Here is a 55,544-nt window from a genome sequence, read left to right on the forward strand (position 1 = left end):
CACGCATTGCTGAACGCCGACGCGCTGCTCAAACAAGACCCGCTGGCCCTGCGCTTTTTCTACCAAGCCGATGGCCAAGCCTGGCCCGTGGGCCATGTGCTGCGCAACCCCGAATATGGCCATGTGTTGCGACGCATTGCCGAGGGTGGCAGCCGCGCCCTGCACGAAGGGCCGGTGGCCCAGGCCATGGTGGCACGCACGGCCCAAGCACCCCGCCCTGGCACCCTGAGCCTGCAAGACTTGGCCAACTACCAGCCCCGCATGCGCGAAGCCCTGTGTTTTGACCACACAGCCGCATCGCGGGCCTACCGCATCTGCGGCTTTCCGCCACCGTCTTCGGGCCAGATCGCCATTGGCCAAATTTTGGGCATGCTGGGCCACACCCAGGCCCAAGGCCCCGAGCTGGCAGGCGGCCTGCCCGCATCCGACTGGCTGCACCGTTACACCGAAGCCTCGCGCCTGGCTTTTGCCGACCGGGCGCAGTTTGTGGCCGACCCGGAATTTGTGAGCGCCCCCGCTGGCGACTGGCGCATCCTGCTCGCGCCCGGCTACCTGCGCGAACGCAGTCAGCTGATCGGTGCCCAGGCCATGAAAGCGGCCCCAGCGGGCCAGCCCGGCGGCCAAAAAACCAGCTTCGCCCCCATGCCCACACAAACCGAGTACGGCACCAGCCACATCAGCGTGGTCGATGCACAAGGTCGCGCAGTGGCCATGACCACCACCATCGAAGCCGCCTTTGGTTCACGCCGCATGGTCACCACCGACCCGACTCGGCCCGGCGGCTTTTTGCTCAACAACCAGTTGACCGATTTCAGCCTGGCCCCTGCCGACGCGCAGGGCCGCCCGATTGCCAACCGGGTTGAGCCCGGCAAACGCCCGCGCTCGTCGATGTCGCCCACACTGGTGTTTGACAAGGCCACAGGCCAACTCCTCATGAGCGGCGGCAGCCCCGGGGGCGCACTCATCATCCACTACACCGCCAAGCTGCTCACGGGCACGCTGCACTGGGGCATGAACGCGCAGCAGGCGATTGACCTGCCCAACTTCGGCTCGCTGGGTGGTCCGACATTGCTGGAAGCCCAGCGCTTTGACCGCAGCACCGTGGACGCCCTGAAAGCGCGCGGCCACGAGGTGTTCGAAATGGAAATGACCAGCGGCCTTCAGGCCATAGAGCGCACACCCAAAGGCTGGTTTGGCGGCGCCGATCCCCGGCGCGAAGGCGTGGTGCAGGGCGACTGAGCTTCAGTCACCCAAGCGACCACACCCGGGCTGCGGCTCAGGTTTGCCCTCTTGCCAGTTCGCGTCGCTTCCATTGCAATGGTCACACCCATTCCAACAGGAGACCTTTGTGAACACCCCAGGCACCAGCCGTCGCACTTTTGTTCAAGCATCCGCAGCCGCCGCGGCCGCGGTGGCCTTCCCCAGCTTGGCCCAGGCACAGGCTTTTCCGGCCAAGCCCATCAAACTGATCTGCCCTTGGCCTGCGGGCGGTTCGACGGACGCCGTGATGCGCGCTTTGGCCGAGAGCGCCACCAAGGCGCTGGGTGTTCAAGTCATCATCGAAAACAAACCCGGTGCCAGTGGCATGCTCGGTCCCAACGAGTTGGTGCGTGCCCAACCCGACGGCTACACCCTGTCGCAAATCACCATCGGCGTGGCGCGTTTGCCCCACATGATGAAGATGCAGTTTGACCCGCTCAAAGATTTCACCTACATCGCCTGCCTGACCGGCTACACCTTCGGCGTGGTGGTGCGGGCCGACTCACCCATCAAGTCGATTGCCGACCTGGTGTCTTTTGCCAAAGCCAACCCGGGCAAGTTCACGTATGGGTCGACAGGTAACGGCACCACGCCACACCTGGCGTTTGCCGAATTCGCCAACAAAGCCAAGATCGATGTCACCCACGTGCCCTTCAAAGGCAGCACCGACGGACTTCAAGCGGTGTTGGGTGGCCATGTCATGTCGCACAGCGACGCCACCGGCTGGGCACCGCAGGTCGAAGCAGGCACCATGCGCCTGCTGGCCACCTACGGCAGCAAACGCACCAAGCGCTGGCCCAACGTGCCCACGCTCAACGAACTCGGTTTCGACACCGTCTCCGATTCGCCCTTCGGCATCGGCGGCCCCAAGGGCATGGACCCGGCCGTGGTCAAACGCCTGCACGACGCCTTCAGGAGCACGCTGCAAGATCCGGCCGTGCTGGCCAGCTTCGACAAATACGACCAATCGGTGATCTACATGGGCACCGATGAATACACCCAGTTCATCCGCAACATGTTCCAGTCCGAAAAAGCGACCATCGAACGCTTGGGCTTGGCCATGAAAACTTAAAAAAGGTCAAAACGTCTCGCCTGGAGGCGGCAGGGGCAAGGACTCCCAAAAAAAACGGCAGCCTAGGCTGCCGTTTTGCTTGGATGCCGGATCCAGTCCAGCATGACAGATGGGGTCAGTAAGCCTGGCCCAACTGGCCCAGGATAGCGGGGTTCTCCAAGGTGGAGATGTCTTGCGTGATCTCTTCGCCCTTGGCCAGCGAGCGCAGCAGGCGACGCATGATCTTGCCGGAACGTGTCTTGGGCAGGTTTTCGCCAAAGCGGATGTCTTTGGGCTTGGCGATCGGGCCGATTTCTTTGGCGATGTGGTCGCGCAACTGCTTGGCAATCGCCTTGCCTTCTTCCCCGGTTGGCAACGAACGCTTGAGCACCACGAAGGCGCAAATGGCTTCGCCCGTGGTGTCATCGGGGCGGCCCACCACGGCGGCTTCGGCCACCAACTCGGTGCAGCTGACCAAGGCCGACTCGATTTCCATCGTGCCCATGCGGTGACCGGAGACGTTCAAAACGTCGTCGATGCGGCCGGTGATGGTGAAGTAACCGGTTTTCTCGTCGCGGATAGAACCGTCACCCGCCAGGTAATACTTGCCTTTGAAGTCATCGGGGTAGTAGCTCTTTTTGAAACGCTCGGGGTCGCCCCAGATGTTGCGGATCATGGAAGGCCATGGGCGCTTGACCACCAAAATGCCGCCTTGGCCATCGGGCATGTCTTTGCCGGTCTCGTCCACGATGGCCGCTTGGATGCCGGGGAAGGCCAGCGTGCAAGAGCCGGGCACCATGGGTGTGGCGCCAGGCAGCGGCGTGATCATATGGCCACCGGTTTCGGTCTGCCAGAAGGTGTCGACGATGGGGCAATTGCCGCCGCCCACATGCTTGTGGTACCACTCCCAAGCAGCGGGGTTAATCGGCTCGCCGACCGAACCCAACAAGCGCAGGCTCGACAAGTTGTAGCTCTTGGGGTGCACGGCGTCGTTGGCTTCCGCAGCCTTGATGAGCGAGCGGATGGCGGTGGGCGCGGTGTAAAAGATCGAGACCTTGTGGTCCTGGATCATTTTCCAGAAGCGGCCTGCGTCTGGGTATGTGGGCACGCCTTCGAACACGATTTCGGTGCCGCCCAAAGCCAAGGGGCCGTAGGTGATGTAAGTGTGACCGGTGACCCAGCCGATGTCGGCCGTGCACCAGAACACATCGTCGGCTTTCAAGTCAAAGGTCCACTTGGTGGTCAAGGCTGCGTGCAGCAAGTAGCCGCCGGTGGAGTGCTGCACACCTTTGGGTTTGCCGGTGGAGCCGGAGGTGTAGAGCAAGAACAAGGGGTGCTCGGCACCCACCCACTCGGGCTCGCAGGTGGTGGCTTGCTTGTCGGCCAGATCGGACATCCACAAGTCGCGGCCTGCGGTCATGGCGATGTCGGCGCCCGAGCGCTTGACGACCAAGACATTCTTGATGGAGCCGCAACCGCCCAAATTGATGGCGTCGTCCACGATGGATTTGAGGGGCAACAACTTGCCGCCACGCACCTGGTTGTCGGCGGTGATCACGGCCACCGCGCCGGTGTCTTCGATGCGGTCGCGCAGCGACTGGGCTGAGAAACCACCAAACACCACCGAGTGGGTCGCGCCGATGCGGGCGCAGGCTTGCATGGCCGCCACGCCGTCGATCGACATCGAGATGTAGATGACCACGCGGTCACCTTTTTTGATGCCCAAGCTCTTGAGTGCGTTGGCGAATTGGCAGGTCTTGGCCAGCAGCTGGCTGTAGGTGACCTTGGCGACTTCGCCACCGTCGGCTTCAAAAATGATCGCGGTCTTGTTGCCCAGGCCTTTTTCGACGTTGCGGTCTAGGCAGTTGTAAGAGGCGTTCAACGTGCCGTCTTCGAACCACTTAAAGAAAGGCGCGTTGGATTCGTCGAGCACCTTGGTGAAGGGGGTCTTCCAGCTGATGAGCTCTCTGGCCAGACGAGCCCAATAGCCCTCGTAATCGGTTTCGGCTTCTTTGCACAGCGCCTCATAGGCGGGCATGCCCGAAATGTGGGCGTTTTTCACGAAATCGGCGCTGGGTTGGTAAAGATTGGAACTCATCAGATTTGTCTCCTCATTGACATGGTCGTTTTTTAAACTGATGCAAATATCTGCTTTCGCTCTTACAAAGCACTGACTGACATCAGGCTTGCATCTGTCCGATATTAAATCGGACTTCTACCGCCTAAAATCAGTATTCGCCCCAAGGCATTGCCTTTATGCAACTTTCAGGAAAACCATGTCCAACCAGCAGCCCGCCCCTCAAGGCAAATTGAGCCCTTTGAGCAGCTTTATTTTTGCCAGCCGATGGCTGCAATTGCCTCTTTACTTGGGGCTGATAGCCGCACAAGCGGTCTATGTGTTCCATTTTTGGGTTGAACTGGTCCACCTGCTCGAAGCGGCATTTGGCAGCCAACCCGCACTGCAGGCCCTGGTCAGCAGCATTGGCTACAAAGCCGATGCGCCGCTCACGACCCTGAATGAAACGGTGATCATGTTGGTGGTTCTGGCCCTGATTGACGTGGTCATGATCTCGAACTTGCTGATCATGGTCATCGTGGGTGGTTACGAAACATTTGTCTCGCGCCTGAACCTCGAAGGCCATCCGGACCAGCCCGAGTGGCTGAGTCACGTCAACGCCTCGGTGCTCAAAGTGAAACTGGGCACGGCCATCATCGGCATCAGCTCGATCCACCTGCTCAAAACCTTCATCAACGCGGCCAACTACGACGAAAAAGTGCTGATGTGGCAAACCATCATCCACATGGCTTTCTTGTTCAGCGCCATCGCCATTGCCTACGCCGACCGCCTCATGTCTCACCACGACAAGGCGCACTGAGCGCCTGATAACGACCATTTTTTGATTTTCTCGAGATCAAACCCCCATGACCACCCTGATCAAACAAGCAGACCTGATTGAATCCGTCGCCGCCGCGCTGCAATTCATCAGCTACTACCACCCGGCTGACTTCATCTCGCACCTGGCCAGCGCTTACGAGCGCGAGCAAAGCCCCGCCGCCAAGGACGCCATTGCGCAAATCCTGACCAACAGCAAGATGAGCGCGATCGGGCACCGCCCGATTTGCCAGGACACCGGCATCGTCAACGTGTTCCTCGAAGTCGGCATGGATGTGAAGTTCGACGGCTTTACAGGCAGCCTGGAAGACGCGGTCAACGAAGGCGTGCGCCAAGGCTACAACTTTGCCGAGAACACGCTGCGTGCGTCCGTCGTGTCGGACCCGCACTTCAACCGGAAAAACACCAAGGACAATACGCCCGCCGTGATCTTCACCAAGATCGTGCCCGGCCACCATGTGCATGTGACCGTGGCGGCCAAAGGCGGCGGCAGCGAAAACAAGTCAAAGCTGATCATGCTCAACCCCGGCGACAGCATCGTCAACTGGGTGCTCAAAACCGTGCCCACCATGGGCGCAGGCTGGTGCCCACCGGGCATGCTGGGCATCGGCATTGGCGGCACGGCAGAAAAAGCCGTGCTCTTGGCCAAAGAAAGCCTGATGGACGACCTGGACATGTACCAGCTGCTCGAAAAATCCAGCAAAGGCGAGAAGCTCGACCAAGTTGAAGACATGCGCCTGGAGCTGTACCACAAGGTCAACGCCCTGGGCATTGGCGCGCAAGGTCTGGGCGGCCTGACCACGGTGCTCGACGTCAAGATCAAGCTGTACCCCACACACGCAGCCAGCAAGCCCGTGGCCATGATCCCCAACTGCGCCGCCACCCGCCACGCGCACTTTGTGCTCGACGGCTCTGGCCCTTCGTATTTGGAAGTGCCTTCGCTCGACCTGTGGCCCAACGTGGACTGGACGGCCGACACCGAAAAAAGCCAGCGCGTGGATCTAAACACCCTCACGCCCGAGCAGGTCGCCGCCTGGAAACCCGGCCAAACTCTGCTGCTCAACGGCAAGATGCTGACCGGCCGCGATGCCGCACACAAGCGCATTCAGGACATGCTGGCCAAGGGCGAGCCGCTGCCTGTGAGTTTCAAGAACCGCGTGATTTATTACGTGGGCCCGGTGGACCCCGTGGGCGATGAGGCCGTGGGCCCCGCAGGCCCAACGACTTCTACACGCATGGACGGCTTTACCGAAATGATGTTGGGCCAAACCGGGCTGATCGCCATGATCGGGAAGGCCGAACGCGGCCCCGTCGCCATCGAAGCCATCAAAAAGCATAAGAGCGCTTACCTGATGGCCGTGGGCGGCGCGGCTTACCTGGTGTCCAAAGCCATCAAGCACGCCAAGGTCGTGGGCTTTGCCGACATGGGCATGGAAGCGATCTACGAATTCGACGTGGTGGACATGCCTGTGACGGTGGCCGTGGACGCGGGCGGCACCAGCGCCCACATCACCGGACCAGCTGAGTGGCAAAAGCGCATCGCCACGGGCGAGTTCAAAGGCATTGGCGTGACCGCTGGCTGATGCACCCCTGCTCTACAAGGCCGCGCAAGCGGCCTTTTTTCAGGCCCAACCCCCTATGATCATCGATTCACAACACCCCATTGGCGTGTTTGACAGCGGCATTGGCGGCCTGAGCGTGTTGCAGGCCTTGCAAACAGAACTGCCGAACGAGCGCTTTGTGTACCTGGCCGACAACGCACACGCGCCTTACGGCGAAAAAAGCGAAACCTTCATCCGCCAGCGCACCCACGCGATTGCCGAGTACCTGCTGACGCAGCACCACATCAAGGCGCTGGTCGTGGCCTGCAATACCGCCACCGCAGCGGCCATACATGAATTACGAGCACTGCACCCTGCGCTCCCGCTGGTGGGGTTGGAGCCCGCACTCAAACCGGCCTTGGCCCAAAGCCAAACCCGTCACATCGGCGTGATGGCCACCCGGGCCACCGTGGTCAGTGACAAGTTTGCGCGACTGTTGGCCAGCGTGCAAAGCGAGGCGCATTTTGAAGTCCTGGCCTGCAACGGCCTGGCCTCGGCCATCGAACACAGCACCCTGCCCGATCAGGCCCAGGCTGCGCAAGCGCAAATCGCGCACTTGTTGCAGACCTACACCCAGGCCATGGGCCGCTTTGGCTGCGCACCTGGCGACATCGACACCTTGGTGCTGGGCTGCACCCACTATGTGTTTGTCGAACAGGATTTGCGCCAATTGTTGGGGCCCCATGTGCAACTGGTCTCAACGGGCAGACCGGTGGCGCGTCAAACGCACCGCTTGCTGGCGGCGGCTGACCTGCTGAACAGTGGAAAAACAGATGGGGCTGCGCAGCCTATTCGCTTGATGACCACAGGCGACTTGCAAGGCCTTCAAGCCGCCGCACAGCGCTGGCTGGGCTTGCCCCCGGAGGTCTGCGAGGCAGTGCCTGCCTTGCTCAGCTGAGATTTCGGGACGGCCAAGAAAGGGCGTGTCCCACGCCCATCGCCCACGGGGTGTGCTCCCACAACAGATCCACCCTCAACCCTCAACCCTCAACGCCCAATGTCAAGGATTCGATTGCGCCGCCAATCGGCCTCGTTCCACATTCACCGGCATCAACAACACCAGCCCCAGCACAAACAGCAAAGAGGTGGACCCGATCGCCAGGCGCTGGTTGCCATCGCTCAGCCAGGTGATCAGGCCATAGGTCAGCGGTCCCAGAATGCTGGCCAGTCGAATGGCAAAGGTCCACAGGCCAAAAAACTCACCCAAGCGATGGGCCGGCACCATCAGCCCCGCCATGGCGCGACCCGCAGACTGGCTCGAGCCCATGCAAAAGCCAGCAATCCCGGCCGCCCACCAGAACGTGGCCTTGTCCGTGGACAGGGCCGCAATGAAACAAGTGGCCACCCAGCCCAGCAAAGTCAACGACAAGGCCAGTTTGTGACCCACGCGGTCTTGTACATGGCCAAAGATCAGGGCCCCGACAAAAGCCGCGATGTTGAGCACAAAGATCAGCACCATGGTTTCTTGCGGCTGAAACCCGATGACCTGCTCGGCGTAAATGGCGGCCAGGGTGATAGCCACCGCCACCCCACCCTGGTAGGCCACGGCGCAGGCCAGCAACTGAGTGAAATCGCGGTAAGGCAAAGCCTCGCGCAGGGTCTGGCGCAAGTGTTGCAGGCTTTGTGTGACCGACCGGATCGGCACTTCGGGCCGAGCTGGCGAGTGCTCACGCAACAGGGCAAAAGTGAACCACGCCGCGCCGCCATAAACGGCCGCCGTGATCAGCATCGTGACCGGTACAAACTGGCTGCCCGACTCGCCGCGCGCTTGCGCGGCCAGCACATAAGCCAGACAAATGCCCAGCGTCAGCATGCCGCCGATGTAGCCCAGCGCCCAGCCCCAACCGCTCACGCGGCCCATGGCCTCAGGCTTGGCCAGTTCGGGTAAAAACGAAGCCGTCAGCGATTCGCCATACGAAAAGAAGGTGTTGGACAGCACCAAAATGCACAAGCCCAGCGCCACCTGCCCCGGCCCTACCAGCGCCAAAGCCGCAGTGCTGATCACGCACCCGGCGGTCACCCACATCAGCAAACGTTTTTTACCCGCCACGCGGTCGGCCCACGCGCCCAACCCCGGCATGGTAAGCATGACAATCAAATAAGACACGCTCAAACCCGAGGTCCAGGCCAAGGTGGCCCAGTCGGCCCCGTCCGCCACACCGCCCACAAAGTAGGCCGCAAACACCGCCGTGATGACCACCGTGGAATAACCCGAATTGGCGAAGTCGTACATGGCCCAGCCAAAAACTTCGCGCAAGCGCACGCCCGGGTTTAGCGCGGAACGAAGACGGTCAAGGTTCATGGTGCGCCCCGATCAGTGCAAATGCCTAGGACGGCGTCCACCACCACTGCCGCCATGTCCGCTTGAACCTCCCGAGCCACGCGGCGGCTTGCCAAGCTCCAGAGAGCTGACCAGGCTGTCAAAGCGCTGGCTGAACAGCTTGTCGATCTCGGTGACCACACCCGACAACTCGGCCCCGTCAAAGTGGCGCTCCATCATGTTGATCACATCGTGCACCAACAGGTCGCGCTGGGCCTGCATGATGGCGCCCGGATCAGGCCCCACAAACAGCATCACAAAATCGTCGCGCGACTCGCTCCCGCTGGCCTCGTCTTCGTCGTCGAACTCGGTGTCGTAAAAAGTGACCTCGATCTGGGTACCCGCCGCCGACAAGTCGTTGATGTTCATGCACAGATCGTCCATGACCATGCGGAAGTCCTCGTCGCCGCGAACGGTCCAGCACAGGTTCAAGCGCTGGGTAGTGGCATCAAAACGGATGCCCGGCTCTTCTTCGTACAGGCTCACAGCGCCTTCGTGCAAAGAACGCGCCCCGGCGTAATGCCAAAGGGGCTTGAGCGCTTCCTGTATAGCCTTGATGTCAGTGCCGGGTTTGATCGGCACATCACCATGCACGTGAATTTCGAGCGGTGCGTTGTCGTGGTTCATGATGATGTTTTCCTCAATTGGTGCCCCGAACCGGAATCGAACCGGTACGCCCGCTATGAACGAAGCAACGGATTTTAAGTCCGGTGTGTCTACCAGTTTCACCACCGGGGCAGAGCGCTTATTGTGCCTTGATAACGCGGTCTTTTTGGCTTCAGTCGATCTGCAAATTCAGCATGGCCAGCGCAAACAGTGCCACCACCGTCAGGTAAGCCGCCGACCAGGCCATGGTGCGCCATTTGGGTTTGTTGGTCACGTAGAAAAACACATAGGCCACCCTGGCCGCAATGAAGAACATGGCCAGTGCATCCACTGTGGCCGGATCGACCCCGGTCAGCAAGGCCAAAATGATGCCCACAGCAAAAAACGGGAACGCCTCAAAGCAATTGGCTTGTGCGGCATTGGCCCGCGCCCGAAAACCGGTTTGACTGGCCAGCCAAGCGCGGGGGTCGCTGTTGTCATAGCCCTTGAAGCCCGACTTGGCGATGCCCGCACAAACCACCGGCATGATGCCCGCCACCAATACAGCGCCGTAAGAAATCAACATTGAGCTCTCCTTGATCAGCGGCCCAGACTGGAAAGGTCCCGCATCAACCCAAAAAAAAGCCACTGAATTCATCAGTGGCTCGGCACTGGCCCGGCAAACGCCGGGCGCACCGGGTTCAACCGCCCTTGGTGGAGCGCTTGCCGGGGTTCTTCTTGCTGCGAGTTGAGACACCGCGCTCCAGGCTCACGCGTTGGCCACGGCCGCCGGTGCGCAAGGTCACGCCAGGCAATGCGGGCAGTGGGGGGGTGAATTTACGATCTGCTTCGGTGACGATTTTGTTGCCCATCTGTGGCTCCGGATAAAAAATGCAAAACGATATTAAGCCACAAGAAAGGCCCTGATTCAGACAGCGGCCCTGCTAGGCGGAAGGATTTCTGGGGCCAGGACCACCCCAAACCCCCGCGCCTCAACATTTTTACGGGCCAGCGCCGCACCGGCAGCGGCATTTTTGGCAGCCAGATCAATCCCGGCGCAGCGCCACGGCAAAGCCTTTTTGCACCGCAGGCCGCGCCATCAAGGCCTGGTACCAGAGCTGAACGTGTGGAAACTGCTGCAAATCCACTTGGTGGCGCGGGTGGCGCCAGACCCAGCCCAGGATGGCAAAGTCTGCAATCGACAGCTCACCGGCAAAAAATTCCTTGGCGGCCAATCTGCGGTCCATCACGCCATACAGGCGCAAAGTCTCGGCCATGAAACGCTCAAAACCGTAACGCTTGTCGGCCTCGTTGCTCAGGCCGGCGTAATGGTGCACCTGACCCGGCGCGGGGCCAAAACCACCCATCTGAAACATCAGCCATTCCAGCGCGGCCACCCGACCAGCGCCCTGAGCAGGTAAGAATTTTCCGGTTTTTTCGGCCAAATAAATCAGGATCGCGCCAGACTCAAACACCGTCTGCGTCTGGCCATCGGGCCCTTCGGTGTCCACCAAAGCCGGGATCTTGTTGTTCGGGCTGATCTTCAAAAATGCCGGATCGAATTGCTCTTTTTGGGTGATATCCACCACTTGCACGGCAAAGGGCAAACCCATCTCTTCCAGGGCCACGGTGATTTTGCGGGCATTGGGGGTGTCAAAAGCAAAAAGCGTCAAAGCCATGTTGCGTATCTCCAGTGTTGTACAAGCGCAGTTTATGCAAAACCGCGCCTGCCGCAGGACCATTCGGCGACCACTGCGCGACTGCTCAGTCGCAAGCGCGCACTTAAGATCTGCAATTTGACTCTGAAGGCCCCTTTCATGAACCGCGTTTTGGCCCACACTGGCGCCCGTTACCCCATCTTGCAAGCTCCTATGGGCTGGATCGCCCGCAGCCCTTTGGCCATGGCGGTCTCCCGGGCGGGCGGGCTGGGCATCATCGAGACATCTTCGGGCGAGACCGAAAACTGCCAGCACGAAATCGCCGCCATGCTGGCCTCGGGCCTGCCTTTTGGGGTGAATTTGCCCATCCGCTTTTTGAAAGACGATGCCATGCTGCGCTACGTCTGCGAGTCGGGCATCCGGTTTGTCACCACCTCGGCGGGCAGCCCGGCCAAATTTGTCGCGCCCTTGAAGGCGGCGGGCATCGCGGTCTACCACGCCGTGCCCACACTGGAAGCCGCCCTCAAATGCGCTGATGCCGGGGTCGATGGCCTGGTGGTGGAGGGCTCCGAAGGCGGGGGCTTCAAGAACCCGGAAGAAGTCAGCACCCTGGTGCTGCTGCAGGCCATCCGCGAAAAAACCGATCTGCCATTGATCGCTGCAGGCGGCATCGTGGACGGACGGGGCATGGCAGCGGCATTTGCATTGGGCGCAGAAGCCATCCAGATGGGCACCCGCTTTGTGGCCTGTGCCGAAAGCCCGGTGCACAGTCACTTCAAACAAGCCATTGTGGACGCACCCACCACCGGCACCTACATGCTCAACACCAAGTCCTCGCCTTGCATCCGCGCACTCAAAGCGCCGTTCACCCAAAGCCTGCACGAATCCGGCCTGATGGGCCCCGACGCCTTCCAAGGCATCCAGGATGTTTATTTCGGGGGCAACATGAACGCCGCCCCAGCCCTGGCGGGCCAATCGGCAGGCTTGGTGCACGAGGTCTTGACGGCCGAGCAGATCATCGCGCACACCGTGGCCGAATTCCACAGCATCAGCGCCCGGATGGGGCAATGGGCCCAAGCCAAGACTTTCGGATAATGCAACAGCCCCACTTGTCCCCGAAGTGAAGCCACAACGCCCTCATTTGCACAAAAATCACCCCATGAACACATTTTTGATCCCCCGCGCAGCTGCCCTGTCCCTGGTGTTGCTGGCCTGCACGCCCACTTGGGCCCAAAACACCGTCACCGCAGCTGCCGCGCAAGAGCCTGGCGCGCAACTCACGGCCTCAGGCATGGTCTACCGCTCCCTCAAAGACGGCACCGGTGCCAGCCCCAAAGCCTCAGACACCGTCAAAGTTCATTACCGGGGTACCTTGCCCGACGGCAAAGAGTTCGACAGCTCCTACAAACGCAACGAGGCCATCGAGTTCCCCCTGAGCCGCGTCATCCCCTGCTGGACCGAAGGCGTGCAGCTGATGAAGGTCGGCGGCAAAGCCAAGCTGACCTGCCCGCCTGCTACCGCCTATGGCGATCGCGGCGCGGGTAATGTGATCCCGCCCAAAGCGACCCTGTTGTTCGAGGTCGAGTTGCTGGCCATCAATGGCAAGTAATCGGCAACTCATCAGCAAGTGAACGATTTTTCAAGCCCCCAGCCACGGAACACCCCATGAAGCGCCAATCAGCCCGCATGGATGCGGTGGACAGCCCCATCATCCCCACGATCGCCAAGCTGGTGCGCGACAACCCCGGCACCATTTCACTGGGCCAAGGCGTTGTGAACTACGGCCCCCCGGCGCAAGCCGTGGCCGAGCTCCCAGCGCTCATGGCAGATGGTCAGCTGAACAAATACCAGGCCGTGGGTGGTATCGCCCCCCTGGTGGACCGCTTTCGGCAAAAACTGACCGACGAGAACCATGTCCATTGCGGCACCGAGTCGATCGTCATGGTCACGGCGGGCAGCAACATGGCGTTTCTCAACAGCGTGCTGGCCGTGGCCGACCCGGGCGACGAATTCATCTTGCCCATGCCGTTTTACTTCAACCAGGAAATGGCCATCCGCATGTGTGGCTGCGTGCCTGTACCCGTGCCCACACACCGCGACTGGAGCCTGGATGTCGAGGCCCTGGCCGCCGCCATCACCCCCCGTACCCGCGCCATCGTCACCGTCTCGCCCAACAACCCCACTGGCGCGGTGTACAGCGAAGAAAGCCTGCGCGCCGTCAATGCCTTGTGCGCCCGCTCAGGGCTTTACCACTTCAGCGACGAAGCCTACGAATACTTCACCTACGACGGTGCCCGGCACTTTTCTCCCGCGTCCATTCCCGGGGCCCAAGGCCACACCCTGTCGTTTTATTCCATGTCCAAAAACTTCGGCATGGCCAGTTGGCGCGTGGGCTATGTGGTGTTCCCGGCCGACCTGTTTGGGGCCATGAACAAGGTGCAAGACACCAACCTGATCTGCGCCCCGGTGGCCTCGCAATTGCTGGCGCTGCAAGCCCTGCAGCTGGGCCGCGACTGGGTACAACCCAAAGTGGCCGCCTTGGCCCAAGTTCGAGCACAAGTCAACCAGGCGCTGCAAGGCCTGGGGGATTTGGTCGAATTTCCAAATACCCAGGGCGCTTTTTATGTGCTGATGAAGTTGCCTGGCGTGGCCAACCCCATGGCCTTCAACCGCGCCATGACCGAAAAATTTCGCGTGGCCACACTTCCCGGCTTTGCTTTCGGCCTGAGCGACACGGCCAGCGCCAACTACCAACGCCTGTCTTATGGCGCGCTCGATGCAGCCACTGTGGCCGAAGGTGTTGCCCGTTATGTGGCAGCGGTCAAGGACTGGTACAAGGCCTGAGCCGCACGGTCTGCACCCGTCCGAATCTCCCCACTTTTTCATCCCTCACCAGAAACACCTATGACCACACCCACCCTCGAAAGCTTCACCGCCCAATCCCTGGATGAAGGCTTTGACGAAATCATCGTGCGCGAGTGGGACGCCAACCTGAAGCTCGACACCCACACCCACCCTTTTGATGTGAGCGCATATGTAGCGCGTGGTGAATATTGGTTAACCTTGGGCGCCGAGGTCAAACACCTCCAGGCGGGTGATTTTTTCCGCCTGGCCCGCGATGTCCCGCACGCTGAACTGTACGGCTCCGAAGGCGCCACCGTGTGGGTGGCCCGGGCCAACTGAAGCACGGTAAAGACCAGAACTTGGCTGGTCCAAGGTGATGCCCACTCTGTAGACCCATCCAGGACATACACAAGGCACATTGGCCAGCGTCAGTCCCCGCTCAGCCTTCGATGATTTTCACCGTTGCACCGAAGGAGCCCGAGCTTTGCAATCCTTGGGTGTCCACTGCAAGATGCCAATGGCCCAAAGTGGGGATTTGAAGTCGCACAGCGGTTTGCCGCACCACACCACCTGTGTAGATGTGTTTGACACCCTTTTTGTAATTGGCAAAATTGAGATCGTCCATGAGCCGAACATTCGACGGGTTCGTCAGGGTCACCTCGACAATTTCGCCAATTTGCCTGAAGCCTAAGTCTTTGTAAATGAATTGCATCTTTGCCGATCGGTGAATGGGCTTGATCCAAACTGACCGCGCCACACAACAAGCGCGACCCTTGCGGGCAGACGGGAAAAAGCAAGATATGGAAGAACAGCTTTCAAAATTGTCCATTAAATTTTAATTTTTTATTATTTATTTCAAATATTTTATTTTCTCAGGAACGGAATATCAAGAAGTAGCTGGTCGGGCTTCTTGTTGGATCGACCCTGGTTCACCATTTTTATGAGAGCTTTTGCGATGCGTTTTTTGGGTACCGCAAGGTCACCATCAAACCACCCAAATCAGCGGATTTTCCCACTTGCACATCAATGCGCTGCAATACCGCAATGTGCCTCACGATGGACCAGCCCAAGCCGCTGCCCGTGGCCAACGTACCCAGCACGCGGAAAAAGCGCTCGCCCAATTGGGCCAAGTCGTCGGCTGACAAGCCGGGGCCGCTGTCTTGCACGGTGACTTCCGTTTGGCCGCTTTCCAAGCGCTGCGCTTGAATGCGCACCGTTGCGCCTTCGGGGCTGTAGCGCAAGGCATTGTCAACAAGGTTACGCAGCAAGATAAGCCACAACGTGCTTTGGCCCTTGATCTGCAAGGGCTCGGGCGCCAACAGCTCAAGGGTTTGGCCGCGTCGCAGGGCTTCGGGCGTGAGATTGGCCAAGATGTGTTGTGCCAACTGGTCTAGGCGAAACGGCTCAGAAGCCACGTCTTGCGGGCCCTCCACACGGGCCAAGGTCAGCAGCTGTTCGACCAAGCGCGAAGCGCGGTCACAACCCATCAAGGTGCCTTGCAGCGCTTGCCGGCGCACCTCCTCATTGGTGGCCTCGCTCAACGCCACTTGGGCTTGGGCGCGGATGGCGGCAATGGGTGTGCGCAGCTCATGCGCAGCATCGGCGGTGAAGCGGCGCTCGGTTTCCATGCGCAGGGCCAGACGTTGTAGCAAGTCGTTGAGTGCGTTCAAAAGAGGCTGCACTTCTTGTGGGGTCTCGGGCAAGCTGACAGGCTCTAGCGTTTGGGTGTCGCGCTGTAACAGCACTTGGCGCAATCGCTGCAACGGCTGTAGACCCGAGCGCACGTTCCACCACAACCCGATCAGCAACAGCGGCAGCGCAAGTGTGAGCGGCGGCAAAAAGCCGCGCAGCACCGCCCACAAAATCTCGTCGCGACTGTCCTCCCGCTCGGCCACATAAATTTGTACATCTTTGCTTCGGCCCGGCGCAGCAAAGATGCGCCACGATTTGCCGTCGGCCAAAGTGAGTGTCTCGAACCCTTGCGTGTGATTCGCCATGGGCGTGTGCGCCACGTTGGGCGAGTGCATGACCAAGCGGCCTTCGTCAAACACTTGGTAGGCCACGCGATTGGCGTACTTGTGCAAGGTAGGCGCGTCGAACAAAGGCTCGTCATCGTCAGGCGTGGCGTTTTGTTGCACCACCAGCAAGGCGGCCGATTGGGCCAAGTGAGCATCCAAAAGCTCATCTACTTCATGCTGGGCCTCGTAGCCCACGAAAGCAGCGGTGCCCATCCACACCACCAACACCGCGCCCAAGGTGCGGGTGAGCAAACGTTGCTGCAAAGAAAATTTGGGTGGCATGACTTTCAACTCGTCCTTCAAGGCATGACGATGTAACCCACACCGCGCACGGTATCGATCAGGCCCGCACCCATTTTTCGGCGCAAGTGGTGAATGTGAACTTCGATGGTGTTGCTCTCCACCTCGTGGCCCCAGCGGTACAGGTGTTGCTCTAGCTGTTCGCGTGACAAAACACGCCCTGCGTTAAGCAACAAAGCTTTCAGCAAATCGAACTCGCGGGTGGACAGGCTGATGACTTCGCCATCGCGGCTGACTTGGCGTGCGCTAGGGTCCATCACCACATCGCGCAGTTGCAATGTGGTTTGTGTTTTGCCGTGAGCGCGACGCACCAAGGCATGCAAACGGGCGGCGAGCTCGTCCAAGTCCACGGGCTTCACCACATAGTCGTCAGCGCCGAGGTTGAGCCCTTCGATGCGCTGGGCTACGGCATCACGCGCGGTCAGCACCAATACCGGGGTGTTGATGCCACGCGCACGCACCGCCTTTAATGAAGCCAAGCCGTCTTGGCGCGGCAGACCAATGTCAAGCACAGCGGCTTGGTGCTGGGCACTTAGCAGTTCACGCTCGGCGGCGACGCCGTCGCGCACCCAGTCCACCTGAAAACCGCGCTGATCTAAGCCCGCACGCAAGCCGCTGCCCAGCAGCTCGTCATCCTCGGCCAGAAGTATTCGCATAGCCACGCCACATTGGTCGCAGAGCTTGTGGACCGCGCCACACGCGCAGCATCACCACCAACCCCACATGGATGCACACCACAGCCATGGCCACGTTTCCCAATCCCTCGTGCAGCTCTTGCAGGGCATCGTTCAACCAACCATCGCCTAAAAGTTGATTGTAAGTAGCCCACCCGCTGGCAATGGCCACCGTGCAAAATACATAGATGCACAGAACCGCAGCGCTCAGCACCCAGCTGCTGGCCCCTACCCAAAAGTTGCGGCTTAGCCATTCGCCCTGCTTGAATTTGTTGAGCCACACGCGCCACATGGCGACGCGACGCAACAACAAACCCCAGCGTGCAGACGCAGGCCCCGCCCACCCCCACACCAACCTAAATGCCAGCACTGCTGCCAAGCAGTAGCCGCTGTACACATGCACCAAGCGCCAGTACTCCGACTCGGATGTGACATAAGAAATGAGGAATGCCAAGGCCATGCTGGCGTGGGCCATGCGTGTACCCAAATCGACCACGGTCTTGCGCTTCTTGGGCATGGGCGATGACAAGTCTATGTGAATGGGGCTCAAAACGCTGTTGATCATTTAGGAATCCTCACACGGTCGTCTTCAAAATTGCCTTGCGCAGCATCGCCGTGGCACGCCGCGCAGTTGGCGGAGCTTTTGATGGAAGCACGTTTGAACGTGGCAGCGCTTACCTCACGGTGCTTGCGCTCAAACCATGCCGCACGTGTGATGCGATCTTGTGGTGGATCTTCTCGCGCACGCTTGCCCTGACCGCCATAGGTTTGCAACCAGGTGTCGATTTGCTTTTGCGTGGCCGCATCGAGCGAGGCGTCGCTGCCGTAATGTTTTTCGAGGCCACTCATCACGCGCTGCCAGGATGCTTTGGACAACAAGTTGGGCGGAAAAGCCAAGTGGCAGCCTCCGCACTCTTGGGTGTACACCGCGGGTGGTGTGGGGCCTTTGTAACTGTCGGCCCAAACGGGTGCAGCTGCCAGCAAGCTGGCGGCTAGCACGCTGCGCATGAGGTGTATGAAACGTGTATGCATATCAGGTCCTCTCAACGCAATGAAATCAACCAAGCCAACACATCGGCTTTTTCAGCGGCGGTGCATTCACGCACCAGCACATCTTTGCAATTGCGGCGAAACCACTTTTCGGCCTTGGCGCTGTCGGTAAAGCGCTTCGCGTTGGCCGCCGGCGCAAGCGGCTCAATGGCTTTGTCGGTGCTGGCATGACGCCCACCCAGCATTAGCGACTTGCCGTGGCAGCTGGTGCACTGCCACTCTTGGCCATGGCTGGCTTTGAAGAACGCTTCACCCTTGGAAGCATTGGCAGGATGCCCCGCTTGCGCGGTATAGCCCGCCAGCAAATCGGCAGGCGTGGCGGCCATCGCTTGAAACGATGCAAAGAGCAGGAGCATGAATAACTTTTGCAGCATGGTTGTGTGCCTTTCAAAACCAATGCTAGTCAGCGCGTCTTAGGGTTTTCTTAAGACATGAGTGACGAGCCTTGGAAGTGTCTTAAGGCTTTCTTAATGTGAGGAGCGCAGACTTTCACCATCCTTTATGGATGGAGTTCGCATGACACACCCCCGCCTTCAACCCAAACTTCTTGCACTGCTCATGGCCGTTGCAGGCCTCTTGTCTGCCTGTGGGGGCGGGGGAGGCAGCAGCAGCAATACCACCACGCCCACGGCAGCCACGCTCAACTCGGGCACCATCAGCGGACTGGGCTCCATCGTCGTGAACGGTGTGCGCTACGAAACTGTGGGCTCACAGGTTCTAGATTCAGACGATGGCAACACGGCCATCACCACCCCACTGCGCATTGGCATGACGGTGAGCGTTGAACAAAGCGGCACCGACGCATTGACCCTGCGTCCAATTGCAGGAAAAATTTTGGTGCAAAGCGGCATCAAAGGCGTGGCGAACTACACAGGCTCAACCCTGACCGTGGCCGGCATGCCCGTCATCACTGACAAATCCACCATCTTACTGAACACCACTGGAGCTGTGACCAGCTTGGCTGCCCTGAACAACCAAGCTGTGGAGGTTTATGGTTTGCCACAAGCCGATGGTTCTTTTTTAGCCACCTTGGTTGAAGCTGAAACGGGCTTGGTCAATGTGCAAGTCGTGGGCACCGTGCAAAGCATGGACTCCACCGCAAAGACCTTGGTGCTGGGCACAACAACCGCGCCCATCACGGTGAACTACGCCAGCATCACCCCACCCAGCGGCTTAGCGACAGGGGCCGTGATTGCTGTGAGGGCGTCTACCAACTCCACGGCCAGCACATATGCAGCCAGCAGCCTGCAAATTCGCAGCGGCACGGCCAGCACCTACGCCAGCTATGCCAGCAACTACAGCGGCACCACTCGCGTGAACAACGAACGCAATGAGTTGTACGGCGCAGTGTCAGACAAAACCTTGATTTCAAGCGGCGGCAACGTCACGGGTTGCACCTTAAAGATTCAAGGCATTCAAGTTCAGGCAACCAGCCCTGCCCTGTGCGCCAGCGTTACCAACGGCACCTACGTCGAAGCCAAAGGCACACTGAGCAACGGCGTGCTGGTTGCAACAAAAATCGAATTTGAAGGCAGCCAAAGCAATGGCTATGCAGACGATTGGAACGACAACGACTCGGACGGTTTACATCACCGAAGCTTGTCACCCCTCAGCACGCCGACTGAGATTCAGACCTCACGCAGCTTTGAAATGTATGCCTCACTCAACTGCTCTGCTGTGAATGTGGGCTGCACGCTTACGAACGGTGCCGTCACCTACACAGCTGATATGTCTTCGGCTTATTGGGATGAGCATCAACCCATCATCAGTGGCTATGTCGAAGCCAAGGGCTATTTGACAGGCAACACCTTCAAGGTCAGCAAGATCGAATCCAAAGACCGTCGCTATGGCAACGGCTATGGCGACGATGACTAATTTTTGTCAAACTTCTTATTAACCATGCGAGGTGAATCGCCCGAGGTTTCGTGGAGGCCAGTTGGCTTAATTTGAGACCTCGGCATCTTTCTTCCGGGCAAGTTGTCGGTCATCGTTCGCAGCAGCTTCAGCAGGTGGCATATGCCCAATGGCTCTGAGCATTCGGTGATGGTTGAAACATTCCAACCATTCCAAGGTGGCCAGCACAGTGCCTTCTTGGTTTTACAAGGCTTACGGGGGGGCAATTCGGCCTTGCAAAGCCCATTGATCGTCTCACCCATAGCGCTGTCGCAGTTGCAACCACGCTGCCTCAAGGGCACAACCCTAGTGCGCCGCAAAAACTATGCAAAGTGCAAATAAAAAAACCGTTACTGCGAGCAGTAACGGTTTTTTGTTTGGAGGCGCGACCCAGAGTCGAACTGGGCTCGACGGATTTGCAATCCGTTGCATAACCGCTTTGCTATCGCGCCATGGTCAGTCAAGACTGACTAAAACTGATCAATGATGAATCAATGGTTCAAAATTCAACGGGTATTTAAACTTTGAATGGAGCGGGAAACGAGATTCGAACTCGCGACCTCAACCTTGGCAAGGTTGCGCTCTACCAACTGAGCTATTCCCGCACATTGAGAAATCATATGAAAGATGTTGGTACTTCTTTCGGATATTTGGAGCGGGAAACGAGGCTCGAACTCGCGACCTCAACCTTGGCAAGGTTGCGCTCTACCAACTGAGCTATTCCCGCGTATTTCAGTGAACTTGGCATTGTATGCCTTGTCCGCTGCATTGATCAAATTGTAATTCAATTTCAGGCCGACTTGGAGGCGGGCCTGAAAATTTTGCGTCAATGTTTCACCGCCTCTGCTTTGGCCGTTGCAGGCACCGCAGTCAAGGCGGCTGCCGCCACCTCTTCGTCACTCAAGGGCGTGGGCTTGGCTTCCAAAGCCACCTCCAACACCTGATCGATCCACTTCACGGGCACTATTTCCAGACCGTTTTTGACATTCTCAGGAATGTCCTGCAAGTCCTTGACGTTGTCTTCGGGGATCAACACGGTCTTGATGCCACCGCGCAATGCCGCCAGCAATTTTTCTTTCAGACCACCAATGGCCGTGACTTCGCCGCGCAGCGTGATTTCACCAGTCATGGCCACATCGGCACGCACCGGAATGCCCGTCATGGCCGACACCATGGCCGTGGTCATGGCTGCGCCTGCACTCGGGCCATCCTTGGGCGTGGCGCCATCGGGCACGTGGATGTGGAGGTCTTTCTTCTCAAAGACCTCGTCCTTGATGCCCAAGAAGCGAGAGCGGCTGCGCACCACGGTACGTGCAGCCTCAACAGACTCTTTCATCACATCGCCCAGCGAACCGGTGCGGGTAATCACGCCTTTGCCAGGCATCAGAGCTGCTTCGATGGTCAGCAAATCGCCGCCCACCTCGGTCCATGCCAATCCGACGACCTGGCCCACCTGGTTCTTTTGCTCGGCGCGGCCGTAGGTGTACTTGCGCACCCCCAAAAAGTCGTTCAGGTTGTTCTCGTTCACCACCACCTGGGGCGTCATTTGCTTGAGCAGCAAAGCCTTGACAACTTTGCGGCAGATCTTGCCCAATTCGCGCTCAAGAGAGCGCACACCGGCTTCGCGGGTGTAGTAACGCACCACATCGCGCACGGCCTCTTCGGTCACCTGCAGCTCGGAATCCTTAACGCCGTTGTTGGTCATTTGCTTCGGCAGCAAATACTTCATGGCAATACTGGTTTTTTCGTCTTCGGTGTAACCCGACAAACGGATCACTTCCATCCGGTCCAACAGTGCCGAGGGAATATTCATCGAATTGGAGGTCGCCACGAACATCACATCGCTCAGGTCAAAGTCGACCTCGACGTAATGGTCACCGAAGGTGTGGTTTTGCTCAGGGTCCAGCACTTCCAACAAAGCACTGGACGGGTCACCCCGAAAATCCGTGCCCAGTTTGTCGATCTCGTCGAGCAAGAAAAGCGGGTTCTTGGCACCCACCTTACTCAGGTTTTGCAGCACCTTGCCGGGCAAGGCGCCAATGTAGGTGCGGCGGTGACCGCGAATTTCGGCCTCGTCACGCATACCACCCAGAGCCATGCGCACGTATTTGCGCCCAGTCGCCTTGGCGATGGATTGACCCAGCGAGGTCTTGCCCACGCCGGGTGGTCCCACCAGGCACAAGATAGGTGCTTTGACCTTGTCCACGCGCTGCTGCACCGCGAGGTATTCCAGGATCCGGTCTTTGACCTTGTCCAGGCCGAAGTGGTCCTGGTTGAGCACCTCTTCCGCGTTGGCCAGGTCGTGCTTTAGCTTGGTCTTTTTGCCCCACGGCAGACCAACGAGCACGTCCAGGTAGTTGCGCACCACGGATGCTTCGGCCGACATGGGTGACATGAGCTTGAGTTTTTTCAGCTCACCATCGGCCTTTTTGCGGGCCTCGGCCGACATCTTGGCGGCCTTGATCTTCTTTTCGATTTCCTCAATGTCCGCGCCCTCTTCTCCGTCACCCAGCTCTTTCTGAATGGCCTTGACTTGCTCGTTCAGGTAGAAGTCGCGCTGGTTTTTTTCCATCTGGCGTTTGACACGGCCACGGATGCGCTTGTCCACATTCAGAATGTCAACCTCATGCTCTAACTGGGCAAACAGATTTTCCAAACGTGATTTGATGTTGGCCAAGTCAAGCACCTGCTGCTTGTTTTCCAACTTGAGCGGTAAGTGAGCTGCGATCGTGTCGGCCAGGCGACCGGGGTCGTCGATGCTGGAAATCGAGGTCAGGATTTCTGGTGGAATTTTCTTATTGAGTTTGACGTACTGGTCAAATTGCTGCATCACGGCGCGGCGCAAGGCCTCGATCTCGCTGCTGTCATCGGACTGCTCGGAAACCGGGTCCACCGGAATGACTGCGGCCACGAAATGAGCTTCGCCGTCCACGATGGACTTGACCAAGGCGCGTTGCTGACCTTCGACCAGCACCTTCACGGTCCCGTCGGGCAGTTTGAGCATCTGCAAGATGGTAGAGACACAGCCCACGTCGAACATGTCTTCAACACCCGGCTCGTCCTTGGCGGCCGTCTTTTGGGCCACCAACATGATGCGGCGCTCAGCGGCCATGGCCGACTCCAGCGCCTTGATGCTTTTTGGGCGGCCCACAAACAGCGGAATCACCATGTGAGGGAACACCACCACGTCGCGCAGCGGCAACATGGGCAATTCAATCAGAGTGGGCGGCAAAGGTGTGTGTCCAGACATGGTGTGTCCCTCGGGTCAATTCAAAGCACATGGATGCAGTACCTTCGATTTCAACCCATTGCTGAAAAAGGGTATTCATGGCGGTACGGCCTCTGTGGGTCAGGCCTGCTTGGCCGACTCGCGGTAGACCAGGAGCGGCGGCTTGTTGTCGTCGATGACCGACTCGTCCACCACCACTTTTTCAACGTTCGCCTGGTTGGGCAATTCAAACATCGTGTCTATCAGGGCTTGCTCCATGATGGATCGCAGACCTCGGGCACCGGTCTTGCGGGCCAGCGCCTTACGGGCCATGGCCTTGAGGGCGTTGGGGCGCACCTCCAGCTCGACGCCTTCCATGGCCAGCAATTTGGTGAACTGTTTGACCACCGCATTTTTCGGCTCGGTCAAAATTTGCACCAATGCATCTTCGCTGAGCTCTGCCAAAGTGGCCACCACCGGCAAGCGGCCCACCAGTTCGGGGATCAAGCCGAACTTGATCAGGTCTTCCGGCTCAACTTCGTTGAAGACGTCGGTGAGGGAGCGTTGCTTTTTGCTCTTGACGGTCGCGCCAAAGCCGATGCCGCCGGATTCGGTGCGGTTTTCGATGACTTTTTCCAGGCCCGCGAACGCACCGCCGCAAATGAACAGGATGTTGGTCGTGTCGATCTGCAAAAAATCTTGGTTGGGGTGCTTGCGCCCGCCTTGCGGGGGCACGCTGGCCATGGTGCCTTCGACCAATTTCAGCAAGGCTTGCTGCACGCCCTCGCCCGACACGTCACGGGTAATCGATGGGTTGTCTGACTTACGGGTTATCTTGTCGATCTCGTCGATGTAGACGATGCCGCGCTGGGCACGCTCGACGTCGTAATTGCAGGTCTGCAGCAATTTGGCGACGATGTTCTCAACGTCCTCACCCACATAACCGGCTTCGGTCAAAGTGGTGGCGTCGGCCATGACAAAGGGCACGTCCAGCATGCGGGCCATGGTTTGGGCCAGCAAGGTCTTGCCCGAGCCTGTGGGGCCGATCAGCAAGATGTTGCTCTTGGCCAACTCAACATCGTCTTTCTTGGCACCCTCTTTATGTTTCAGTCGCTTGTAGTGGTTGTACACCGCCACCGCCAGGCTGCGTTTGGCTTTCTCCTGACCAATCACGTAGTTGTCAAGGTTGGTCTTGATGTCCAAAGGAGTGGGCAAGCCCTCTTTGGCGCCCTCACCCGCAGTGGTGGTGGAGGCCAACTCATCGCGCACGATGTCGTTGCACAAATCAATGCATTCGTCGCAAATGAATACCGACGGCCCTGCGATCAGCTTTTTGACCTCGTGCTGGCTTTTGCCGCAAAAGGAGCAGAACAGGTTTTTTTCAGTGCTTGAGCCTTTTTTATCGGCCATAAATGTCGCCTCGGAATCCGAAATTCGTCAATGATAACGAAAGAAAAACGGCGTTCACCTTTAGAGGTCAACGCCGTCAGCCAGAGCGCCGGAAAAGCCGGTCACCCTCAAGCGCGTTTGGAGATGACTTCGTCGATCAAACCGTAGTCTTTGGACTCGGTGGCAGACAGATAATAGTCACGTTCAGTGTCGAACTCAATTTTTTCCAGCGGCTGACCGGTGTTCTCGGACAGGATGCGGTTCAACTGAGCTCGGGTTTTGACGATCTCGCGGGCAGCAATTTCGATTTCGGTGGCTTGACCCCGTGCACCGCCCAAGGGCTGGTGAATCATGATCTTGGAGTTGGGCAGCGAAAAGCGCTTGCCCTTGGCCCCTGAAGACAACAAAAACGCGCCCATGCTGGCGGCCATGCCGTTACAAAGCGTGGACACATCGGGCTTGATGAAGTTCATGGTGTCGTAAATCGCCATGCCCGCACTCACCGAGCCGCCGGGAGAGTTGATGTACAACGAAATGTCCTTTTCAGGGTTTTCGCTCTCCAAAAACAGCAACTGGGCCACGATCACGTTGGCCATGTGGTCGTTGACTTCGCCCACCAAAAAGATCACGCGCTCCTTGAGCAAACGCGAGTAGATGTCGTAAGCGCGTTCACCGCGGCCCGACTGCTCGATGACCATGGGGACCATGCCCAAGCTTGTGATGTCCAATGTGCTCATCATTTCTCCAAAATATGAATGGGACTTTAACCTGAGTGATCAAGTCCCCAATGAGATGGGGCTTGTCAGCCGAACCACAAGCTCGGCACAAGCCCCATTGTTCGAGGGAATCAAAACCGATCAGGCCTGCTGACCCATCAGTTCTTCAAACGAGATGGCTTTTTCAACCACTTTGGCCTGGCCCAACACAAATTCGGACACATTGCTCTCGATCACCACGGCCTCGACTTCGGCCATGCGCTGGTTGTCGCTGTTGTACCAACGCACCACGTCGTCTGGACGCTCATAGCTGGAGGCCAACTCCTGAATGTGGGCCTGGATCTGTTCGGGCTTGGCGTGCAGGGTGTTGCCACGCACGACTTCGGCCACCACCAGGCCCAAACGCACGCGCTGCTCGGCTTGGGGACGGAAGATGTCGTCAGGGATGGGGGCCTTGTCGGCGTCCTTGATGCCGCGTTGCTTCAGGTCGGCACGGGCGCCATCTTTCAGGCGCTCTATCTCGTTTTGCACGATGGACTGGGGCAGATCCAGCTCGGCCTTGGCCACCAAAGCCTCCATGGCGGCTTGTTTGTTGCGGGCCAGCAAGCGGAACTTCACTTCGCGCTCGAGGTTTTTCCGTATGTCCGTGCGCAGGCCGTCCACAGAGGCGTCAGCAATGCCCAAGGACTTGGCCAAGGCTTCGTTGACTTCCGGCAAATTGGCGGCTTCAATTTTCTTGACTGTGACCATGAAGTCGGCAGTTTTTCCTGCCACATCTTGGCCGTGGTAGTCGGCGGGGAACGCCATCGGGAAAGTCTTGCTTTCGCCGGACTTCATGCCGCGCACGGCGTCTTCAAATTCCTTGAGCATCTGGCCGTCACCCAGAATGAACTGGAAGTCGTCGGCTTTGCCGCCAGAAAATACTTCGCCGTCAATCTTGCCTTCGAAGTCGATGGTCGCGCGGTCGCCGTCTTGGGCAGCCGTGTCTTGAGAGCGCTGAGCGAAGGTGCGGCGCTGCTTGCGCAAGATATCCACGGTTTTGTCGATGGCAGCATCAGACACTTCGGCGGTCAATTTTTCGACTTCGGAGTCAGCCAAGTTGCCGAGCTTGACTTCGGGGTACACCTCGAAGATGGCTTCAAAGTGAAGCTCCCCCTCAGGCGCGCCTTCTTTTTCGGAAATGCGGGGTTGACCGGCGACGCGCACTTGTGCTTCATTGGCGGCCACCGAGAAGGCCTCACCCACTTTGTCATTCATCACTTCGTACTGAACCGAGTAACCATAGCGCTGGGCGACCACGTTCATGGGCACTTTGCCGGGACGAAAACCGTCCATCTTGACCGTGCGGGCCATTTTCTTAAGGCGTGCGTCCACTTCGGACTGAATGGCCGTCACGGGCACAGTCAGGGTGATCTTGCGTTCCAGCTTCTCAAGGGTTTCAACAGTCACAGTCATCGTCGTTCTCGGTTAATTGAATGTCTCTCAGGCCGCCGGGTTGCCCCTTTGTCCACAAGTCGGTTGGTGCGCGGGGCGGGACTCGAACCCGCACAGTGTTGCCACCGTCAGGACCTAAACCTGGTGCGTCTACCAATTTCGCCACCCGCGCAGTCCAAACAAAAAGGGCGACAGGTCCGTATCACGGCCCGAAAGCCCATCGACGCACCTGACCGCCCGGTTGAAATCGGTCAACTTTCTATTTTAGCCGCTTCAGTGGATCAGATTCAGGCACTGGCTTGATTTGGGCGCTCAATTCTGAACCAAGCCGCGTACATGGCCGGCAGCGCCAGCAGAGTCAAAGCCGTAGCCACGATCAGGCCACCCATGATGGCAACGGCCATTGGCCCCCAAAACACGCTGCGCGACAGCGGGATCATGGCCAGCACAGCGGCCGCGGCTGTGAGCACGATGGGGCGCAAACGGCGCACAGCCGACTCGACAATGGCCATCCACGGCTCCACCCCCGCAGCACGGTCTTGCTCGATCTGGTCGATCAAAATCACCGAGTTGCGCTGGATCATGCCCATGAGCGCGATCACCCCCAACAAGGCCACAAAGCCAAACGGGCGGTCCAAGGCCAGCAAAGATGCGGCCACACCTGCCATACCCAAAGGGCCTGTCAAGAACACCAACAACGAGCGGCTGAAGCTTTGCAATTGCAACATCAGCAAAGTGAAGGTGATGAACAGCATGATGGGCACACCCGCTGCAATGGAGGCCGAGCCTTTGGAGCTTTGCTCCACGGCGCCCGCCACTTGGATACGGTAATCCAGCTCACCTTTGGCCGCCCATTGGGCTTGCAGCTTGTCCAGTTCAGGCTTGATCTGCGCCGAGACCGTAGCGCCTTGCAAGCCTTCGGCGATGTCCGACTGCACCGTGATGGCGTATTGGCGGCCTTCACGCCACATCACACCTGGCTCCCAGCCCAACACAGGCTTGGCAATCTGCAGCAATGGAATCGATTTACCAGAAGCGGTGGGCACATAGGCCTGACCCAAATCCGACAAAGCATCTCGCTCGTTCAGAGGTTGGCGCAACACGATGTCAATCAGCTTGTCCCCCTCACGGAACTGGCCCACCGGGGTGCCCGACAGCAAGGTGCGCGAAGCCTGCGCAATGGACTGACTGGTCACGCCCAAGGCACGGGCCTTGGCTTGGTCCACTTCCAGGCGCACGGTTTTTACCGACTCGTTCCAGTTGTCGTTCACGCCGCGGGTGTTGTTGTTCAATCGCATGGCGGCTTTGACCTCTTCGGCCTTTTGGCGCAAAACCGAAGGTTCGGTGCCCACCACCCGAAACTGCACCGGGTAAGGCACGGGTGGCCCGTTGGGCAGCAGCTTCACGCGTCCACGCACCTCCGGGAACTCTTGCGCCAACAAAGCGGGCAGTTTGATACGCAAGGCTTCTCGCACCTGCAAATCTTTGGGCAAAACAATCAATTGAGACACGTTGCTTTGCGGGAAAACCTGGTCCATGGGCAGGTAAAAACGGGGCACGCCCGAGCCCACCCAGGTGGTCACTGAGCTCACGCCCTGTTCTTGGGCCAAGCGTTTTTCGACCCGCTTGGCCACTTCTTCACTCGCACCAAAAGGCGCGCCTTCAGGCAGCCACAAGTCCACCAGAATTTCTGGGCGACTGGAGTCAGGGAAGAACTGCTGCTGAACCTTGCCCATGCCCACGATGCCCAGCACAAACAAAGCGATGGTGATTCCGATGGTCTTCCAGCGGTGCGTGACGCACCAGGTCACCCAAGCGCGAAACTGTCGGTAAAAAGGCGTATTGAACATTTCGGCGCTGTCGTGGCTGTGCTCAGCCACGGCATGCGCTGGGGGTTTGAGCAGCCATGCGCCCAAGTAAGGCACAAAATACACCGACGCCACCCAACTGACGATCAAGGCGATCACGGTCACCGCAAAGATGGCAAAGGTGTATTCACCCGTCACCGACTTGGCCAAGCCAATGGGTAAAAAACCTGCGGCGGTGATCAAGGTGCCCGTCAACATCGGCATGGCTGTGAGCTCGTAGGCGAAAGTGGCCGAGCGCAACTTGTCGTAGCCCTCTTCCATTTTGCGCACCATCATCTCGACCGCGATGATGGCGTCGTCCACCAGCAAACCCAGCGCTATGATCAGCGAGCCCAGAGAAATTTTGTGCAGCCCGATGCCAAAGTAATTCATGGCCAAAAAGGTCACCGCCAGCACCAGCGGAATGGTGATGCCCACCACCAAACCGGGACGCACATCCAGCGTCCAGCGTCGCCACAAGGGGTTTTCACCCGGGCGTTTGTGCAAACCCAGCGCCAAAAAGCTCACGGCCAGCACAATGACCACGGCCTCGATCAAGACCTTGATGAACTCATTAACCGAGTTGGACACGGCCGAAGGCTGGTCTTGCACCTGTTTGAGCGTAATGCCCGCCGGCAACTGGGCCTCGAACTGCTGCGTGCTGGTTTTCAAGGCCTTGCCCAAGGCGATGATGTCCCCGCCCTTGGTCATGCTGACACCCAGCGCAACGACTTGCTCACCGTCGTGTCGCACTTTGACGATGGGTGGATCCACATAGCCCCGGCTGACTTCGGCAAAGTCCCCCAATCGCAACTGCGTGCCCGAGCCGCCACGAATCGGCATGGCCCGCAAATCGTCCAGATTTTGAAACTGCCCGCCCACACGCACCTGCACCACGTCTTGGGGCGATTGCAAGGTGCCCGCCGACTCGACCGCGTTTTGCTGGCTCAGTTGCGCCAAGACCGAAGCCAAGTCCAAGCCCATTTGCGAGATCTTTTTTTGCGAAACGTCGACGAATACCTTTTCGTCTTGCACGCCAAACAACTCGACCTTGGCCACATCGGGCACCCTCAAAAGGGTTTGTCGCATGCGGTCGGCTTGGACTTTGACCTCGGCCAAACTGAAGCCATCGCTGCTGAGGGCGTAAATCACGCCATACACATCGCCAAATTCGTCGTTGAAAAACGGACCCACCACACCCGGCGGCAAAGTGCCACGCATGTCGCCAATCTTTTTGCGCACAGCGTACCAAACCTGCGGCACCTCGTTGGGTTTAGAGAAATCCTTGAGCTCCAAAATGATTTGCGACTCACCCGGCTTGGAGTAACTGCGGATCTTGTCCGAATAAGGGACTTCCTGCAGGGTGCGTTCGAGCTTGTCAGTGACCTGCTCGGCCACCTGCTGAGCCGTGGCCCCAGGCCAATAGGTGCGCACCACCATGGCCCGAAAGGTGAACGGTGGGTCTTCGTCCTGCCCCAACTGAAAGTAGGAAGCCATGCCCAGCACCATCAGCGCCACCATCAGGTAGCGCGTCAAGGCCGGGTGCTCCAAGGCCCAGCGCGAGAGGTTGAACTTTGTATCGTTGCTTGCCATGGCCAATCACCGTCCCGAAGGGGTAGGTGCTGCAGCCTTGGCAGCGGGGTCCAGGTAAACCGTGACTTTTTGCCCCGGGGTCAGCACATGCACCCCCGCAGACACCACTTTTTGGCCCGCTTGCAAGCCGCCACTGATCACCACTTGGTTGCCATCCACCGTGGCCACTTGCACCGGTTTCAAGTCCACGGTCATGTTGGCCTCATCCAACACCCACACCGCGCTGCCCGCGCCCTCTTGGCGCAATGCACTGGTCGGCAGTTTGATCACCTCAGCTTGGCCAGCGCTAAAGGGGGCAGCATGGACGTTCACCGTGGCCCCCAAGGGCAAATTGGCCGAGGCCTCCAAAGCCAATTTGACGGCATAAGTGCGCGTTACCGGATCGGCGCTGGCGGCCAATTCCCGAATTTTCCCTTTCAAAGGCTGACCCGTGCTGAGCAATGTGGCCGTCATGCTTTGGCCGATTTTCAAGCCCAAGGCCAGTTGCTCAGACACGGCAAACACAGCGTCTCGCGGGCCATCATGGGCCAGGCGCACGATGGGTTGACCCGCTGAGACCACCTGCCCCACTTCGGCTTCGATGGCGGTGATCACGCCGGCATGGCTGGCGGTCAAACGCGCATAACCAGCCTGGTTGCCTTGCGCCTGCGCTTGAGCTTTGGCCTGGTTCAAAGCCGCCTCGGACGACTTCAGAACGGCTTCGCGCCGCTCCAGCTCGGCGCCGCTGATGAAGTTTTGTGCGGTCAGGGCCTCAAAGCGCTTGAAGTCTGCTGCGGCCAAATCCCGCTGGCTTTGCGCAGCGCTCACCTGAGCTTGGGCTGCCTGCGCGGCCAATTGGTAGTCTTGCGCGTCAATCAAGGCCAACAACTGCCCAGCGGCCACCCGTTGCCCCACCTCAACAGGCCGCTGCACCAGTTTGCCGCCCACCCGAAAGCCCAGCCGAGACTCCACCCGCGCCCGCACGTCGGCGGAAAACTCACCGCCCACAGCCAGATCGGTGGCGGACACCGTGAGCAACTTGACAGAGCGTAAAGGCACTGGTGGCACTTCGGATTTGGAGCAGGCCAACAAAGTGGTCAAACAGGCAGCGAAGGCGCACAAATGGAAAACTCGCCTGGCGGCGAGTGTCATGGAAGAAGACATGGGATTTCCAATAAATAATAATGACTGACTGGTTAGTAATCTATTCAAAGCAGTTCTACCTGTCAAGCGACAATAGCGATTGACCATGTTCAAACACCCCCTATTGATGCGGCCACAACGCACCGGACTGAACGCCGAGCAACGAAACCTTCTGCGGCAGGTTTCGCGCTCTTTTGACCTGTCCATTCGCCTGTTGCCCCCAGCCCTGCAAGCCCCGGTGGCCATTGGCTACTTGTTGGCACGCGCCACCGACACCGTGGCCGACACCACGGCCCTGCCCTTGGCCGAACGGCAAGATTTGCTGACGCTGATGAGCCAAGCGATCGATGCAAACCAAGCGTGTACCACCCGCACAGCAGAACTGAGCCGCCTCACCCAAGCTTTTGCCGCGCAGCAAACCGACCCGCACGAACGCGCCCTGATGCAAGCCCTGCCGCAATGCCTGCCGCTTTTGCACACCCTGACAAAAGCCGACCAAACCAGCGTGCGCCAAGTCCTGCGCCACATCACCCATGGCCAACAGCTGGACATGACCCGCTTTGGCTCCGGCCTGCAGGCTTTGCAAACAGAAGCCGAACTGGCCCACTACACCTGGCTGGTGGCCGGTTGCGTGGGCGAATTTTGGACCGAGCTCTGCGGCCGCCACATGCCCGGTTACAGCCTGCTGCCCCAGGCCGAGATGATGCGCATTGGGCGGGAATACGGCATGGGATTGCAGCGCCTGAACATTCTTCGCGACGCCGGCGCCGATTTGGCTGCCGGGCGCTGCTACTGGCCTGTCGAAACCCTGGCCCAGGCGGGTCTGACCCCGGCCATGCTGGAGCAAGCGGCCCAAACCCCAAATACAGACACCCTGCACGCCCTGGCCCCGCTCTACACCCAGTGGCTGGAGCACACCCAGGCCCAACTGGCCGACGGCATGCGCTACGCCCTGGCGCTCAAGCCGCTTCGGCTGCGTCTGGCCAGCGCTCTGCCTGCCTTGATTGGTGCGCGCACCGTGGCGCTGCTGCGCCAGGCCGGGCCTGCGGCTTTGAATCAGCGCGTCAAAATGCCGCGCCACGAAGTGCGCGCCCTGCTGTGGCGCATCGCCTTGGGCCTGGGGTCTGCGGCCGTTTTGCAAAAAGAATTTCGCAAATTGTCCGGCGAGCCCCTGCCGTGATCTGGCGCTTTGAATGCGAGAATCCCAGCCCATGAGCCCGCAAGACTACGTCCAGCAAAAAGCCGCCGCCTCGGGCAGCAGCTTTTATTACGCCTTCCTCTTCCTCCCGCCGGAGCGCCGTGCGGCCATCACCGCCTTTTATGCCTTTTGCCGCGAAGTGGACGACGTGGTCGACGAAATCAAAGACCCCGGCGTGGCCGCGACCAAACTCGCCTGGTGGCAAAAAGAAGTGATACAAGCCTACGCAGGCCAGCCCAGCCACCCGGTCATGCACGCCCTCATGCCCCTGGCCCCCGCCTTCGGCATCGAAAGCCGCCACCTGATGGCCGTGATCGAAGGCTGCCAGATGGACCTGAACCAAACCCGGTATCTGGACTTTGCAGGCCTGACGACATACTGCCACCTGGTGGCAGGCGTGGTGGGCGAAGTCGCCGCCCGCATCTTTGGCCAGACAGACGAGGCGACCACGGCCTACGCCCACAAGCTGGGCCTGGCCTTTCAGATGACCAACATCATCCGCGACGTGGGCGAAGACGCCATGCGCGGGCGCATCTACCTGCCGCTGGACGAGCAGCAGCGCTTTGGTGTCAAAGCCAACGAACTGATGCAGCGCGACTATTCAGACCGCTTCACCGCGTTGATGAAGTTCCAGACCGACCGCGCCCACGCCCTGTACGACGAAGCCCTGGCCCTGCTGCCCGCAGCCGACCGCCGCGCCCAAAAACCCGGCCTCATGATGGCCAGCATCTACCGCACCTTGCTGCGCGAAATCGAAGCCTCGGGCTTTCAGGTGCTGCACCAGCGCATTGCGCTCACGCCGCTGCGCAAGCTGTGGCTGGCTTGGAAGATGCAGGCGCTGGGGCGGTTTTGAACTGAATTCACCCAAACCTATTACGATAAAAATTCAATACAAAACAATAAATTATTATTGTTTAAATTTAATTTTTGAGTTCCAATGCACTCTTTTCACAAGGAGGCACGGCATGAACTCACCCACATCACTCACTTCGACCCACAACGCGAAACTGCGCCGCAAAGTCGTCACGGTCATCTGGTCCTTGCGGGTCGTGGCTTGCGTTTACACCGCATGGGTGTTCTGGCTGATCGTTCGGCCATTACGGCGCACACCGGCCTTTTTGGAACGCTTGGGCAACTACTGGCAACGTGACATGAGCGACGCTCAAGACTGGCAAGTCTGGAGCGTGGTGACGCTGGACTTGGCGCTGTTGACCATCTTATTGGCAGCCATCGTTTGCTTGTGGGTGGCTTCACGGCATTTGCTGAGCGACATGAGCTTGACCGCCACGGCCAGCACTTGGCTGCGGCGCGGTGCCTGGGCGGGCCTGATCTGCACCGTGCTGAGCATCCTCACCCGCCCATTCATCAGTTACCTCTACACCCTGCACCTGCCTGCTGAATCACGCCTTTGGTTGTGGAACATCAACCCCAGCGACTTGCTGGGCCTGCTGATTTGCGGCGTCTTGCTCATGCTGTCGTACCTGATGGCTTGGATGTCAGAAATCGCCGAAGAAAACAAGGCGTTTGTCTGATGCCCATCGTCGTCCAACTCGACCTGATGCTGGCACGCCGCAAGATGCGCTCACGCGACCTGGCCGCCGCCGTCGGCATTACCGAAGTCAACATTTCCCTGCTCAAGTCCGGCAAGGTCAAAGGCGTTCGCTTTGACACGCTGGAGCGCATCTGCGAAGTCTTGCAATGCCAGCCGGGGGATTTGTTGGTTCATGAACCCCAACCACCCGAGGCAACATGATCCGACTGCGCACCCTCACACTCCTTTTGTCTTTGGCCCTCTTGAGTGGTTGCGGCATGCTGCACAGCGTGGCGCAAAGCGGCAAATTGCTCGCCCCTGAAAGATTTGGCCTGATCCCCATTGCGCCCCATTTGTATGTCGAGGCCGGAACCGATGAAGCCACGCGGGATCGACTGCGCGCAGACATGGACCGCGCCGAAGCAGCCATCCTCAAGGCCTACGGCAGCGTCAGCGCACGCCCCACCGTGCAGGCCTGCATCACCGAAAACTGCTATGCCTCCTTCGGCGGGCGCGACGAAGTTGCCAAGGTTTTCGGCCAACGCATCTTGCTGTCGCAGCGTGGGTTGAACTGGCACTTTCTGGCACACGAATGGTCACACGCAGAAATGAGCACACGCCTGAGACTACTGGCCTGGAAACGCATGCCTCAGTGGTTTGACGAAGGTCTGGCCGTGACCATCAGCGAAGCGCCCGAGCACTCAGAAAACCATTGGCAATTTCTGATCAGCACCGACATCCCCCGGCCCACTCGCGACGAGTTGCTCACCTACCAATCCTTGCAGCAATGGCTGGCTGGCGTTCACCGCTTTGGCGACGACAAAAACTTTGAACGCGTGGCACAAGGCCAACCCACTCTCAGCCCCGTCTATGCCGCCGCCGGGCACGAAGTGCGCCCCTGGCTGGCCCAAGTCGGTAGTCAAGGCTTGCTGCAAGTCATTCAACGCATGAACAAAGGCATGGACTTTGAAGCCGCATACGCAAATCAAAAGCAAACTCCATAAACACCGACATTAAATTCGTATCCCAATTGATACAATCAGCCATGAAGACGATTTACACCACCGAAGTCTTTGATGTGTGGTTTGAGTCCCTGAAGGACCGACAAACGGCCAGGCGCATTCAGGCCCGTATTGATCGCGCTGAAGAAGGCAACTTCGGTGACTACAAGGCAGTGGGCGAAGGTGTGTCCGAAATGCGCATCCACCATGGCCCAGGCTTTCGCGTGTATTTCACACAGCGCGGCATGGAAATCGTGATTCTTTTGGCCGGGGGCGACAAATCCAGTCAAACCCAAGACATTGCAACGGCGCACGAACTCGCGCGTCAATTGAAGGAGTAAGGACATGAGCACACTCAAGCTCCGCAAATGGGACAGCGCCGAACACCTCAAAACCGAGGAAGATATGGCGCTTTATCTGGAGGCTTGCCTGCAAGAAGCTGGAGACGATGCTGCATTTATCGCCAAAGCACTGGGCCAAATCGCCCGAGCCAAGGGCATGTCTCAACTTTCTCGGGATACGGGCCTAGGCCGGGAAAGCCTTTATAAAGCCCTCTCGGGCGAAGGCAATCCCAGCTTTGCAACGATCCTGAAAGTCACCTCGGCCTTGGGCATTCGGCTGCATGCGCAAGCGATTCAAACGGCCTGATCACCAACAAGGCATTCGCCTCAACCACAACGATTCAGGTCCTCACTTCATCGCCCGTGCCTGAGCCTGCGCGGGCCGATCCAGACAAACTTTGAGCCAGCTCGACACCGCTGGGTATTGGGCCAGCAACGCAGCCGCCGGGCGCACCCAGCTGGCCACGCTGGCCACACATACATCGGCCACGGTGAAACGGTTGGCGGCCAAGTAAGCCTCGCCTTTGGCGTGCTGGGCTTGCAGGTGTTTCTCCAGCACGGCCAGTGGCACTTTCAGGCGGCTCTCGGCCTTATCCGCCAGCTCGGGCTTGCGCTGGTCTTCGGGCATGGCCATGCGGTGCATCAGCACCGTGAGCGCATCCGCCTCCAACTCAGACACTGTCCAAAAACTCCAGCGCAAGGCCTCGGCTTCTTCGCGGGGCGTGGCGGGCGCAACCGTTTGGCCGTCGGCTTTGCCATGCACACGGGCGATATACAAGGCGCAAGCCATGCTCTCCCACACGGTGATGGCGCCCTCGGCACGCTCGTCGATCAGGACTGGAATATGGCCATTCGGGTTGATCGCCAAAAACTCGGGCGTGCGGGTTGCGCCACCCGCGTAGGGTGTGGAAATGAGATCGAACGGCACACCCAACTCCAAAGCCGTCCAGATGGGGCGTGCAGCGCGCGATGGGCCAATGCCGTAAATCTTCAAAGTCATGTCGGTCTCCTCAGGGTTGGTAATCTGGCCAGCTGGCGCACAGCGCGTGCAAGTCTCGCACGTCCAAATGTGGGCGCATGTCGCCATGGGTCCATTCGTGGCCTTCGCGGTTGAGCCAGGCCACCTGCATGCCTGCGGCCAAAGCGCCCACGCAGTCAGCGTGCGCGTCGTCGCCAATGTGCAGCACCTCGTGGAGCTGTACACCTGCCGCTGCCGCGCCAGCCACAAAAATACGCAAGTCCGGCTTGGCCACTCCCAAAGACTGGGCACTCACGCTGGCGTGAAAGTGCTGGCCAATGCCGACGCGATGCACGTCGGCATTGCCGTTGGACAAGGCAACGATCGGGTACTTGGCACTCCAAAAACCGAGGGCAGGCAAGGCGTCGTCAAACAGGTCCACCCGCTGGCGCTCGGCAAAAAACACCTCAAAAGCGGCCTCAGCCAAGTGCACCGGGTCACCGGCTTGCTGCAACAAGGCGCGTATCGACTGCAGGCGCAAAAACGACAGATCGTGCGCCCGATCGGCATGGCGAGCATTGATCTCTGCGCGAATGGACTGCTTTAACGCCAAGTCGGCTGACAAGGCCGCCGTAACAGGCGCGTGGTCAGACAGCCAAGCCTGCAAAGCAGCTTCGGCTCGGCCAATCGTGGGCCAAACGGGCCACAAGGTGTCGTCCAAATCGAGGGAAATGGCTTTGATTTTTGAAATGTCAATCATGGTGGTGGGAGAATAACGCATGGCATTCCAAAAAGAACCCTCCTTCCAGCATGGTCAGGCCCCCCGCACGGCGGTGCTGTATTGCAACTTGGGCACACCCAGCGCGCCCACGGCGCCAGCGCTTCGCAAGTACTTGGCTGAATTTTTGGGCGACAGCCGCGTGGTCGAAATCCCCAAACCGATCTGGTTGCTGATCCTGCACGGCATCATCTTGCGCGTGCGCCCCGCCAAATCGGCGGCCAAATACGCCAGCATCTGGACCGAGGGGGGTTCGCCGCTCAAAGTTTTTACTGAAAAGCAAGCCCAGTCGCTGGGCACGACCCTGCAAGAGCGCGGCCACAGCGTCACCGTGCGTTACGCCATGCGCTACGGCCAGCCTTCCATTCCAGAGCAACTGCAAGCACTCAAGACTGAAGGTGTTCAGCGGGTGCTCATCGTGCCTGCTTACCCTCAATATAGCGGCACCACCACCGCCAGTGTGTTCGATGCCGTTTACCACTGGGGCCTGAAAACACGGCTCATCCCCGAGATGCGCTTTGTCAACCACTACCACGACGACCCGCGCTACATCGCTGCGCTGGCGCAAACGGTTCGTGAACACTGGGCTGCCAATGGCCAATCCGAACAATTGGTGATGAGCTTCCATGGCGTGCCCGAGCGCACCCTGCACTTGGGCGACCCTTACCACTGTGAGTGCATGAAAACGGGTCGCCTGCTGGCCGAGGCGCTCGGCCTGTCCAAAGACCAATACAAACTCACCTTCCAATCGCGCTTTGGCAAAGCCAAGTGGCTGGAGCCCTACACCGAACCCACACTGGTGGCCATGGCACAGCAAGGCGTGAAAAAGGTGGATGTGATCTGCCCTGGCTTTACAGGCGACTGTCTGGAGACACTGGAAGAAATCCAGCAAGAAGCGAAGGAAGCCTATCTGCACGCGGGGGGCGAAAGCTTCAGTTACATCCCCTGCCTGAACAACCACGCGCAGTGGATCGATGCCCTGGCCGACATCAGCCTGGACCACATGCAGGCTTGGGACTTGTCAACACCCGACACCAAGACGCTGGCTGCCAGCCGCGAACGCGCATTGGCACATGGTGCCAAAAACTAATCAGATTTTTTTGGCCACCGTCTCTGAGACCCCCTCATTTGGGGGTTAGAATACCGATCAGTCGGAGCGTAGCGCAGCCTGGTAGCGCATCTGCTTTGGGAGCAGAGGGTCGCGAGTTCGAATCCCGCCGCTCCGACCATTTCATTCAATGCCCAACCAGCGCACTGAACACATTGAAACCAACAACAAAGGCCCATCAAGGGCCTTTTGTGTTTATTCTGCGTTTTATTTCTGCCCGTAGCTCAGTTGGATAGAGCAACAGCCTTCTAAGCTGTGGGTCACAGGTTCGATCCCTGTCGGGCAGACCATTTCCCCAATCCTGACTCAGCGTTAGCCTCGTCGAAAATTAAGGATTGCCCCATCAAGATCAGCGTCATAAGGGTCAAACCCTTCAGTTGGTGTAACGCACAGCTGGCTGAGTCTGGCCCAGCAGGCTGGGCAGAGTCTTCCAAGCCTCTGTGATGTCCTTGATGAGGCTTTGAACTTCTTCGAGCGCTGTCAGATCATTGTAGGCATTGATATGAAGCAAGCGGCGGGTCACATAGGCATACAACTCGTTGAGGTTTTGAGCCAACTCGCCACCGCGCTCGAAATCCAGCGCCCCCTGCAAACCCACCACAATGCGGCCTGCGCGTGACAAGGCTTTGGACTTTTCTTCAATGGCGTTGTTCTGAATGTGACCCTTGGCCGAAGACAAGCTTTCGGTCAAGCCGTCAAACAGCATCTGGATCAGTTGGACATTGTCAGCTGTGGCAACACCTGTCACCACTTGTACCGAACCGTAACTTTGAGCCGCTCTTGAATATGCACGCATGGTGGAAAACCTTTTATCAACTGCTTGTACAAACAGTATCGGAAAGGCTGGAGGAAACTTGAGCCCCCAAGACGCAACAAAGGACAAAAACTCAAGGCATCAGAGGGGGCACCAGAACGGGCATCTCGGCACCAGGCCGTGGCATCAAGCTGACCGACAAGGGCTGGGCCAAATTCACCATCGCTTTGCCGTAGAGGGTTTGGCCCACTTCATCAAGGGCAAAACGAACCGCTTCGAGCTGATCTGCAAGCAACTGGACACTGTCCAGGCCACATTTGTAAAGGGTGTTGACCTGTGCTGAGGGCAGCCATGACTCCACTGGACCGCGAGCGGTGTTGATCAACTTGGTGTTTTTGGGCTCAGCCATCGCGCCCATACGACCGTCATTGACGCCCTCTTGAAAAATCGCGTCAACGTGCTTGTGCAAAACCATCTCATAGGCCAGACGAACTTCATCGAGCAGATCAGGGTCGAACCCCTCAGGCACCCGGCCTGTCATCGCATCCCAGAGCTTTTTTGAACTCAAGCCTGCAAAAGGCCCTGATGGAACCGCCTCTTTTTGAGATTTCAGCGACTGGCTGAACTGACGGGTTTGCTTTTCGAGGTTGTTGACCCGGTCAAGCAGGTAAATGATGCACACCAAAAGCACCAAGATGCCCATGGCCATCAAAGCAGACACAAAGGCATCCATAAGGGTCCACTCCAAATCCGTAAGTCAAGACTTCAGGGTATCCCTGAAGCGGCCTCATCGTCGGGTGACTGGGCCAATTCATCCCGCAAAAACTGCAAGACTTGGAAAGGCTCAGCCAGTTTCAACTCGTAGTAGCACAGTTGATTGGCCAAGCCCTGCATGGTCTCTATGGCCTTGAGCGCAGGAATTTCAGCGCGCTGATAGCGCCCACCCAGAAAATAAGCTTCGTGAGAATACTCTTCGGGCAGGTAAACATAAACCTCGTTCTCGCCCGCCTTTATTTTTTGGAACAAGGAAGGTTCAGGCTCCGGCGGCTTCTCATTTCCTTTGGCGATGGCCACAGACGCCAACTCCTGCCAGGCGGACGTTTGTTCTGCGCCTGTTACAAACGATTTGTCCAGGTGCGCACGACACAGCAGACCCATGCGCATGCGTAAGTTCCTGCTTTCTCGAGAATCCGATTCAGAAGCGATGAGTTTTTCGAAAAGCGCTTGCGCCTTCCTCATTTCTTCTTCAGGATTTTTTTGGGAAAAAAGGGAAAAAATAGACGCCATGGTCTTTTAATTTTATCATTCCCTCATCCGACCTGGAGTGTGTGTCGCAGTTTTTTGACCACAGTAGACAAAATCTGACTCACCCGTGACTCGCTCACGCCCAACACTTCACCAATCTCTTTCAGGTTCAACTCTTCCACATAGTAGAGATTCATCACCAGCTTCTCGCGCTCAGGCAAATCGTCGATGGCGCCCACGACAGCGTCCATGAATTGGGCCTCCTCCACCATGACCTCAGGCTGCATTGAGCTGTCCCCCGGCATGCTCATGACCTCGTCGCTGACCACTTCCATGGAATAAGTCTCGAAACGCTTGGCCTGGCCACGTTCACGTTGGAAATCATCGAGTTCCTTGCCCATGAACAAGGCCAGCTCGGACTGGGTGGGCGCACGGCCCAACTCGGCGGCCAAGACATGCACCGCCTCGTTTTCACTTTTGTTGAAAGCCACAGCTGAGCGGGGCAAAAAGGACTGCCTGCGCACCTCGTCCAGGATGGCCCCACGTACACGGCTCAATGCAAAATGCTCAAACTCGAAACCTTTTGTTGGATCGAACGAGCGTGCGGCCTCAATCAGCCCGACCATCCCCACCTGGATCAGCTCGTCGAGTTCCATGAAGGGGGGAACACGGGCCTTCAGGTGAATGGCCACACGCTTGACCATCGGCATGTGCTCGATAATCAATGACTCGTGGCGGTTGTCCACTTGTTCGTAAAGAGATATGGAGTTGGACACGTTGATCACCTCAGCGCAGTGACGCGCAGCATGCGCTCGGCGAAAAACTGCAGTCGTCCCGACGGTCCATCCACGGGCGGTAGCCGATCGATGGCATCGGCCAAAGCCCGAAAATCGCGAGATGCGGCGCTGCCGGGGGCAAACTCAAGTACCGACTGGTACTTGCGCAAGGACTGCAGGACCAACTCATCGGCCTCAATGGACTGCAAAAACCTGACCGAAACCCCCAGGAAACGGTTGCACACATCGTTCAGGCGGCGGTGCAATTGCCTTCCCTCGTGCGCATTGCCCACCATGTTCGGGATCAGGTAAATCTCATCCAGCGACTGCTCGGTGGCCATGACCTTGATCAAGCCGTAAGCATCGGCAATGGACGACGGCTGGTCACACACCACGACAAAACGACGCTGGCAAGCGGCCATGAAATCGAGCACGGCCGGGGCGATGCCCGCCGCCACATCCACCACCAAGTAATCCACGGGCTCTTGCAGGGCGTCAAAGGCGCGAACCATGCTGGCGATTTGCTGGGTACCCAGCGCCGCGATGTCACGCAAGCCAGAAGCACCCGGCACCAAGCGAACGCCCTGCTTGGTGGTCACCAACACTTCATCCAGCGTTTTTTCGCCGTTGAGCACATGGCTGATATTGAAAGGGGCATAAGCACCCAATGCAATTTGGGCGTTGGCCATGCCCAGGTCGGCGTCCAGCAACATGACCTTGTGGCCACGCATGGCCAAGGCCACCGCCAGATTGATGGACACCGTGGTTTTGCCAGCTCCCCCCTTGCCGCTGGCCACACCAATGACCTGAGGAAAAATGGACTTATCCATGCGCAACTTTCAAGGTAGAAGATGCTTTGGTGGAGGGTCGTCGCGAGGGGGTCTTGGGCAGGCTGCTCATGAAAGTTGGGATCACGATGTCTTCATCCACCAAGTTTTTGCCACGCAACTTCGCAGCCTTGGTGAGGGTTTTAGGCGCTTTGGCAGCCGGTGGCTTTTTGGCGTGGGAAACGCGGACAGGTGCATGGGGCGTAACAGGCTCCAACAAAGGCACAGGCATCGCGGTCTGCGCAACGGGCTCCAGCGGCATATGCTGTACCAAAGGGGTCAGCGCCAATTGCACCAAACGCGACGCATCAAAAGGCTCTGCCGCATGATCAATGCGGCTGGAACCCGCCACACAGGAAACCCCCAAGGGCTGCTCGCTCAAGCCCTTGATCAGCGCCCAAGGATAAGCGGCCTCGTCCACCTTGCTCAACATCAAGGAGGACCAGCTCAAAGCAGAATTTTGAAGAATCTTTTGCACACTGGTCACTGTAGCATCAACCGGTAACACGGCATGGCGCAAAACCTTCGGATGCTCGGTTTGCAGCAACTCGGCTTGGGCACAGAAATCGGTTCCGCATGTGTCGATCCAGACCGTTTTACCTTCCAGCTCCTGCAACAAGATACGTAACATGTCCGAGTTGGCGGCGCGCATGCAAGCCACACCCGACTGGGCCGCCAACAACTGCATCTGGGCCCAGGCACCGGGGCGCTGATCGGCAAAACTGACCATGACCTGGTTTTCGACTCCGTGGACTTGCGCTGCGGCGCAGGCCAAGCGACCCACCATGGAGGTTTTTCCAGAACCAGAAGGGCCGCACAAGGCATGAACGCCAGATTCAGGGGGCGTCATGGCTGCACGATTCAAAGCACTGACCAGCAGACCCTCCATCACGGGCCAAGCGTCCTGAACGCTCTCAAGCTCCTGGATGCTGTCGGTCAGCAAAGCGCGCAGGCCCGCGGGCACACCCACTTCGCTCATGGCCAAAGACAATTGCTGGATGGCGGGTGACAACCGCAGGCCATCTTGCCAAGGCATCATCTGTCGCGACAGGCTGAAGTCCTTGCGCAGCGCGGCTATTTCTTGGCGCAGCATTTCCACGATTTCCTGGCTGCGTTGGCCATCATGGCGCAGTTGCTCAGCTTGTGCCTCCACCTCATTAACCGCCGGGGCTGGCACCACGGCTTGTGGCGCGGCCACTGCCGCTCCCTGCAGCAGACCCAGATCAGGCAAGGACGCCGCCTCGGGCAACAAAGGCGCTAAAGAGCTGGCGCTTTGGAACAACTTGGAAAACGGCACAAAAGGCGCCGCTGCTGCGTCTTGGCCGTTCGCCTCAACAACAGCCGGAGCGGACACTTCTGGCGCCGGTTGGGCATCCAGGTCCACGGCCACGATCAGCTCGGTCTGATTGTCCAGGCGCTGAGTGGAGATGATCAACACGTCCGATCCGTACAACTGGATGGCCTTTTCGTTGGCAGAGCGACTGTCGCGAGCGAGGATGCGTTTGAGTTCCATGATCTATCAGGCTTTGGTAACGGAAGGGTTGTTGCGGGGATCGGCTTGCACGGTGTTGATTACTTTGACCGGCTGGTCGTCCGGAATTTCGCTGTAAGACAGTACCGTCAGGTCGCTGACACGAAAGCGCACGGCCTTGGACATCCAAGGGCGAATCGCAGGCGACACCACCAACACAGCCGGAAAGCCCTGCTCTTCGGTGGTGCGGGCACTTACGCGCAAAGCGGTAAAGAGGCTTTCGGCCAGACTCGGCTCCAGCACCATGCCAGACGAGCCATTGTTTTGTTGGAGCACGTTGTGCAACAACTGCTCCAATTGAGGATCCAAAGTCAGCACCGACAAGGTGTCGCGGTTTTCCAGCAAGCCCTGAACGATCATGCGGCCCAGCTTGGGGCGAACCAGCTGCGCCAACTGGTCGGGATCTTGCGTGCGGCCACTGACCTCGGTCAAAGCCTCCACCACCGTGCGCATGTCGCGAATCGGCACAGATTCTTGCAACAAGTTTTGCAACGTGCGGGTCACCACGCCCAAAGACAACTTGCCAGGCACCAGCTCTTCGACCAGTTTGGGCGACTTGGCCGCCAGCTTGTCCAGCAGTTTTTGGGCTTCGTCGTGGCTCAACAACTCATGGGCGCTGTCACGCAAAACCTTGTTCATGTGGGTGGCAATGGCCGTGCTCGGGTCCACCACCGTGTAGCCCAAAGCGCGGGCCTGATCGCGCCAGGCCGGCTCGATCCAGACCGCCTCCAGACCAAATGCAGGCTCCTTGGTCGGTTGGCCTTCGACCTTGCCATACACCTTGCCGGGGTTGATCGCCAGCTCGCGGCCCACTTTCACTTCGCCACGGCCACGCACCACACCATTGAGGACAATGTGGTACGCATCCGGCTCCAGGTTCAGGGCATCGCGAATGCGCACCGGCTGCACCAAAAAGCCCAACTCGGCCGACAATTTCTTGCGCACACCCTTGACACGCGCCATCAACTGACCGCCCGACTCCTGGTTGACCAAGGGAATCAAGCCATAACCAATTTCCAGGCCAATCAGATCCACCTGCTCCACATCGTCCCAGTCCAGCTCCTTGGGTCCTTCATTGGCGGGCAAAGCGGGTGCGGCCAAACTTGTCTCCGTTTGCATCTGCTTGCGCAACACCATGAAGCCCATCCCTGCTGTGGCGGCGGCCAGCGTCAGGAACACCAGATGGGGCATGCCTGGCACCAATCCCAAAATGGTCAAAATGCCGGCCGAAATGAACAACGCCGGCACATTCGAGAATTGGGCGCTCGCTTGCTCGGTCATCGACTCGGAGGTCGTTACCCGGGTCACGATGATGGCGGTGGCCAGTGACAGGAACAAAGAAGGAATCTGGGCCACCAGGCCATCACCGATGGTCAACAGGACATACAACTTGGTCGCCTCGCCCACGGGCAAGTTGTGCTGGCCAATGCCGATGGCCAAGCCCCCGACGATGTTGATGATCAAAATCAGCAGGCCGGCAATCGCATCGCCACTGACGAATTTGGAGGCACCGTCCATGGAGCCGAAGAAGTCAGACTCTTGGGCCAATTCTTCACGGCGTTTTTTGGCGGTTTCCTGATCGATCACGCCAGCGTTCAAGTCGGCATCGATCGACATCTGCTTGCCGGGCATCGCATCCAGGGTGAAGCGGGCATTGACCTCGGAGACACGACCCGCGCCCTTGGTGACCACAAAAAAGTTCACGATCATCAAGATCACGAAAATGATGAAACCCACCACATAGTTGCCGCCGATGACGAACTCGCCGAACGCCGCAATCACTTTACCGGCCGCATCAGGACCCTCATGGCCGTGGACCAGCACCACACGGGTGGACGCCACGTTCAAAGCCAGCCGCAACATGGTGGCAAACAGCAAAACCGAGGGGAAAGACGAAAACTCAAGCGGTTTGCGGGTGCCGATCGCGATCATGATCACCACCAAACTGATCATGATGTTGAAGGTGAACAAGATGTCCAGCAGCAAGGGCGGCAATGGAACCACCAACATCGCCATGATCAACAGGACCAGAACGGGCAAGCCCAAACCCGCCAGATCGTAGCGCGACAAATTCTGTCGGATCGTTGACAGGGTCAAGGTGTTCATATTCAAAAGGCCGCTGTTTGAAGGAGGAAAATCAAGGTTTACCGGTTTCTCAACACCATGAAGCAAGCTGTGTGCCAGCCAGATTGACAGCACCGGACCCCAAACCACGACTTTGGAGCGAACGAGCCCAAGCTGGTGCGCAACTTGCTCATGACTTGGCCAAGCCAGAAGAACGGCAAAAATCGGCCGCCGCCATTACAGCAACAGACACCTTTGGAAAAGCTCAACCCATGACCATCACCCTCAGCGACAACCTCAGTCAAGCCAGCGTTGCCTCAAATGCTGGTACTTTTGAATTCAAATCAGACGCCAACCTCAGCCCGGATGGCCAAAGCTTTGGGCAACTCATGTCTGACCTGATTCAAGCTCAGACCGAAAGTTCAGCCGAGATCGAAGACAAGGAAACGCAGTTGCCTGAAAACCCGGGGCAGCAAATTGCCGTCCCCTTTACCCTGACCGGGCTGGCGCCCGTGCTGGGCACGCCCGCCGAACCCCTGAAAGCCGTGACATTAAAAGCCGTCACCCTGGGGCCTCATCTGAGTGTCATCACGCCAGAAAGCTCCCCCCCGGACTCACAAAGCCTGGAAGCATTTGCCCGCGCCCAAGGCCTGGATGAAAATGCCGTCCATTGGCTTTTTGGCGGCCATACAGGCCCCCTGCAAGCCACCCTGACCACCAACCCCAGCGGTGCCAATGTCGTGACCACAGTCGCTGCCCTCGTTGCAACCGAGAGCCCGGGCAACGTCCAAGGCACTCCACCGCTCAACCAACTGGTCATCCAAAACAGCGCCTTCGCAGGGCAAACACCCGCGGCCCCACAGACCACCGCCCTCGCAGGGCAGACACCCGCGGCCCCACAGACCACCGCCCTCGCAGGGCAAACACCCGCGGCCCCACAGACCACTACCCTCGCAGGGCAAACACCGGCAACCCCACAGATCACAGCCGTTACAGGGCAAACACCGGCCAACTTACAGGCCAGCGACCCAACTGGGCTAGCACTGGCAACACCACAGACCAGTGCCGCAACAGGGCAAGTCAGCCCAACCGCCAGTGGACAAACCACCGTCGCGGCCACAAGCTTGCTTGGCCATGCCATGACCGCAGCGCAAGCCCTTTGGGCCATGGCCGACGACTCGGGTCAGGCCAAAAAGCCCACGGCGACCCCCAGCACCGAAGAAGCGCTACCCCTCCAAATGCTGCGCATGCCGCCCCCGGCAGCCGTCTGGATGCAACGCAACGTCATCCAAAGCGTGTTGCAGCAGACCGAGAGCGCAACAAAAGAAGCCGACATCAGCCTCAGTGAGCTGGACCTGGGCGCGGAATGGGGCGGCGAAACGCTCCGGCAGCTGCTTGTCACCGAAGGCGGCGCCCACAGCACAGGCACCCACGGCACGGCCTACGCCAACTTTGCCTCCCGCTGGGACGCACAGGCCCACCCACGCAACGACCCCACCAACTCCAGCGGCCCTGCGCCCGATCTGCCCGACACCAACGCCCGCAGCGAAAACATCCAAAACCTGGCCGAAAAAATGGGCCAAGCCGTAGGACAACGCATCCTGTCCGAGATGGAAAGAGGCCAATGGCACCTGAAACTCCAACTGCGCCCCGCCACGCTGGGCCACATTGAAGTGGAAATGCGGATGCGAAGCGGCGAATTTGACGCCGTATTCAACGCACCCAACGCCATCACCCGCGATCTGTTGCAAGATGGCATGTCCAAACTCAGGGAAACACTGAGCCAAATGGGCATGGATGTTGCTAACATCCATGTAGGTGGTGGTCAGACCGGCCAAAGTGGCGGAGACCCGACACCTGGTTTTTCCAAGGGCAAGCCCACGCAAGCCAAGGAAAGCGACCAGAAAAACACCACAGAAATATCCCGAGCACCGCGCGTCAAGGACCCCAACGATGGTCTGGACGTTTTGGTCTGACAGCCAACCAACGAGGACGTACCATGGCAGATGAAGAAACCGAAGTCGAAGTCAAAAAGAAATCACCTCTGGTCAAGATCATCCTGATCGCCGTCGTGGCCATCTTGGTCTTGGCAGGTACCGTGGTGGGCACCCTGTTTGTCACGGGCTTTTTCGACAAAAAAGACACCTCCGCTGCAGAAGCACAACTGAAAGCTCTGGAGCTAGAAGCCTCTGGGGCCAAAAATGCGGCCAGCGAGGCGCAGCCCAAAAAGGTCACCAAAGACTCACCGGAGTTGACCCGTTTCGAGAACCATTACATGGAACTCGAAAAAGACCTGGTGGCCAACCTGACCAACTCACGCAAAGTGATTCAGGTCAAGCTGGCCGTCATGACCCACTACGACGAGCGCGTCTTCAAAAACGTCAAAAAGCATGAATTTGCACTGCGCTCTACCGCACTCGACGTGATGCGCCTGACCACGGATGCCGATTTGAGCCAAACTGATTTCCGCAAAAAAATGGCTGAAAAAATCCGTCTTGAATTCAATGCGGTGCTGGAAAAATACGAAGACTTTGGCGGCATCGAAGAAGTTTTTTTCACCAGCTTTGTGGTCCAGTAAACCCCACCCTATTGCTTTACCATGGCTGAATCCCAATCCCTTTTGTCCAGTGAAGAACTGGCCGCATTGTCGGCCAGCTTGAGCGACGACGGCACCGACACCACACCAGGCTACAACCTGGACGTGCAAGTGCGCAAACACGACCTGGCCGCGGAAGACAGCAGCTTGGGCGTCAACGTTGCATCGCTGGACATGATCAACGAGCGCTTCATCCGCTTGTTCCGACTGGGCATGCTCGAAGTGCTGCGCACCAGCCCCCGCATGAACCCCACGCGCACACAGATCATGCGCTTTGGTGACTACCTCAAAGACCTCAAGTCCCCCTTGTCGGTCAACATCGTGCGCATGAGCCCCCTGCGCGGCTACGCTATGGTCGTCATCGAACCCACTGTGGTGTTCAGCTCCCTCGACAGCTTCTTTGGCGGCTTTGGCCGAGGCGTAGGCCAACTGCCCCCGGGCAGGTTGTTCACGCCCACCGAAACCCGCATCATCAAAATCATCCTGCAGGTTTTCTTCCGATCCTTCAAAGAAGCCTGGTCCCCGCTGACCCCGGTCGACTTCGAGCACATCAGCTCCGAAATCAACCCCCAGTTTGCCCAAATCGTCGACGAAAACGACCTCGTCATCCTCAGCCGCTTCGAATCCGAAGCGACCTCACAAGGCTCCGGTTATCTCGACATGGTCATTCCTTACGTGGCCCTCAAACCCGTGCGCGACCTGCTGCGCAGCCGAGTGCAAACCGGCGACGGCAACGAAGACTCCGACAAAATTTGGCGCGCCCAACTGAACGACGCCGTGCACGATGCCGAGCTTGACATGCGCATCCATCTGGGCAAACTCAACGTGTCCTTGCAGCAACTGCAAACCATGCAGCCAGGGGACGTGCTGCCCTTCAAAAAAGCCGACTTCGCCCGCGCCATGATCCAGGACATGCCGGTCTACGAGGTCGAAGTCGGTGCCATGGCTGGCCAAGTGGCGATCAAGATCGTCAACGCCATCAGCCCCAACGCCCCCACCTGAACCCCACACCAAGGAACGCCCATGAGCGAACTGACCCCCACCGAAGCCCCGACTGAAGCTGCCGATAAAGGCCACATCAACACCGACGTGTTGCAAAACATCCCGGTCACGCTCTCCATCGAAGTGGGCCGCGCCCAAATCAAAATCCGTGACCTCATGCGCCTGACCCAAGGCAGCGTGGTCGAACTCGACCGCATCGCAGGCGAACCTCTTGACCTGCTGGTCAACAACACCGTGGTCGCACAAGGTGAGGTCGTGCTCGTCAACGACCGCTATGGCATCCGCCTGACCCGCGTGGTGCCCGCGTCCGAGCGGCTGGACAACCTCTAAACCTGCCATGAACACTGGATGGACCTTCACTGACTGGCTGCAATACGCGTTCAGCTTCGCGCTGGTCATCGGCTTGCTGCTGGCCGTGCTGTGGGGCCTTCGCAAAATGCAAAGCGGCGCCAGTTTCCTGCGCAAAAACTCACAACGTCTGCAAACGATTGAGAGCCTGTCCGTCGGCCCGCGACAAAAAATTCTCCTCATCCAGGTCGACGGCCAGGACGTGCTGGTCGGCGTAACGGCCCACCAAATGACCGCCCTGTCCCCCTGGCCTTTGCACGCGTCTGCCTCTGCGCCCTCGCCTGCTCCCGTTGAACCCACACCCACCCACACACCATGAAGCGCCGCCTCAGCCTTGGGCTGATTTTGACCCTTGTCCTGTGCCTGCTGCCCCTGTTGGCGCAAGCGGCCCCTGACATGCCCGCCATCACCGCCACCAACACCGGCAAAGGCACCCAATACAGCCTGACCCTGCAACTGCTGGCGCTCATGACCACGCTGTCGGTGCTGCCATCGGTCTTGCTCATGATGACCGCCTTCGTGCGCATCGTGATCGTCATGTCGCTGCTGCGCCAAGCCCTTGGCACCGGCCAGACCCCCCCCAACATGGTTATCGTCGGGCTCTCGCTGTTCCTCACCCTGTTTGTCATGACCCCGGTGCTCACCGATGTCTACCAAAACGCGCTGCTGCCCTACATGAACCAAGGCCTGAGCTTTGACAAAGCCCTGGCCGCGGCAGAAAAACCCATCCGCGCCTTCATGCTGCTGCAAACCCGCGAAGACGACATCGCCATGTTCATGGACATCGCGCGCAACACCAACTTCACCAGCCCGCAAGATGTGCCCTTCACCACCTTGGTGCCCGCCTTCCTCACCTCAGAGCTCAAAAGCGCTTTCACCATCGGCTTTCTGATCTACATCCCCTTCGTGGTCATCGACCTCATCGTCGCCAGCGTGCTCATGTCCATGGGCATGATGATGCTCTCGCCCATGATGATCTCGATGCCCTTCAAACTCATGCTGTTCGTGCTGGTTGACGGCTGGAGCCTGATCATGGGCTCACTGGCTGGCAGCTTTGCCATGCCTTAAAGGATATCCCCATGGACACCGCCACCGTCATCGATTTGGGCCGACACGCCCTGTGGACCATTGCCCTGGTCAGCGCCCCGCTGCTGCTGGTGGCGCTGGCCGTGGGCCTGTTCATCGGCATCATCCAGGCCGCCACCTCCATCAACGAAATGACACTCAGCTTCATCCCCAAGCTGATTGCCATGGCCTTGGCCTTGTTGCTGTTTGGCAGCTGGATGCTGGTCACCCTGGTCGACTTCACGCGCAGCATTTTTGAGCGCATCCCGACCCTGTTTGTCTGAGCCCCTTGCAGGTCAACCCATGAACTTCCTGGCCGCCGATGTCATTGAAAGGTTTTACACCTTTATGTGGCCCATGCTGCGCATCTCGGCCCTGATGATCACCGCGCCCATTTTCTCGCTCAGCGCCTTCAACACCCGCATGCGCATCTTGGTGGCGCTGGTGCTGGCCTGGTTGGTCTACCCCCTGTACACCTGGCCCGTGATCGACCCCACCAGCGCCCAAGGCCTGGTCGAAGTCTTCAACCAAATCATGATCGGCGCCACCATGGGCCTGATCCTGCAAATCGTGGTCGCTGCCGTGGTGGTGGCAGGCCAAAGCATCGCCGCCGCCATGGGCCTGTCCATGGCCAACATGATCGACCCCAACATGGGCAACGTGCCCGTCATCTCACAGCTGCTCATCGTCATGTCCACCCTCATCTTTGTCGGCTTCGGGGGCCATGCCATCTTGCTGGGACTGATTCTTGAATCCTTCAACACCCTGCCCATTGGCACCAACATCCTCAACCAGGCCGTCTACGGCCGGGTGCTGCAATGGAGCTCCATGACGTTCCTGGGCGCCGTGCTCATGGCCCTGCCCGTCATGGTCTCGCTGCTCTTCATCAACGTCGGCCTGGGCATCGTCACACGCGCCGCACCCAGTCTGAACATTTTTGCCGTAGGCTTTCCCGCCATGATCATGGCGGGCCTTGTCATTCTCATCATCTCGCTCGAAAGCATTGGTGGGCGCATTGAGTGGCTTTGGGTTCAAGGCTTTTCGCTGGTTCGTGACGTCATAGGAGCGCCCCGTGTCTGAAAGCGCAGAAGACAAAACCGAAGACCCGACGGCGCAAAAGCTCAAAAAAGCCCGTGACGATGGTCAGGTTGCCCGATCCATGGAACTGCCTGCCGCCGTCATCGTCATTGGCTCATTTGCCGTGCTCATGGTCACGGGCGGCTGGGTCATCACCCGGCTCTCCGCCGTGTTCGCACAAGGCTTTGTATTTGACCGCCAACTGATCGAAAAGCCCCTGCTCCTGCCCGCCCACTTTGGCGAGCACTTGGTAAGTGCCTTCATGCTCGTGATGCCCGTCATCCTGTTCACCATGGTGGCCGCTGTCATCGCCTCGGGCCTCACCGGGGGCTACCTGTTCTCCCTGGGTGCCGTCATGCCCAAGGGCTCCAAACTCAACCTCATCAGCGGGCTCAAGCGCATCTTTGGCACCCACGCCCTGGTCGAACTGGGCAAAGCCATCCTCAAATTTGTGCTGGTATCGACCGTGCTGTGGTGGTCGCTCATGGCCAACATGGACTCGCTCGTCCGAATTGGCCAAATGGGGCTGGAACCCGCCCTGGACGCGGCGGGCAAGATGGTCCTCCAATCGGGCCTGTGGGTGGCCCTGAGCCTGGCCGTCATCGCCATGATCGACGTGCCCTGGCAAAAGCACAGCTTCACCAAACGCATGCGCATGACCAAACAAGAGGTCAAAGACGAATACAAGCAAATGGAGGGCAACCCCGAAATCAAGGCCCAGATCCGCAGGCGTCAACGCGAAATGGCCAACTCGCGCATGATGGACCGCGTCAAAGACGCCGACGTCGTCATCACCAACCCCGAACACTTCGCTGTGGCGCTTGAGTACGACCCCACCGGCGACGGTGCGCCCATCATGGTGGCCAAAGGCTCTGACCACATGGCCGCCCTGATTCGAGCCGAAGCCAAAAACCACGGCATCCACATCTTTGAAGCCGCCCCACTGGCCCGTGCCATTTACTTCACCACCGAAGTCGAGCGCCAGGTGCCCGAAGACCTTTACCACGCCGTGGCCCAAGTCATCGCCTACGTCTTCAGCCTCGAAGCAGCCTCGCCCCTGAACCCGCCTCGCCCCAGACCCGAAGTCACTGTCCCCCCCAGCATGCTGTTCAGTCCTGACGGCAAGCGCGACCCAGCCCCAGGGGCCACCGCATGAACATCCCAATTCCCCCTACCGTTCACACCATGAACGACTTCGTTTTCCGCTCGGCCGACCGCATGCGGATCGCCGGCTGCGCCAATGCCGTGGCCCGAGAAGGCCTGAGCCTGGCCTTGTTCTGCGAACACGAAGCCCTGCTCGACCACTACCTGAACCTGATGCTGGCGCAACTGCGGCAACATGCCCCGGAGCACAGCATCGAGGTCTATTTCCCGGCCAACACCGACTCGCTGCTGGCCCGCTTCAACGAAGTGCTGGCCCAGCAATCGGTGCAACAAGCCACCCGAGCCGCCACGGCTGCCGAAGGCGCGCAAATCTGGATCGTGCACGATGCCCACACCCTGCCCGAATCCGAAGTCCAACTGCTGGCCCGCCTGATTCAAAATTTCCCCGGAGCCAACATCCGCGCCATCTTGCTCATGTCAGGCGCCAAAAGGCAAAACATCACCTTGAGCTCGTTTGGCCGCAAGCTGCTGCGCTGGGACATCGAAGCGCCCAATTCAGAACAAGTCCAAGCTGCCTTGGAACTGGCCAGCAGCGAAGGCCGCAGCGGCCCCCTCATCCAAATGCTCAAGCGCATGGACCACCCCGCGGTTGCGGTCCCCTTGGATGTCAACACCCTGGTCGCCAGCATGACGCCAGAACCTGAAGCCTCCCTGCAGTCCGTCGTCAGCTTCAAACAAAAAATTCTGGGTTGGCACCAGCACGGCCAAGCCAAACTGCAAAGCCTCTTCGGGCTGACCCAATCCAACCCACCACGCGCCTGGGTCAAACAGCCCAAAATGCTGGCCTTGCTCCTTATTCCTGCGCTGATGTTGTCCGTCTTCATCATGCTGTTGTTGCAACCGCAATCCTTCGGCCTGAAAACGCCCGCCACCCGGGTCGTGAAAAGTCAAGACGCAGCGCCCCCCGTGACTCCAAACGCTCCAAACGCTCCAAACGCTCCAGTCGCCACTGCCGCACCTTCCACGCCTGTCGCTGTCAGCACCCCCGTTTCGCCCCCAGGTCCGAGCGCAGCCCCACAGCCTGCACCCGGCCCCACCGCACAGCCCAGCCCAGCCGCCACAGGGCCCAATCCACAGCCTGCAAGCAGCGCCACGGACATTCGTCAAACTCAAACCTGGATCAAGGACCTGGATCCCCAAAGCTTTTTGGTGCAATACGGCACCTCCAAAACTTACGACAAAGCACTCGAGCTCCTGAAAAGTCTGACCGACATCAAAACCATCGCCATCGTCGAGGCCTACCACGCCGGCGACAGCGTGGCGCACTTTGTCATCGTCTCCGGCCCCTATGCCCAAGTCAATGACGGCCTCGTGGCCGCCCGCAAACCCGGCATCCCCAACGGCAGTTGGGTCAGGCCCACCCGCAGCCTGCAAACCCAAATCAAAACCGCCTTGCCCAAACAGGACACCCCGCGATGAAACCCAATACCCTCATCCGCAGTGACAAAGCCCACGCCGTCAACATGCCTGCGGGCTCCAACGTGGCCGCTCGCCAAAACACCCAAAAATTCAAATCCTCAGAACCCACCGACGACAGCCCCACCAACATTCAAAAGGTGATGCCCGTCAAAACCCCAAAAATCAAGCGCATCGAGCCCCCCGCTGCGCCTGTCAAAACCGTGCGGTCCAAAGCCGCCATCAGCCCGCCCCCGCAAGCCCCGAGCAAACCCGTCAAACCCGTCAAACCCAAAACTGCAACCGGCAAAACGGCCAGGCCTCAACCCAAATTACGTACCACCCAGCCCTCAGGCAGCGCCAAAGCGCAAGCCCAGCCAGCAGCCCCCACCCCGACCGAACCCGTCTGGGAACAAGACAACCCCGTCAAAACCCGCATCGATCAACTCAGAGCCCGTAACGCCCAATTGGCAGAACAACTCCAGCGACTCCCGCAGATGCCCATAGCCCGAGGAAAACGACCATGAGCGACAAAGACTTCACCCCCACCGAACCCATCCTCGTGGATGATCCCGGCAGCGTGGACAGCACCGCCCAAGCCCCCGACAGCGACAGCGGCTCTGCTCCAAGCACTGCGACAGCCCCAAGCCCAGCCCCGGCCCCCAGGGCTGCGGCACCGGCCAGCAGTGCAGCGGCACCGGCCACCGAGTCGCGCCCGCATCTGGGCCTCGCCGTCGATGAACGCGCCTACCGGCAATACCAATCGCTGGCCCAAGTCGTGCTCGACTCGGCCGACATCGCCAGCAAGTCCGCCGAATCCGCCGCCGCCGCCAGCAGAAACATGCACAAGGCCACCACCGAATTCAAAGACCTGACCGAAGTCGGCCACAAAAAGGCCCTGATCCTGCTGGGCGCCACAGGCGGCCTGATGGTGATTTGTCTGATCTTCTTTTTGGTCATGGGCGTGCGCATGAACAGCCGCATCAACCAACTCGACACCATGATGCTGGCGGTTGGCAAGCGCGTGGTCGACCTCAACGTCGGCCTCGAATCGCTCGACGTCATCAACCGCAGCATCGAAAGCCTGACGGCGCAACAAGTCGAACAAGCCAAAAACCAAGGCCAGATCGAAACACGCATCAGCGACGCCCTCAAAAAATCCGAAACCATGGTCCAGACCGTGCCCGGAGAAACCGCCAAACAAGTCGCCGCCACCAGCGACAACCTGCTCAAACAAGTCCAAGCCATCAACGGCCGCCTGCAAAGCCAGGCCGGTGCTGTGCAAAGCCTGGGCAACGAAGTCAAAGCCCTCAAAGGCGCGGTGGGCAA

The 55,544-nt window shown here is 58.9% G+C and carries 57 protein-coding genes, 7 tRNA genes and 1 pseudogene (2 of these 65 running past the window's edge); 32 read left to right on the top strand and 33 right to left on the bottom strand.

What is annotated here, in order from left to right; all coding sequences use genetic code 11:
• On the top strand, positions 1-1,239 hold the 3' portion of the coding sequence (locus tag B9Z49_RS04200; protein WP_108352171.1) for a gamma-glutamyltransferase family protein. 576 nt of this gene lie to the left of the window's left edge; only the last 1,239 of its 1,815 coding nucleotides appear in the window; its start codon lies off the left edge, out of view; the stop codon is at positions 1,237-1,239.
• Between the two features lie 109 nt (positions 1,240-1,348).
• Positions 1,349-2,332: a tripartite tricarboxylate transporter substrate binding protein gene (locus B9Z49_RS04205; RefSeq protein WP_108352273.1), complete on the top strand. Its 984-nt coding sequence runs from the start codon at positions 1,349-1,351 to the stop codon at positions 2,330-2,332.
• A gap of 115 nt (positions 2,333-2,447) precedes the next feature.
• Here the strand turns inward: B9Z49_RS04205 and acs are convergent, their stop codons facing one another.
• Positions 2,448-4,409 (bottom strand): acetate--CoA ligase, encoded by a 1,962-nt coding sequence (gene acs / locus B9Z49_RS04210; RefSeq protein WP_108352172.1) that lies wholly within the window; start codon positions 4,407-4,409, stop codon positions 2,448-2,450.
• 178 nt (positions 4,410-4,587) lie between these two features.
• Between acs and B9Z49_RS04215 the strand changes: the two genes are divergently transcribed.
• From B9Z49_RS04215 to murI, 3 genes are read left to right on the top strand one after another with little or no spacing between them, the layout of a single operon-like run.
• A complete protein-coding gene (locus tag B9Z49_RS04215) occupies positions 4,588-5,187 on the top strand; it encodes a TIGR00645 family protein (RefSeq protein WP_108352173.1) in 600 nt (199 codons plus the stop codon).
• A gap of 46 nt (positions 5,188-5,233) precedes the next feature.
• The gene (locus B9Z49_RS04220; RefSeq protein ID WP_108352174.1) at positions 5,234-6,787 is read left to right on the top strand and encodes a fumarate hydratase; all 1,554 of its coding nucleotides are present in this window, start codon (positions 5,234-5,236) and stop codon (positions 6,785-6,787) included.
• A gap of 55 nt (positions 6,788-6,842) precedes the next feature.
• Positions 6,843-7,703, top strand: coding sequence for a glutamate racemase (gene murI, locus B9Z49_RS04225; RefSeq protein WP_108352175.1), 861 nt, complete (start codon positions 6,843-6,845; stop codon positions 7,701-7,703).
• Positions 7,704-7,805: 102 nt separating this feature from the next.
• On the opposite strand, the gene B9Z49_RS04230 is transcribed toward murI, so the two are convergent.
• The 6 genes from B9Z49_RS04230 to B9Z49_RS04250 all read right to left on the bottom strand — a co-directional run bounded on the left by B9Z49_RS04230 (position 7,806) and on the right by B9Z49_RS04250 (position 11,389).
• Positions 7,806-9,107 carry an MFS transporter gene (locus B9Z49_RS04230; RefSeq protein ID WP_108352176.1) on the bottom strand — a complete coding sequence of 434 codons (1,302 nt, stop codon included), beginning with the start codon at positions 9,105-9,107 and terminating at the stop codon, positions 7,806-7,808.
• Positions 9,108-9,119: 12 nt separating this feature from the next.
• Positions 9,120-9,752, bottom strand: coding sequence for a DUF6806 family protein (locus tag B9Z49_RS04235; RefSeq protein WP_108352177.1), 633 nt, complete (start codon positions 9,750-9,752; stop codon positions 9,120-9,122).
• 18 nt (positions 9,753-9,770) lie between these two features.
• Positions 9,771-9,863, bottom strand: a tRNA-Leu gene (locus B9Z49_RS04240).
• 40 nt (positions 9,864-9,903) lie between these two features.
• Positions 9,904-10,296: an MAPEG family protein gene (locus tag B9Z49_RS04245; protein WP_108352274.1), complete on the bottom strand. Its 393-nt coding sequence runs from the start codon at positions 10,294-10,296 to the stop codon at positions 9,904-9,906.
• A gap of 115 nt (positions 10,297-10,411) precedes the next feature.
• A complete protein-coding gene (locus B9Z49_RS22005; protein ID WP_019428100.1) occupies positions 10,412-10,582 on the bottom strand; it encodes a hypothetical protein in 171 nt (56 codons plus the stop codon).
• Between the two features lie 174 nt (positions 10,583-10,756).
• On the bottom strand, positions 10,757-11,389 hold the full coding sequence (locus B9Z49_RS04250; protein ID WP_108352178.1) for a glutathione S-transferase family protein: 633 nt from the start codon (positions 11,387-11,389) through the stop codon (positions 10,757-10,759).
• A 138-nt stretch (positions 11,390-11,527) separates the two neighbouring features.
• Here B9Z49_RS04250 and B9Z49_RS04255 point away from each other — a divergent pair, with 138 nt between their 5' ends.
• The 4 genes from B9Z49_RS04255 to B9Z49_RS04270 all read left to right on the top strand — a co-directional run bounded on the left by B9Z49_RS04255 (position 11,528) and on the right by B9Z49_RS04270 (position 14,551).
• Positions 11,528-12,463: a nitronate monooxygenase family protein gene (locus tag B9Z49_RS04255; RefSeq protein WP_108352179.1), complete on the top strand. Its 936-nt coding sequence runs from the start codon at positions 11,528-11,530 to the stop codon at positions 12,461-12,463.
• Positions 12,464-12,527: 64 nt separating this feature from the next.
• On the top strand, positions 12,528-12,977 hold the full coding sequence (locus tag B9Z49_RS04260; RefSeq protein ID WP_108352180.1) for an FKBP-type peptidyl-prolyl cis-trans isomerase: 450 nt from the start codon (positions 12,528-12,530) through the stop codon (positions 12,975-12,977).
• 56 nt (positions 12,978-13,033) lie between these two features.
• Positions 13,034-14,212, top strand: a complete 1,179-nt coding sequence (locus tag B9Z49_RS04265) for a pyridoxal phosphate-dependent aminotransferase (protein ID WP_108352181.1) — start codon at positions 13,034-13,036, stop codon at positions 14,210-14,212.
• Positions 14,213-14,272: 60 nt separating this feature from the next.
• Complete coding sequence (locus B9Z49_RS04270) at positions 14,273-14,551, top strand: cupin domain-containing protein (RefSeq protein WP_108352182.1); 279 nt, start codon at positions 14,273-14,275, stop codon at positions 14,549-14,551.
• Positions 14,552-14,651: 100 nt separating this feature from the next.
• Here B9Z49_RS04270 and B9Z49_RS04275 read toward each other — a convergent pair whose 3' ends face one another.
• From B9Z49_RS04275 to B9Z49_RS04300, 6 genes are all read right to left on the bottom strand, one after another.
• Complete coding sequence (locus B9Z49_RS04275; RefSeq protein WP_108352183.1) at positions 14,652-14,924, bottom strand: DUF1883 domain-containing protein; 273 nt, start codon at positions 14,922-14,924, stop codon at positions 14,652-14,654.
• A 226-nt stretch (positions 14,925-15,150) separates the two neighbouring features.
• On the bottom strand, positions 15,151-16,512 hold the full coding sequence (locus B9Z49_RS04280; RefSeq protein ID WP_108352184.1) for an ATP-binding protein: 1,362 nt from the start codon (positions 16,510-16,512) through the stop codon (positions 15,151-15,153).
• A gap of 17 nt (positions 16,513-16,529) precedes the next feature.
• Positions 16,530-17,186 carry a winged helix-turn-helix domain-containing protein gene (locus tag B9Z49_RS04285; protein ID WP_108352185.1) on the bottom strand — a complete coding sequence of 219 codons (657 nt, stop codon included), beginning with the start codon at positions 17,184-17,186 and terminating at the stop codon, positions 16,530-16,532.
• Positions 17,161-17,769, bottom strand: coding sequence for a cytochrome b/b6 domain-containing protein (locus B9Z49_RS04290; RefSeq protein WP_108352186.1), 609 nt, complete (start codon positions 17,767-17,769; stop codon positions 17,161-17,163). Before B9Z49_RS04290 ends, B9Z49_RS04285 begins: the two co-directional genes overlap by 26 nt.
• On the bottom strand, positions 17,766-18,236 hold the full coding sequence (locus tag B9Z49_RS04295) for a diheme cytochrome c (protein ID WP_108352187.1): 471 nt from the start codon (positions 18,234-18,236) through the stop codon (positions 17,766-17,768). The genes B9Z49_RS04290 and B9Z49_RS04295 overlap by 4 nt, the downstream gene beginning before the upstream one ends.
• Before the next feature lie 11 nt (positions 18,237-18,247).
• The gene (locus tag B9Z49_RS04300; RefSeq protein ID WP_108352188.1) at positions 18,248-18,628 is read right to left on the bottom strand and encodes a DUF1924 domain-containing protein; all 381 of its coding nucleotides are present in this window, start codon (positions 18,626-18,628) and stop codon (positions 18,248-18,250) included.
• 142 nt (positions 18,629-18,770) lie between these two features.
• Between B9Z49_RS04300 and B9Z49_RS04305 the strand changes: the two genes are divergently transcribed.
• A complete protein-coding gene (locus B9Z49_RS04305; protein ID WP_108352189.1) occupies positions 18,771-20,129 on the top strand; it encodes a DUF5666 domain-containing protein in 1,359 nt (452 codons plus the stop codon).
• 66 nt (positions 20,130-20,195) lie between these two features.
• Here the strand turns inward: B9Z49_RS04305 and B9Z49_RS22505 are convergent.
• The 11 genes and pseudogenes from B9Z49_RS22505 to B9Z49_RS04360 all read right to left on the bottom strand — a co-directional run.
• Positions 20,196-20,413, bottom strand: a pseudogene (locus tag B9Z49_RS22505) (IS3 family transposase); the annotation flags it as partial.
• A gap of 112 nt (positions 20,414-20,525) precedes the next feature.
• A tRNA-Cys gene (locus B9Z49_RS04315) sits at positions 20,526-20,599 on the bottom strand.
• Between the two features lie 77 nt (positions 20,600-20,676).
• Positions 20,677-20,752, bottom strand: a tRNA-Gly gene (locus B9Z49_RS04320).
• Between the two features lie 46 nt (positions 20,753-20,798).
• Positions 20,799-20,874, bottom strand: a tRNA-Gly gene (locus tag B9Z49_RS04325).
• A gap of 99 nt (positions 20,875-20,973) precedes the next feature.
• Complete coding sequence (gene lon, locus B9Z49_RS04330; RefSeq protein ID WP_108352191.1) at positions 20,974-23,397, bottom strand: endopeptidase La; 2,424 nt, start codon at positions 23,395-23,397, stop codon at positions 20,974-20,976.
• A 99-nt stretch (positions 23,398-23,496) separates the two neighbouring features.
• Entirely contained in the window at positions 23,497-24,765 is a 1,269-nt protein-coding gene (gene clpX, locus B9Z49_RS04335) for an ATP-dependent Clp protease ATP-binding subunit ClpX (RefSeq protein WP_108352192.1), read from the bottom strand.
• Between the two features lie 107 nt (positions 24,766-24,872).
• Positions 24,873-25,481, bottom strand: coding sequence for an ATP-dependent Clp endopeptidase proteolytic subunit ClpP (clpP, locus tag B9Z49_RS04340; protein WP_108352275.1), 609 nt, complete (start codon positions 25,479-25,481; stop codon positions 24,873-24,875).
• Positions 25,482-25,601: 120 nt separating this feature from the next.
• Complete coding sequence (tig, locus tag B9Z49_RS04345; RefSeq protein WP_108352193.1) at positions 25,602-26,915, bottom strand: trigger factor; 1,314 nt, start codon at positions 26,913-26,915, stop codon at positions 25,602-25,604.
• 64 nt (positions 26,916-26,979) lie between these two features.
• Positions 26,980-27,066 (bottom strand) — tRNA-Leu (locus B9Z49_RS04350).
• Between the two features lie 115 nt (positions 27,067-27,181).
• Complete coding sequence (locus B9Z49_RS04355) at positions 27,182-30,334, bottom strand: efflux RND transporter permease subunit (RefSeq protein WP_108352194.1); 3,153 nt, start codon at positions 30,332-30,334, stop codon at positions 27,182-27,184.
• Between the two features lie 6 nt (positions 30,335-30,340).
• Positions 30,341-31,477 (bottom strand): efflux RND transporter periplasmic adaptor subunit, encoded by a 1,137-nt coding sequence (locus B9Z49_RS04360; RefSeq protein ID WP_108352195.1) that lies wholly within the window; start codon positions 31,475-31,477, stop codon positions 30,341-30,343.
• A gap of 85 nt (positions 31,478-31,562) precedes the next feature.
• On the opposite strand from B9Z49_RS04360, the gene B9Z49_RS04365 reads away from it, so the two are divergent.
• The 7 genes from B9Z49_RS04365 to B9Z49_RS04395 all read left to right on the top strand — a co-directional run bounded on the left by B9Z49_RS04365 (position 31,563) and on the right by B9Z49_RS04395 (position 35,834).
• Entirely contained in the window at positions 31,563-32,636 is a 1,074-nt protein-coding gene (locus B9Z49_RS04365) for a squalene/phytoene synthase family protein (protein ID WP_233254500.1), read from the top strand.
• Between the two features lie 31 nt (positions 32,637-32,667).
• On the top strand, positions 32,668-33,507 hold the full coding sequence (gene hpnD, locus B9Z49_RS04370; RefSeq protein WP_108352196.1) for a presqualene diphosphate synthase HpnD: 840 nt from the start codon (positions 32,668-32,670) through the stop codon (positions 33,505-33,507).
• 112 nt (positions 33,508-33,619) lie between these two features.
• Positions 33,620-34,186, top strand: coding sequence for a hypothetical protein (locus B9Z49_RS04375; RefSeq protein WP_108352197.1), 567 nt, complete (start codon positions 33,620-33,622; stop codon positions 34,184-34,186).
• Positions 34,186-34,407: a helix-turn-helix transcriptional regulator gene (locus tag B9Z49_RS04380; RefSeq protein ID WP_108352198.1), complete on the top strand. Its 222-nt coding sequence runs from the start codon at positions 34,186-34,188 to the stop codon at positions 34,405-34,407. The genes B9Z49_RS04375 and B9Z49_RS04380 overlap by 1 nt, the downstream gene beginning before the upstream one ends.
• Positions 34,404-35,189 carry a hypothetical protein gene (locus tag B9Z49_RS04385; protein ID WP_108352199.1) on the top strand — a complete coding sequence of 262 codons (786 nt, stop codon included), beginning with the start codon at positions 34,404-34,406 and terminating at the stop codon, positions 35,187-35,189. Before B9Z49_RS04380 ends, B9Z49_RS04385 begins: the two co-directional genes overlap by 4 nt.
• A 41-nt stretch (positions 35,190-35,230) precedes the next feature.
• Positions 35,231-35,527 carry a type II toxin-antitoxin system RelE/ParE family toxin gene (locus tag B9Z49_RS04390; RefSeq protein WP_108352200.1) on the top strand — a complete coding sequence of 99 codons (297 nt, stop codon included), beginning with the start codon at positions 35,231-35,233 and terminating at the stop codon, positions 35,525-35,527.
• A 4-nt stretch (positions 35,528-35,531) separates the two neighbouring features.
• The gene (locus B9Z49_RS04395) at positions 35,532-35,834 is read left to right on the top strand and encodes an addiction module antidote protein (RefSeq protein ID WP_108352201.1); all 303 of its coding nucleotides are present in this window, start codon (positions 35,532-35,534) and stop codon (positions 35,832-35,834) included.
• A gap of 42 nt (positions 35,835-35,876) precedes the next feature.
• On the opposite strand, the gene B9Z49_RS04400 is transcribed toward B9Z49_RS04395, so the two are convergent.
• Both B9Z49_RS04400 and B9Z49_RS04405 read right to left on the bottom strand, forming a co-directional pair.
• The gene (locus tag B9Z49_RS04400; RefSeq protein ID WP_108352202.1) at positions 35,877-36,527 is read right to left on the bottom strand and encodes a glutathione S-transferase family protein; all 651 of its coding nucleotides are present in this window, start codon (positions 36,525-36,527) and stop codon (positions 35,877-35,879) included.
• A 10-nt stretch (positions 36,528-36,537) separates the two neighbouring features.
• Positions 36,538-37,245, bottom strand: a complete 708-nt coding sequence (locus B9Z49_RS04405; RefSeq protein ID WP_108352277.1) for an HAD family hydrolase — start codon at positions 37,243-37,245, stop codon at positions 36,538-36,540.
• Positions 37,246-37,264: 19 nt separating this feature from the next.
• On the opposite strand from B9Z49_RS04405, the gene hemH reads away from it, so the two are divergent.
• The 3 genes from hemH (at position 37,265) to B9Z49_RS04420 (ending at position 38,661) form a co-directional block, all read left to right on the top strand.
• Positions 37,265-38,353 carry a ferrochelatase gene (gene hemH, locus B9Z49_RS04410; protein WP_108352203.1) on the top strand — a complete coding sequence of 363 codons (1,089 nt, stop codon included), beginning with the start codon at positions 37,265-37,267 and terminating at the stop codon, positions 38,351-38,353.
• Between the two features lie 62 nt (positions 38,354-38,415).
• A tRNA-Pro gene (locus tag B9Z49_RS04415) sits at positions 38,416-38,492 on the top strand.
• A gap of 92 nt (positions 38,493-38,584) precedes the next feature.
• A tRNA-Arg gene (locus tag B9Z49_RS04420) sits at positions 38,585-38,661 on the top strand.
• Between the two features lie 83 nt (positions 38,662-38,744).
• On the opposite strand, the gene fliS is transcribed toward B9Z49_RS04420, so the two are convergent.
• The 7 genes from fliS to flhA form a co-directional block, all read right to left on the bottom strand.
• Positions 38,745-39,167, bottom strand: a complete 423-nt coding sequence (gene fliS, locus B9Z49_RS04425) for a flagellar export chaperone FliS (RefSeq protein WP_108352204.1) — start codon at positions 39,165-39,167, stop codon at positions 38,745-38,747.
• Positions 39,168-39,258: 91 nt separating this feature from the next.
• Entirely contained in the window at positions 39,259-39,858 is a 600-nt protein-coding gene (locus B9Z49_RS04430) for a hypothetical protein (RefSeq protein WP_108352205.1), read from the bottom strand.
• Between the two features lie 32 nt (positions 39,859-39,890).
• Complete coding sequence (locus B9Z49_RS04435) at positions 39,891-40,412, bottom strand: hypothetical protein (RefSeq protein ID WP_146188459.1); 522 nt, start codon at positions 40,410-40,412, stop codon at positions 39,891-39,893.
• Positions 40,413-40,435: 23 nt separating this feature from the next.
• Positions 40,436-41,146, bottom strand: a complete 711-nt coding sequence (gene fliA, locus B9Z49_RS04440) for an RNA polymerase sigma factor FliA (protein WP_233254501.1) — start codon at positions 41,144-41,146, stop codon at positions 40,436-40,438.
• A gap of 5 nt (positions 41,147-41,151) precedes the next feature.
• A complete protein-coding gene (locus B9Z49_RS04445; RefSeq protein WP_108352208.1) occupies positions 41,152-41,976 on the bottom strand; it encodes a MinD/ParA family protein in 825 nt (274 codons plus the stop codon).
• Positions 41,969-43,486 (bottom strand): hypothetical protein, encoded by a 1,518-nt coding sequence (locus B9Z49_RS04450; RefSeq protein WP_108352209.1) that lies wholly within the window; start codon positions 43,484-43,486, stop codon positions 41,969-41,971. The genes B9Z49_RS04445 and B9Z49_RS04450 overlap by 8 nt, the downstream gene beginning before the upstream one ends.
• A gap of 6 nt (positions 43,487-43,492) precedes the next feature.
• Complete coding sequence (gene flhA, locus B9Z49_RS04455) at positions 43,493-45,610, bottom strand: flagellar biosynthesis protein FlhA (RefSeq protein WP_108352210.1); 2,118 nt, start codon at positions 45,608-45,610, stop codon at positions 43,493-43,495.
• A 230-nt stretch (positions 45,611-45,840) separates the two neighbouring features.
• Here flhA and B9Z49_RS04460 point away from each other — a divergent pair, with 230 nt between their 5' ends.
• The 12 genes in view from B9Z49_RS04460 to B9Z49_RS04515 are tightly spaced (at most 29 nt apart) and all read left to right on the top strand, a layout consistent with a single transcriptional unit that may run on beyond the window.
• A complete protein-coding gene (locus tag B9Z49_RS04460; protein ID WP_146188460.1) occupies positions 45,841-47,544 on the top strand; it encodes a flagellar hook-length control protein FliK in 1,704 nt (567 codons plus the stop codon).
• Between the two features lie 23 nt (positions 47,545-47,567).
• Positions 47,568-48,146, top strand: a complete 579-nt coding sequence (gene fliL, locus B9Z49_RS04465; protein ID WP_108352212.1) for a flagellar basal body-associated protein FliL — start codon at positions 47,568-47,570, stop codon at positions 48,144-48,146.
• Between the two features lie 21 nt (positions 48,147-48,167).
• Positions 48,168-49,166: a flagellar motor switch protein FliM gene (fliM, locus tag B9Z49_RS04470; protein ID WP_108352213.1), complete on the top strand. Its 999-nt coding sequence runs from the start codon at positions 48,168-48,170 to the stop codon at positions 49,164-49,166.
• Positions 49,167-49,187: 21 nt separating this feature from the next.
• Positions 49,188-49,496, top strand: a complete 309-nt coding sequence (fliN, locus tag B9Z49_RS04475; protein WP_108352214.1) for a flagellar motor switch protein FliN — start codon at positions 49,188-49,190, stop codon at positions 49,494-49,496.
• Between the two features lie 7 nt (positions 49,497-49,503).
• Entirely contained in the window at positions 49,504-49,833 is a 330-nt protein-coding gene (fliO, locus tag B9Z49_RS04480) for a flagellar biosynthetic protein FliO (RefSeq protein WP_108352215.1), read from the top strand.
• Positions 49,830-50,582, top strand: coding sequence for a flagellar type III secretion system pore protein FliP (fliP, locus tag B9Z49_RS04485; protein ID WP_108352216.1), 753 nt, complete (start codon positions 49,830-49,832; stop codon positions 50,580-50,582). The genes fliO and fliP overlap by 4 nt, the downstream gene beginning before the upstream one ends.
• An 11-nt stretch (positions 50,583-50,593) precedes the next feature.
• Entirely contained in the window at positions 50,594-50,863 is a 270-nt protein-coding gene (fliQ, locus tag B9Z49_RS04490; RefSeq protein WP_108352217.1) for a flagellar biosynthesis protein FliQ, read from the top strand.
• Positions 50,864-50,882: 19 nt separating this feature from the next.
• Complete coding sequence (fliR, locus tag B9Z49_RS04495; protein WP_108352218.1) at positions 50,883-51,659, top strand: flagellar biosynthetic protein FliR; 777 nt, start codon at positions 50,883-50,885, stop codon at positions 51,657-51,659.
• Positions 51,652-52,812 carry a flagellar biosynthesis protein FlhB gene (flhB, locus tag B9Z49_RS04500; protein ID WP_108352219.1) on the top strand — a complete coding sequence of 387 codons (1,161 nt, stop codon included), beginning with the start codon at positions 51,652-51,654 and terminating at the stop codon, positions 52,810-52,812. Before fliR ends, flhB begins: the two co-directional genes overlap by 8 nt.
• A 29-nt stretch (positions 52,813-52,841) precedes the next feature.
• The gene (locus B9Z49_RS04505) at positions 52,842-54,239 is read left to right on the top strand and encodes an SPOR domain-containing protein (RefSeq protein WP_108352220.1); all 1,398 of its coding nucleotides are present in this window, start codon (positions 52,842-52,844) and stop codon (positions 54,237-54,239) included.
• Positions 54,236-54,742, top strand: coding sequence for a hypothetical protein (locus B9Z49_RS04510; RefSeq protein ID WP_108352221.1), 507 nt, complete (start codon positions 54,236-54,238; stop codon positions 54,740-54,742). The genes B9Z49_RS04505 and B9Z49_RS04510 overlap by 4 nt, the downstream gene beginning before the upstream one ends.
• Positions 54,739-55,544 carry the 5' portion of a hypothetical protein gene (locus tag B9Z49_RS04515; RefSeq protein ID WP_108352222.1) on the top strand. The gene runs 205 nt beyond the window's last position, so only the first 806 of its 1,011 coding nucleotides appear in the window; its start codon is at positions 54,739-54,741; its stop codon lies beyond the right edge, outside the window. Before B9Z49_RS04510 ends, B9Z49_RS04515 begins: the two co-directional genes overlap by 4 nt.

The sequence above is a fragment of the Limnohabitans sp. 2KL-51 genome, assembly GCF_003063645.1.
Taxonomy (GTDB): domain Bacteria; phylum Pseudomonadota; class Gammaproteobacteria; order Burkholderiales; family Burkholderiaceae_C; genus Limnohabitans_A.

Bases quoted from the DNA above. Each gene is read 5' to 3' on its own strand.
- B9Z49_RS04220 (WP_108352174.1), top strand. From the start codon at position 5,234: ATGACCACCCTGATCAAACAAGCAGACCTGATTGAATCCGTCGCCGCC.
- B9Z49_RS04255 (WP_108352179.1), top strand. From the start codon at position 11,528: ATGAACCGCGTTTTGGCCCACACTGGCGCCCGTTACCCCATCTTGCAA.
- B9Z49_RS04450 (WP_108352209.1), bottom strand. From the start codon at position 43,486: ATGGAACTCAAACGCATCCTCGCTCGCGACAGTCGCTCTGCCAACGAA.
- fliO (WP_108352215.1), top strand. From the start codon at position 49,504: ATGAACACTGGATGGACCTTCACTGACTGGCTGCAATACGCGTTCAGC.
- B9Z49_RS04215 (WP_108352173.1), top strand. From the start codon at position 4,588: ATGTCCAACCAGCAGCCCGCCCCTCAAGGCAAATTGAGCCCTTTGAGC.
- B9Z49_RS04265 (WP_108352181.1), top strand. From the start codon at position 13,034: ATGAAGCGCCAATCAGCCCGCATGGATGCGGTGGACAGCCCCATCATC.
- B9Z49_RS04355 (WP_108352194.1), bottom strand. From the start codon at position 30,334: ATGGCAAGCAACGATACAAAGTTCAACCTCTCGCGCTGGGCCTTGGAG.
- B9Z49_RS04460 (WP_146188460.1), top strand. From the start codon at position 45,841: ATGACCATCACCCTCAGCGACAACCTCAGTCAAGCCAGCGTTGCCTCA.
- B9Z49_RS04290 (WP_108352186.1), bottom strand. From the start codon at position 17,769: ATGATCAACAGCGTTTTGAGCCCCATTCACATAGACTTGTCATCGCCC.
- hemH (WP_108352203.1), top strand. From the start codon at position 37,265: ATGGCATTCCAAAAAGAACCCTCCTTCCAGCATGGTCAGGCCCCCCGC.
- B9Z49_RS04260 (WP_108352180.1), top strand. From the start codon at position 12,528: ATGAACACATTTTTGATCCCCCGCGCAGCTGCCCTGTCCCTGGTGTTG.
- B9Z49_RS04295 (WP_108352187.1), bottom strand. From the start codon at position 18,236: ATGCATACACGTTTCATACACCTCATGCGCAGCGTGCTAGCCGCCAGC.
- B9Z49_RS04380 (WP_108352198.1), top strand. From the start codon at position 34,186: ATGCCCATCGTCGTCCAACTCGACCTGATGCTGGCACGCCGCAAGATG.
- B9Z49_RS04390 (WP_108352200.1), top strand. From the start codon at position 35,231: ATGAAGACGATTTACACCACCGAAGTCTTTGATGTGTGGTTTGAGTCC.
- B9Z49_RS04230 (WP_108352176.1), bottom strand. From the start codon at position 9,107: ATGAACCTTGACCGTCTTCGTTCCGCGCTAAACCCGGGCGTGCGCTTG.
- fliR (WP_108352218.1), top strand. From the start codon at position 50,883: ATGAACTTCCTGGCCGCCGATGTCATTGAAAGGTTTTACACCTTTATG.
- fliN (WP_108352214.1), top strand. From the start codon at position 49,188: ATGAGCGAACTGACCCCCACCGAAGCCCCGACTGAAGCTGCCGATAAA.
- flhA (WP_108352210.1), bottom strand. From the start codon at position 45,610: ATGAACACCTTGACCCTGTCAACGATCCGACAGAATTTGTCGCGCTAC.
- B9Z49_RS04275 (WP_108352183.1), bottom strand. From the start codon at position 14,924: ATGCAATTCATTTACAAAGACTTAGGCTTCAGGCAAATTGGCGAAATT.
- acs (WP_108352172.1), bottom strand. From the start codon at position 4,409: ATGAGTTCCAATCTTTACCAACCCAGCGCCGATTTCGTGAAAAACGCC.
- hpnD (WP_108352196.1), top strand. From the start codon at position 32,668: ATGAGCCCGCAAGACTACGTCCAGCAAAAAGCCGCCGCCTCGGGCAGC.
- B9Z49_RS04285 (WP_108352185.1), bottom strand. From the start codon at position 17,186: ATGCGAATACTTCTGGCCGAGGATGACGAGCTGCTGGGCAGCGGCTTG.
- B9Z49_RS04360 (WP_108352195.1), bottom strand. From the start codon at position 31,477: ATGTCTTCTTCCATGACACTCGCCGCCAGGCGAGTTTTCCATTTGTGC.
- B9Z49_RS04245 (WP_108352274.1), bottom strand. From the start codon at position 10,296: ATGTTGATTTCTTACGGCGCTGTATTGGTGGCGGGCATCATGCCGGTG.
- B9Z49_RS04305 (WP_108352189.1), top strand. From the start codon at position 18,771: ATGACACACCCCCGCCTTCAACCCAAACTTCTTGCACTGCTCATGGCC.
- B9Z49_RS22005 (WP_019428100.1), bottom strand. From the start codon at position 10,582: ATGGGCAACAAAATCGTCACCGAAGCAGATCGTAAATTCACCCCCCCA.
- B9Z49_RS04235 (WP_108352177.1), bottom strand. From the start codon at position 9,752: ATGAACCACGACAACGCACCGCTCGAAATTCACGTGCATGGTGATGTG.
- fliS (WP_108352204.1), bottom strand. From the start codon at position 39,167: ATGCGTGCATATTCAAGAGCGGCTCAAAGTTACGGTTCGGTACAAGTG.
- B9Z49_RS04400 (WP_108352202.1), bottom strand. From the start codon at position 36,527: ATGACTTTGAAGATTTACGGCATTGGCCCATCGCGCGCTGCACGCCCC.
- B9Z49_RS04395 (WP_108352201.1), top strand. From the start codon at position 35,532: ATGAGCACACTCAAGCTCCGCAAATGGGACAGCGCCGAACACCTCAAA.
- B9Z49_RS04405 (WP_108352277.1), bottom strand. From the start codon at position 37,245: ATGATTGACATTTCAAAAATCAAAGCCATTTCCCTCGATTTGGACGAC.
- B9Z49_RS04505 (WP_108352220.1), top strand. From the start codon at position 52,842: ATGAACGACTTCGTTTTCCGCTCGGCCGACCGCATGCGGATCGCCGGC.
- B9Z49_RS04385 (WP_108352199.1), top strand. From the start codon at position 34,404: ATGATCCGACTGCGCACCCTCACACTCCTTTTGTCTTTGGCCCTCTTG.
- B9Z49_RS04510 (WP_108352221.1), top strand. From the start codon at position 54,236: ATGAAACCCAATACCCTCATCCGCAGTGACAAAGCCCACGCCGTCAAC.
- B9Z49_RS04365 (WP_233254500.1), top strand. From the start codon at position 31,563: ATGTTCAAACACCCCCTATTGATGCGGCCACAACGCACCGGACTGAAC.
- B9Z49_RS04270 (WP_108352182.1), top strand. From the start codon at position 14,273: ATGACCACACCCACCCTCGAAAGCTTCACCGCCCAATCCCTGGATGAA.
- B9Z49_RS04375 (WP_108352197.1), top strand. From the start codon at position 33,620: ATGAACTCACCCACATCACTCACTTCGACCCACAACGCGAAACTGCGC.
- tig (WP_108352193.1), bottom strand. From the start codon at position 26,915: ATGACTGTGACTGTTGAAACCCTTGAGAAGCTGGAACGCAAGATCACC.
- lon (WP_108352191.1), bottom strand. From the start codon at position 23,397: ATGTCTGGACACACACCTTTGCCGCCCACTCTGATTGAATTGCCCATG.
- B9Z49_RS04280 (WP_108352184.1), bottom strand. From the start codon at position 16,512: ATGCCACCCAAATTTTCTTTGCAGCAACGTTTGCTCACCCGCACCTTG.
- B9Z49_RS04430 (WP_108352205.1), bottom strand. From the start codon at position 39,858: ATGGATGCCTTTGTGTCTGCTTTGATGGCCATGGGCATCTTGGTGCTT.
- fliL (WP_108352212.1), top strand. From the start codon at position 47,568: ATGGCAGATGAAGAAACCGAAGTCGAAGTCAAAAAGAAATCACCTCTG.
- B9Z49_RS04250 (WP_108352178.1), bottom strand. From the start codon at position 11,389: ATGGCTTTGACGCTTTTTGCTTTTGACACCCCCAATGCCCGCAAAATC.
- fliM (WP_108352213.1), top strand. From the start codon at position 48,168: ATGGCTGAATCCCAATCCCTTTTGTCCAGTGAAGAACTGGCCGCATTG.
- fliQ (WP_108352217.1), top strand. From the start codon at position 50,594: ATGGACACCGCCACCGTCATCGATTTGGGCCGACACGCCCTGTGGACC.
- B9Z49_RS04435 (WP_146188459.1), bottom strand. From the start codon at position 40,412: ATGGCGTCTATTTTTTCCCTTTTTTCCCAAAAAAATCCTGAAGAAGAA.
- B9Z49_RS04445 (WP_108352208.1), bottom strand. From the start codon at position 41,976: ATGGATAAGTCCATTTTTCCTCAGGTCATTGGTGTGGCCAGCGGCAAG.
- clpX (WP_108352192.1), bottom strand. From the start codon at position 24,765: ATGGCCGATAAAAAAGGCTCAAGCACTGAAAAAAACCTGTTCTGCTCC.
- murI (WP_108352175.1), top strand. From the start codon at position 6,843: ATGATCATCGATTCACAACACCCCATTGGCGTGTTTGACAGCGGCATT.
- B9Z49_RS04300 (WP_108352188.1), bottom strand. From the start codon at position 18,628: ATGCTGCAAAAGTTATTCATGCTCCTGCTCTTTGCATCGTTTCAAGCG.
- fliP (WP_108352216.1), top strand. From the start codon at position 49,830: ATGAAGCGCCGCCTCAGCCTTGGGCTGATTTTGACCCTTGTCCTGTGC.
- clpP (WP_108352275.1), bottom strand. From the start codon at position 25,481: ATGAGCACATTGGACATCACAAGCTTGGGCATGGTCCCCATGGTCATC.